This is a genomic window from Pseudonocardia sp. NPDC049154, assembly GCF_040648315.1.
GTDB lineage: Bacteria > Actinomycetota > Actinomycetes > Mycobacteriales > Pseudonocardiaceae > Pseudonocardia.
Genome location: NZ_JBEZDN010000032.1, coordinates 1 through 57,671 on the forward strand (window position 1 = coordinate 1; position 57,671 = coordinate 57,671).

Consider the following 57,671-nt stretch of genomic DNA (forward strand, 5'->3'; position numbering starts at 1 on the left):
GGGCCCCCCGCCCACCCCCCCGCCCCCCCCCACCCCCCACACCCCCGGCCCGGCGGGCCCCCCCCCCCCGCCCCCGCCCCCCGGCAGGTGCTCCGGCCGCACCGCCGCGACCACCCCGGCCGCCCACAGCGCGGCCCGCCGGTCGATCCCGAAGCAGCCGAACGCCCCCGCGGTGGCCAGCGCCTCCGCCTGCGGCCCGGTGAGCCGCACCCGGCGGGCCAGGTCGGCGAGGTCCCGGTACGGGCCCCCGCGCTCCCGTTCGGCCTCGATCTCCTCGGCGAGCTCCGTGCCGACCGTGCGGATCTCGCGCAACCCGGTGCGGATCGCCCGCCCTCCGGCGCTCTCCTCGTCCGGCTCGAGGATCGCCGCGGCCCCGCCGACGTTGACGTCCGGCCCGCGGACCCGCACCCCGTGCCGCCGGGCGTCGGCGACCAGGGACTGCGGGGAGTAGAAGCCCATCGGCTGGGAGTTCAGCAGCGCCGCGCAGAAGGCCGCCGGGTGGTACAGCTTGAACCAGGAGCTGTAGTAGACCAGCGACGCGAAGCTGATCGAGTGGCTCTCCGGGAAGCCGAAGTTGGAGAAGGCCAGCATCTTCCGGAAGATCGTCTCCGCGACGTCGTCCGGGATCCCCCGGGTCACCATCCCCGCGAAGAACCGCTCCCGCAGCCGCTCCATCTTCTCCGTGGAGCGCTTGGAACCCATGGCGCGGCGCAGCTCGTCCGCGTCGGCGGCGGAGAAACCCGCGACGTCGACCGCGATCTGCATGAGCTGCTCCTGGAACAGCGGCACGCCGAGGGTCTTCTCCAGCGCGCCCGCCAGCAGCGGGTGGTCGTACTCCCACTCCTCGAGCCCGTTGCGCCGCCGGATGTACGGGTGCACCGAGCCGCCCTGGATCGGTCCGGGCCGGATCAGCGCCACCTCGACGACCAGGTCGTAGAACTCGCGCGGTTTGAGCCGGGGCAGCGTGGCCATCTGCGCCCGGGACTCGACCTGGAACACGCCCACCGAGTCGGCCCGCTGCAGCATCTCGTACACCGCCGGGTCGCTCTCCCCGAGCTCGTGCAGCTCGACCTCGTACCCCTCGTGCTCCTCGACCAGGTCCATCATCAGGTGCAGCGCGGTGAGCATCCCCAACCCGAGCAGGTCGAACTTGACCAGCCCGGCGGCGGCGCAGTCGTCCTTGTCCCACTGGACGACCGTCCGGTCCTCCATCCGCGCCCATTCCACCGGCACGACCTCCGACACGGGCCGGTCGCAGATCACCATGCCGCCGGAGTGGATCCCGAGGTGCCGCGGGAAGCCGAGCAGCTGGTCGGCCAGCGCCAGCACCGGCACGGGCAGGTCCTCCGGGACGGTCTCGGTGTCGAGCCCCGTCCAGCGCTCGATCCGCTTGCTCCACGCGTCCTGCTGGCCGGGCGAGAAGCCCAGTGCCTTCGCCATGTCCCGCACCGCCGACCGCGGCCGGTAGGTGATCACGTTGGCCACCTGGGCCGCGTGCGTGCGCGCGTACCGCTGGTAGACGTACTGGATCACCTCCTCGCGCCGGCCCGACTCGATGTCGAGGTCGATGTCCGGGTAGCCGTCCCGGTCCGGGGAGAGGAACCGCTCGAAGAGCAGGCCGTGGCGCACCGCGTCGACGTTGGTGATGCCCAGCGCGTAGCAGACCGCGGAGTTGGCGGCCGAGCCGCGGCCCTGGCAGAGGATCCCGGCCCGCCGGCAGAAGGCCACGATGTCGGCCACGATCAGGAAGTAGCCCGGGAAGTTCTTGGCCTCGATGATCGCCAGCTCGTGCGCGACCATGTCCGCGGCGAACCGGTTCTCCGCGCGGCTGCCGTACCGCTTCGCGACGCCCTGCCAGGTCAGCGCGCGCAGCCAGGTCGCCTCCGTCTCCCCCGGCGGCACGTCGAAGGGCGGCAGGTCCGGCGCCACCAGTTGCAGCTCGAAGGCCAGCTCCCGGCCCAGCTCCGCCGCCCGGCCCACCGCGCCCGGGTACCGCCGCTCGAACCGGGCCGCCATGGCCGCGCCGCCGCGCAGGTGCGCCCCACCGGCCGCGGGCAACCAGGGGTCCGCCTCGTCGAGGCTGCGGCGGGCACGCACCGCCGCCAGCGCCGACGCCAGCGGGAACCGGTCGGCCGTGGCGTAGTGCGCCCCGGTGGTGGCCACGGTCGGGACGCCGGCCTCGGCCGCCAGCCCGGCCAACAGGTCGTTGCGCTCGGTGTCGGTGGGCAGGCCCTGGTGGGTGAGCTCGACGGCCACGTTCTCCCGGCCGAACCGCTCGACCAGCCCGCGCAGCGCCTCCGCGGCCGCCGCGGGCCCGCCTGCCCGCAACGCCTGCTGCACCGTGCCCTTGCGGCACCCGGTGAGCGCGACGACGCGGCCGCGCGTGTCCTCGACGACCTCCACCGGGTCGTACACCGGACGGCCCTTCTCCGCCCCGCGCAGCTGTGCGGCGCTGATCGTGCGGCACAGCGCGCCGTAGCCCTCCGGGCCGCGCGCGAGCAGCAGCAGGTGACTGCCCTCCGGGTCCGGCACACCGTTCTGCGGGGCGGGCAGCCCGAGGCTCAGCTCGGCGCCGAAGACCGTGCGCACGCCCAGCTCGCGCGCGGCCTCGGCGAAGCGGACCACGCCGTACATCCCGTCGTGGTCGGTGAGGGCGATCGCTTCGAGGCCGAGCTCGTGGGCCTGCTCGACCAGCTCCTCGGGATGGCTCGCCCCGTCGAGGAAGCTGAAGTTGGAGTGGCAGTGCAGCTCCGCGTACGGGACGGTCTCCCCCGCCGGACCGGTGTGCTCGGGCGGCGGTTCGTACGGCTCACGCTTGCGGGACCACGCCGGCGAGTCGCCGCCGTCGGCCTCCGGGCCGCCGCGCATGCTCGAGCCGACGCGGCCCGACAACGCGGCCTCCAGCTCCCGCCAGGTGACGTCCGGGTTGCTCCATCCCATGCCCCGGAGCGTACTCGAACATCTGTTCTAACGGGCCGCCGCGACGGAGTTGTCCACAGGCAGGAACTGCTCCACCGCGGCCCGCACCGCCGCCTTCGGCCGCGCCCCGACGACCTGGGTGACCACCTGCCCGTCGACGTACAGGCTCAGCGTCGGCATGCCCATCACCCCGGCCGCCGCGGCGGCCTTCGGGGAGTCGTCGACGTCGAGCGCGACGATCTCCAGCCGCCCCGCCAGCTCCACCGCGAGCTCGGCCAGCACCGGCTTGATCATCCGGCAGGGCGGGCACCACGTCGCGGTGAAGTCGACCAGCACCGGCCCGGGCGCGCGTAGCACCCGGGACTCGAAGGTCTCGTCGGTGACGGTCTCGATCACGGTTCCTCCACGGTCAGTTCGCACCGGGGTACCGGTGCCCGCTCGCGCAGTGCGGACTGCAGCTGCGCCTCGAGCTCGGCGCGCACGGCACCGAGCCGGGCGAGGGACGCGTCCACCTCGGCGAGCTTCTGCCGGTACATCGCGATCGAGTCGGCGCAGCTCGCGCCGCTCGGGTGGCCCGCGCGCAGGCACTCGACGAAGGGCCGCGTCTCCTCCAGGGACAGGCCCAGCCCGACCAGCGCACGGATCTCGGCGAGCGCCCGCAGGTCCTCCTCGCCGTAGGTGCGGTAGCCGTTCGCCCGCCGTCGCGCGGGCAGCAACCCGAGCTCCTCGTAGTGCCGCAACGCCCGGGGGCTCACCCCGGCCCGTTCCGCCAGCTCGCCGATCCGCATCGTCCGTCCCCTCCCGCCGGCGACGCTAGACCTTGCCGCCGACGTGAACGCCACTATTCGAGTGGCGGGATCACCGTTCGGTCCTCATGATCCGGGTGAGGACCGTCGATCGGAGGGTCATGGTCGACCACCGTCACCGGGCGCCACACGCTGGGATCATGCGCACCAGCCTCACCGCCCTGCTCGCGGGACTCGCGGTGGCCTGTTCCGCCGCCACGCCCACGTCGCCGTCGCCCGTGCCGTCCGCCTTCTCGGACGGACTCGTGGCCAAGGTCAGCGGCGACGGAGCGTATGCCCAGCTCGGCGAGCTGCAGCGGATCGCCGACGCCCACGGCGGCAACCGCGCCACCGGGCGGCCGGGGTACGACGCGAGCGTCGACCACGTCGCCGAGGTGCTGCGCGGGGCGGGCTTCGAGGTCACCACCCCGACGTTCACCTTCCGGGACGCGCAGTACCGCAACGTGATCGCGCAGACCCGCACCGGCGATCCCGGGCAGGTCGTCCTCGCGGGTGCCCACCTGGATTCGGTGCGCGACGGCCCCGGCATCAACGACAACGGCACCGGGGTGGCGAACCTGCTGGAGATCGCCACGAAGATGGGCGGCTCCCCGCCGGTGGGCCGCGCCGTCCGCTTCGCGTTCTGGGGCGCCGAGGAGCGCGACTTCGAGGGCTCGCAGGGCTACGTCGACTCGCTGTCCGCGGCCGACCGCCGCGCGATCAGGCTGTACCTCAACCTCGACATGACGGCCTCGCCGAACGGGGGCTACTTCGTGCAGGGCGACGAGCCCGCCAGCCATGACCTCACGGCCCGGCTGACGGCGCTGGGGGCCGCGCCGGACACCCTGGAGTTCGACGACGGGTCGGACTACGCGGCCTTCGTGAAGGCCGGCATTCCGAGCGCGGGGCTGCTGGCGGGGGACGAGCAGGTCAAGACCGCCGACCAGGCCGCGAGGTGGGGCGGCACGGCGGGCCAGGTGTTCGACGGCTGCTACCACACGGCCTGCGACACCCTCACCAACGTGGACCGGGTCGCCCTGGACCGCTTCGGCGACGCCGCCGCGGGCACGCTCGGGAGCCTCGCGACCTCCACCACCTGATCGACGTCCACCCGGTCGCCCACCGGATGACGCCGGCCGGGCCGCTCCCCAGCCCCCGACCGGCGTCATCCGGGCCTGCCGGCGGCGCGGTACCGGGGGCTCCCCAGCGTCCGGTCGCGCGCGTCCGGCGGTCGTCGGGGCTCCGTCACCAGCTCCGACGACGTCCGTGATGCTGTGATCAGTCCACTCCCACCACCTGAGAAACACCTGTGCTGCGCCCGTGCGACACCCGTGGACCCGGGCCGGTCCGGGCGACCCACCCGATCGGGGTGATCGGCGCGCACCCCACCCATGCCGGACACTGTGCGACGACACGGTGACGGAGGGGGAACCATGCGGGGACGACGACTGGCGGCGACGGCGGCCGGGCTCGCGGTGCTCGTGCTCGCGGGGTGTTCCACGGCGCCCACCGCGCCCGCACCACCGTCCGCGACGGCCGTGGCGCCCGATCCGGGTCTGCCCGCCCGGCTGATGTCCACCGTGAGCGGCGACGGCGCCTTCGCCCGCCTGGAACGGCTGCAGCAGATCGCCGACGCGAACGGCGGCAACCGCGCCCTCGGTACCCCCGGCTACGACGCCAGCGTGGACTACGTGGCCCAGACCCTGCGCGACGCGGGGTTCACCGTGGACACCCCGACCTTCGACGTCCGCGCCTTCGCCGTGCAGGACCAGCGGCTGACCGTCGAGGGCCGCACCGTCGAGTCCACCGTCATGAGCTTCTCCCCGTCCACTCCGGCGGGCGGGGTGACGGCGCCACTGCACGTCGTGGCCCAGGACGCCACCTCGGGCTGCGAGGCCGAGGACTTCGCAGGCATGCCCGCCGGGGCGATAGCGCTGGTCAAGCGCGGCACCTGCCCCTTCGGCGCCAAGTCCGAGAACGCGAAGAAGGCGGGCGCCGCGGGGCTGGTCGTGGTCAACACCGAGAACGAGCGGCTCGACGGCACGCTGGGCGAGTCCACCGAGACCGTGCCGACCACGGGCGTGACCGCCTCCGCAGGCGCCGACCTCGCGACGAAGGGCGGCACGCCGATCACCCTGCTGCTGGCCACCACGACCCGGGACACCGTGAGTCGCAACGTGATCGCGCAGACGACGACCGGCGACCCGAACCGGGTCGTGATGGCCGGGGCGCACCTCGACTCGGTGCCCGAGGGGCCGGGGATCAACGACAACGGCACCGGCACAGCCGCGCTGCTCGAGCTCGCGACCGCGCTCGGCCCGACGCCGCCGGTGGCCAACGCCGTCCGGTTCGCCTGGTGGGGCGCCGAGGAGCTCGGGCTGGTCGGTTCCACCCGGTACGTCGCGGGGCTCGCGCCCGCCGACGCGCAGAAGATCGCGCTGTACGTGAACCTGGACATGGTCGGCTCGCCGAACGCCGGCTACCTCGTCTACGACGGCGACGACTCGGACAAGCAGGGCGCCGGCCCGGGCCCCGAGGGCTCGGCGGCCGTGGAGCGGGTGCTGCTCGACCAGCTCTCGGCCCTGGGCGTGCAGGGGTCGGGCACCGACTTCGACGGCCGCTCCGACTACGGCCCGTTCATCGCCGCCGGCATCCCCTCGGGCGGCCTGTTCACCGGGGCCGAGGAGCGCAAGTCGGCGCAGCAGGCCCAGCAGTGGGGCGGCCAGGCGGACCGCCCGTACGACGCCTGCTACCACCAGGCCTGCGACACCACGGCCAACGTCGACCGCACGGCGCTGGACCGCAACGTCGACGCCCTCGCGGGCACGGTCGGCCGGTTCGCCCTCGACCTGACCGGGGTGCCCCAGCGGCAGTCGTAGCGGCGGTCGCAGGGCCGGTCGTGGGGCGGCCGGTCGTGGCGCGGCCGGTCGGGCCGTCGGTCGTGGGGCGGCCGATCGTGGCGCCGTCAGTCGTAGATGCCGGTGACCCACCACCGCTCCTCCCGGTACAGCAGGAGCAGGGCCACCCCGTCGGCCAGCTCGACCTGCAGCCGCGACCCGGTGAGGCCGTCGGCCGACCACCAGCGCCGGCGCACCGGCCAGGGCCCCGCCCAGTCCCGGACCTCCCGCGGGGGATGCCCGGTGAGCAGCAGCCGGTGCGGATCGGCCGCGAGCATGTCGGCCTCGTGCAGACCGACCGGCCTGCCCTCGGCGGTGTGCAGCTCGACCGGGATGGGCTCCTCCGGCATGGTCGCCGGCGACGGCGCCGGGAGACGGCCGGGCCAGGCGGGGACGGGGTCCCGCGCGGCCTTGCCGGTCCGGATCGGCCGCGACCGGCCGGGCTTGCGGGCGGCCGGACCCTGGGTCGCGGTCGGGGCGGTGCCCCGGAGCGCGGCCTCGGGGGCGTCGGGCGCGAACCCGCGCGGGGTCTCGCGCGGGAGCGGGGCCGGTTCGAGGACCGGGTCGAGCACGGGCACCGGTTCGCCGCCGACCACCCGCAGCCCGGCCGACGGGCCGTCCGGGTACGGGCCGAACCCCTCGACCGGCGGTTCGGCGGGCGGGCCCTCGAGGGGCCCGGCGGCACGGGAACCGGGCTCGCGGTCGTCGCCCCACGGGACGTACCGGACCCGCTCGTCCGGGTCGCGGCCGCCGGCGAGGACCGCGGTGACCACGGACTCCGGGCCGAGCAGCGCCTGGACCCGGACCAGCGCGCGCCCGGCCCGCTCGTCCGCCTCGCCGACGTCGCCCCACAGGCCGAGCTGCAGCGCCCCCGCGGTGACCGTCTCCTCCGGGGTGAGCCGCAGCTCGACGACGGCGCCGGAGCCGCCCCGGGTCAGCCACGAGTCGAGCTGCCAGCGCACCCGGTCGACCGTCCCGGACGGGGTGAGCGGCTCGGCGCAGCGCCAGACCCGCAGCAGCTCCTCCCCACCCTCGGTACGCGCCCACACCCCCAGCCGGGTGCAGGAGAGGCCGTGCCCGGCCAGGGTGCGGTGCAGCCGTTCGGCCAGCGTGCGGGCGGCGAACGCGGCGGCGTCGACCCGCGTGACGGGCGGGTCCAGCTCGATCGCGACGGCGAGCTCCTCGGGCGGGCACCGGCGCACGGGCGGGCGCGGGTCCAGGCCGCGGGCGAGCCGGTGGGCGAGGACGGCGTCGGCGCCGAACCGGGAGGCGACGTCCGCCTGGGCCAGCGCGCCGAACGCGCCGAGGCTGCGCAGGCCCAGGCGGCGCAGCAGGTCCACCAGCTCGGAGCGGTCCACGTCGGGCTCGCGGTCGAGCTCCTCCACCCCGAGCGGGGCGAGGAACTCCGCGCTGCGGCCGGGCTCGACCCCCACCCCGCGGCGGGCGGCGAGCACAGCGGCGAACAGCCCGTCGGCGAACCCGGTCTGGCACTCCACCCCGGTGCGCGCGGCGACCTGGTCGATCAGCCGCTCGGCCGCCTCGCGCTCGCCGCCGAAGAACCCGACCGGCCCCTTGGCCGGGAGCGCCAGCAGGCCGGGCCGGACCACCTCCACCCCCGGGGCCAGCTCCTCGACGGCGACGACCACCGGCTCGAACAGCCGCGCGTCCCGGTCCGGGGCCGGGGCCAGGACGGCGAGCTCGGGGCACCGCGCCTGGGCGTCCCGCCTGCGCAGCCCGCGCCGCACCCCCGCCGCCCGCGCCCCCGCCGAGCAGGCCACCACGCGGTTGGCCAGGAACACCGCAGCGGGGCGGTGGGCCGGGACGTGCGCGGCCTGCATCGCCGCGGTCACGGGCCAGTCCGGGGACCACAACGCCAGCACCCGCTCGCCGGGCTCAGCCATGAGAGCCCTCCCGGTGTGGGTGGCGGCCCGGAAGCTGGGGAGTCGGGACGGTCGCAGGCACCGGTCCGGAACGGCGATCTCCCGACACCTGCAGCATGATCACCGGGCGGGACCATTCGCGGCCGTCAATGGCGCGCGTCGGTCCGGATTGGTGATCTTGTGACACCCGCAGTGGCGTGATCGCCGGTTGGGACCGTTCACGGCCGTGAGCGGCGCACGTCGGTCCGGGGTGATGATCTCCGGGTCGGCCGGCCGCCGGTCGGGAGCTCCGTCGATCGTGGGAGTCGCTCACGAGACCGCCGCCCGGGCCACGGGGATGTCCGTCCACTCGTCGATCGGGGTGGCACGGCGGATCTCCTCGCGCTCCGCGACCGCACCGCCGGGCCCGGGGAGCAGCAGCTCCGCCTCGCGTCCGGAGGCCCCCGTGCCGCGGCCGGTCGACCGCACCACCGCACACCGCGAGCGCAACCGGCCCGCGCCGCGCGCGACGCCCCGCCACTCCGCCTGCGAGCACCCGAGAACCAGATCGGCACCCGGCCAGGCACCCAGGGCGAGCAGCACCGCACCGCGCTGCCGGGCCCGCGCCTCCAGCCGCTCCCGGTCGGCCGCGCGCACCCCCGCCCGCTCGGCGCCCGCGACCACGACGAGGTCCAGCCCGTCGAGCAACGCGGCGGTGACCGCGACGAGGTCCGCGCCGGGCCGGGGTACCAGCGCGAGCCGCTCCAGCCGGATCCCGGCCTCCGCGGCCGCGACCGCGCCGAGCCCGGGCGCCCCGACCACCCCCGCCCACGCGCCCTCGGCCGAGGCCTCGGCGAGCAGCCCGAACAGCAGGGACGTCGATCCCGGGCCGGTCGAGACCGACACGGTGGAGCCGCGCCGCAGCCCGCCCCCGGGCAGCAGCGGAGCCAGCGGGGCGACGACCGGGAGGACCCGCCCGTCGTCGCCCGGCGTCGGCGCGGGACGGGCCGCCACGGAGGACCGGTTCTCCATCCGCCGCAGCAGCCCGCGGGCCGTCGCGAGCCGCTCGGCGGCGCTCTCCCCGCCCGACCCTCCCGAACCCGCCGGACGGCCGGACCGGACCGGACGCCCCGCTCCGTGGACCCGCAGGTTCCGGGTGCGCGGGTCGGCGGGCGGGCGACCGCTCCCCACGATCACGCCGCCCTCCGGGTCCTCGCCCTCCCCGTGCCCCGGCCCGTCGACCGGCCAGGGATCCGTGTCGAACGCCGCCTCGAGCGCCCAGGCCTCACTCACGGCGCACCGCCGTCCGGAGCGGGGCGGGCCGACGTGGCGGGAGCAGAGACCCGGCACACCCTCTGCTGCAGTCGCACACCCTGTCGACGACCTGTACGGCGCCACTCCGGGTGTACGAGCAGGTCGGAGCGGGTGTGTGAGGGCGAAAGGGGTGTGCGGGCTGCCGACTGGACGCGGCAGGGAGAAACGGGTGTGCGGGTTGCTGCCCGAGCGCCGCCACGCGAAACGGGTGCTCGGGGTGCGGAGCGGGTGTGCCAGAGCGCGGAGCGGATGTACCAGGGTGCGGAGCGGATGTGCCGGGGTGCGGAGCGGATGTGCCGGGGTGCGGAGCGGATGTGCCGGGGTGCGGAGCGGATGTGCCGGGGTGCGGAGCGGATGTGCCGGGGTGGAACGGTCGCCGGCAGACACGCCGCGGCCAGCGCAGCTGCACCGGCACCGCCCGCGACACCGGAACGCGGCGCGCTGGGACGCGACTCGCTGAGACGCGGGCGACTGAGACACGGACGACTGAGACACGGACGACGCGGGCAGCCTGACGGCAGCTCACGACACACCTCCCCCGCACGACGGGCACACCGCGGGGAAGACGGCGTTCGAACTTTTGTTCGAACTCTAGCTCAGTCCACCGACGCCCTCAACCCGCGATCGGGTGGACCCGGAGGGGCCGCGCACGTGATCGTTTCGAGCGACACTTCACTGCGACACCGACAGCAACACGGTGCCACTCAGGCCGATCACAACCGCTTGATCGATCCGAGCGCTACCGCTCTGCTCACGCCACGACAGCACCGTCACACTCGGAACGATCACGACAGGCGCTCAGTTGAGCACCGGCCGCGCGATCAATCCGAGCGCTGGCGCACAGCTGCCGGCACAGCAGCCGCGTCACACTCGGAAGATCATGGTTCGGCTGATGCTCACACCGCTCACCAGCCCATGATCGCTCCGAGCGCTACCGGGCAACAGCCGCGATGACCGCACCGTCACGCTCGAAACGATCACGGCCCTCTGCGTCGCGCCCGACCCGATCACCAGCCAGGTGATCAACCCCAGCGCTCCCGCACTGCTGCTGGCGCAACAGCCGCGTCACACTCGGAATGATCACGGCCGGGTGCCCGCTCGGGCCGCATGATCGATCTGAACGCCGCAGCACCGCTGCCCGCCCGACAGCAGCGTCCCGCTTGAAACGATCACGGCCCGTGCGAAGGCCCATCATCACCCACATGATCATTCCGAGTGCTACGGGACAGCCGCAGCCGCGACATCGCCGTCACACTCGGAACGATCAGGGCGTGCGGGCGTGAGGGCGCCCGCCGGCGGGATCAGTGGGCGAAGTGCCGGGTGCCGGTGAGGTAGAGCGTCACGCCCGCCTCCGCGGCCGCGGCGGTGACCTGGTCGTCCCGGATCGAGCCGCCCGGGTGCACGACGGCCTTGACGCCGCCCTCGATCAGCACCTCGAGGCCGTCGGGGAAGGGGAAGAAGGCGTCGGAGGCCGCGACCGCGCCGCGCGCCCGCTCCCCGGCCCGGCTGACCGCGAGCCGGCAGGAGTCGACCCGGTTGACCTGCCCCATCCCGACACCGACCGCCGCCCCGTCCGACGCGAGCAGGATCGCGTTGGACTTCACCGCGCGGCAGGCGCGCCAGGCGAAGGCCAGGTCGGCGAGGGTCTGCTCGTCCGCGGCCTCGCCGGCGACCAGCTTCCAGGAGGAGGGGTCGTCGCCCGGGGCGTCGACCGCGTCGCGCTGCTGCATCAGCAGGCCGCCGCTGATCGGGCGGATCTCGGCGCCGTGCCGGGCGACCTCGCCGTCGATCCGCAGCAGCCGGATGTTCTTCTTCGACCGCAGGATCTCCAGCGCCTCCGGCGCGAACCCGGGGGCCACCACGACCTCGGTGAAGATGTCCTTGACCTGCTGCGCCATCTCGACCGACACCTCGCGGCTGGTCGCGATCACGCCGCCGTACGCGCTGACCGGGTCGGTGGCGTGGGCCTTGCGGTGGGCCTCGGCGACGTCGGCACCCACCGCGATCCCGCACGGGTTGGCGTGCTTGATCACCGCGACGGCCGGCCGGTCGCCGTGGTCGTGCGCGGCGCGCCAGGCGGCGTCGGCGTCGACGTAGTTGTTGTAGGACATCTCCTTGCCGTGCAGCTGCTCGGCGCGCGCCAGCCCGGACCCGCCGGCCTCGGAGGTGTAGATCGCGGCGGCCTGGTGCGGGTTCTCGCCGTAGCGCAGGGTGGCCTTGCGGGTCCACGTCGCGCCCGCCCACTCCGGGAAGGCCGACTCGCCGCCGACCAGCACCGATCCCATCCAGGAGGCGACGGCGACGTCGTAGGCCGCGGTGTGCCGGAACGCCTCGGCCGCGAGCCGGCGCCGGTCCTCCAGCACGAACCCGCCGGCGGCGATCTGCTCGAGCGCCCAGGCGTACTTCGCCGGGTCGGTGATCACGGCGAGGCTGTCGTGGTTCTTCGCCGACGCCCGGACCATCGCGGGCCCGCCGATGTCGATCTGCTCGACGCACTCCGCCGGCGTCGCGCCCGAGGCCACGGTCTCGGTGAACGGGTACAGGTTCGAGACGAGCAGGTCGAACGGCGCGATGCCCAGCTGCTCGAGCTGTTCGAGGTGCTCCGGCTTACGGGTGTCGGCGAGCAGGCCGGCGTGCACGCGCGGGTGCAGGGTCTTGACCCGGCCGTCGAGGCACTCGGGGAACCCGGTCAGCTCCTCGACGGGCGTGACGGGCACCCCGGCGTCGGCGATCCGCTGCGCGGTCGAGCCGGTCGAGACGATCTCCACGCCCGCCGCGTGCAGCCCGGTCGCCAGGTCGAGCAGCCCGGCCTTGTCGTAGACGCTGATCAGGGCCCGCTTGACCGGCCTGCGTTCGCTCACTGGACTCTCGCCTCTCGGTTGCACAGCGTCTTTCCGGTACCCAGCGTCGCGACGGTGGCCACGAGCAACCGCCGCTCCGCGATCTTGATGCGTTCGTGCAGCACGGCCTCGGTGTCGCCGGGCAGCACGGGGACGGCCTCCTGGGCCAGGATCGGCCCGGTGTCCACGCCGGCGTCGACCAGGTGGACGGTGGTCCCGGTGACCGTGACGCCGTGGGCGAGGGCGTCGCGGACGGCGTGCGCGCCGGGGAACGCGGGCAGCAGCGCCGGGTGGGTGTTGATGATGGGGCGGCCGATGCCGTCGAGGAACGGCGCCCCGAGGATCCGCATGAACCCCGCGCTGACGACGAGGTCCGGCCGGTGCTCCAGGACGGCGGCCAGCAGCGCGCGGTCCCACGCCGGGCGGTCCGGGTGCTCGGCGGGCCGCACGGTGAAGGTGGGGACGCCGGAGCGGGTGGCCCGGTTCAGCGCCTCGACGCCCGGCCGGTCGGTCCCGAGGGCGACGACCTCCGCCGGGTGGGCCGGATCGAGCGCGGCGTCGAGCAAGGCCTGCAGCAGGGTGCCGGAGCCCGAGGCGAGCACCACCAGGCGGGCGCGCCCGGGTGGGCCGTCCCGCGACGTGGGCTGTGCGCTCGTCGGGGCGGGCACGGATCTCCTCGGGCGGGCGGCTCTGACGGACCCCTCCAGCCTAGGCCGCGACGGCGGTCACAGCGCGAGGACCTGCCCCGATCCAGTCAGGAGGCCGTGATCCGCGTGCGGGCAGGGAGACGTTCGGGAAGCGAGCGTCCCGCTGCCCGGACGTGGATCAAGGGTTGTGACGTGGTGGGAGCACCGTCCGAACGAGGACGCCGGGCCGCAGTGCCGACTCCGGATGGGGATCATGGAGCGTCGCTGTCGCGTTCCTCGGCCTCGCGGGCCGCACGTTCTTCCGCCTGCCTCGCCCGCAGGGCGACGAGCTCACCCACCGTGCGCGGGCGTGGCTCGGGTTCGGTGGGCTGCGCGGGGGCGGCCCGGCCCGCGGAAGCCTCGGCGGGCTCGGTCGGCTCGGCGCGCTCGGGCCGGTCCGCGTGGTCCTCCCCGTTCCCGCGCTCGGATCGCTCGTCGGACTCGGTGCCCCCGGCTGGAGCGGACGATACGAGGCGCTCCTCGACGAGCTCGGCCTTGTTCTCGACGACCTTACGGTTCGCGTCAGGCGCAAGGTCCTCGACGGCGCGAAGCGCCGGGGGTTGCGCAGCACCCGGGCGGAAGCGGACCGGACGGCTGCGGGTGCCGTTGCTGCGCTCCTGCCGACGGGCGCGAGCGCGCTCCACCGCCCGCCCGCGGCCGGTGCGAGCGCGACCGTCCCGGCTGCGCGAGCTGCCGGATGCCCGGCTGCGTGGCACGTCCTCCCGGTCGGGCGCCGCATCCTCGGCTGGGTCGGCCTCAGACGACGAGTCCCTGCCCACCACATCGTCGACGCGCTGCTTCGCGCCTGCAGCGCCCTCAGCGCCGGCGGCGTCAGCGCCCTCAGCGCCCTCAGCGCCGGCGGCGTCAGCGCCCTCAGCGCCGGCGGCGCCGTTCGGATCGTGGGCGGCCGGACCGCTGGCAGCATCATTGCGACCGTGGCCAGCGCGATCGGCCGCCTCGCCCTCCGAAGCCTCGCCGCGCCCCGAGCCGTCGCGGCGGGCGGAGCCAGCAGAGCCACTGAACTCGTCGGGCTCACCGGAGTCGCCGAACCCGTCGGAGGCATCGGAGCCCTCGGTACGTTCAGGGCCGTCGGAGCCCTCGGCGCGCCCGGGCCCGTTCGCCCCGTCCTCCGAGTCGTCGGCATCGTCGGCGCGGTCCCAGTCGTCCCCGTCCTCGACCTGATCAGGCGCACCGTCCTCGCGAACCGCCTCGGCCGGGCCGCCCTCCCCGGCGGCGACCTCCTCCTCGGCCCCGTACCCGTCCCGGTACCAGCCGAGCTCCTCGTCGTCCCGGACCTCCTCCGGCCCGGGGCCACCCCGCTGCACCAGCGCGAGGACCGCCGCGGGCCCGCCGATCCACACCACGACCGCGAGCAGGACGAGCCAGGCGGGCATCGCGACCGGGTCGTACCGCCCCGCCGCCAACCGCCCGCCGGCCAGGCTGGCGATGAGCGCCGCGACCAGGGCGAGGGTGCCCGCCGCAACCGCGACCGCCCGCATCCGCTCCGGCAGCGTGGACTCCGGGCCCAGCACGGTCCGGCAGATCCCGCCGACGACCAGCCCGATCCCGACCGGCACGATCACCGCGACGACGGCCCAGGCCGGCGACGGCACCGTCGGCAGGGCCCCGAGCAGCGGGAACGGGGGCAGCGGGGCGGGTGCGCCGCCGAACGGCGTCCACGCCCCGAGCCCGACGTCGACGCCCGGGCCCAGCAACCAGGACGCGCCGGCGATCGCGGCGTTCGGCAGGTAGGCCAGGCCCAGCAGCGTCATCCCCAGAGCCGCACCGCCCGTCGGCGCCAACGCCTGGTAGAGGCCGTGCACCCGGCCGGCCCCGACGACGAGCCCCACCAGAACGGCGAGTGCACCGGCGAGCAGGAGCGCGGCGCCGCCGACCGCTGCGGCCGCGAGTCCGGCGGCCGGCCAGCCCTGCAGCCGCTCCCGCCAGTCCGCCGGCAGACCGCAGGCGCGCAGTACGCCGATCCCGGCACCGACCGCGGCGATCAGCCCCGCGCCGAGCATCGCCGCCCAGGGGGCGGCGCCGACCGCGGCCGAAGTCGGCAGCAGGGCGCTGCCGAGCACCGCGACGGCCGCGTGTGCACCGGCCGAGGCGGCGACGACCGCGCCGGCGTCCTGCCGGATCCGGCACCCCAGCCGTCGGGCCGCCCACCGCGCGCCCCACGCGACGACGACGATCACCGCCACCGTCGGGAGCAGCGGCAGCACGCTCAGCGGCTGCCCCTCCAGCGCCAGCGGGATGAGGTGGGCCGCCAGCCAGAGCGGGATGGCGGCGGCGAATGCCCCGTCGACGGAGCTGTCCGCGCCGCCGCCCGCGAGCACCACGAGCAGGGCCGCGGGCACGAGCATCGCGTAACTGACCAGCACGGTGCCCATCGCCGCGGCGAGGACGATGCGGAGCCGGTCGAGGCCCTCGGGGACCTCCGGCCCGGACGTCTCGGCCGCGTCGGTCGCGACGTCCGGCTCCTCCTCCGCACGGTCCGGGGCACGCAGCGAACGGGTCACCCCGCCAGCGTCGCAGCGCGGGCGCCGGGAGTCAGGCCGCCACGCCGGGGCCGCCGGGGTGCGGGCGGACGCCACCCCCCGGTGCGGGAGGTCCCGCCTCGCCGAAGCTCGGAGCACTCCTCGCCGACGCTCAGGGCACGCTTCGCCGACGCCCGGCCCGGACTCGCCGAAGCCCACAGCGCGACTCGCCGAAGCCACAGCCCGACTAGCGCTACCGGAACCCCCGACTCGCGGTGCCAGAACCCCCGACTCGCGCTACCGGAACCCCCGACTCGCGCTACCGGAACCCCCGACTCGCGCTACCGGAACCCCCGACTCGCGGTGCCAGAACCCCCGACTCGCGGTGCCAGAACTCCCGACTCGCGGGACAGCACCCCCTGCCGGGGAGTGCTCAGCTCTCGCTGCGGCGCTCGCCCTCGGTCGGGATCCGGGTGGTGCGGTCGGCCTCGGCCCGCCCGTGCCGGCCGCTGCCCTGCTCATCGCCCCCACGGGGCGACTCGATCCGCGTCTGCTCCAGCTCACTGGGCTGCCCGCCCGGCGGCGTCGGCGACGGCGCACCGGACTCGGTCGCGCCGGCCCACCCGGTCTGCGGCTGCCCCTGGCCCGCCTGCGGGCCGGGCTGGGGACCCTGCTGACCGGGGACCTGCGCCGGCCCCGGCTGGCCGGACGGCCCCTGCTGACCGGGCCCGGGCTGCGGCTGGCCCCACGGTCCGCCCTCGTAGCCCTGCGGCTGGCCGTACGGCGCCTGCTGCGGCGGCGGACCCTGCGGCGACCAGCCGTAGCCGTACTGGCCACCCGGTCCGGGCTGCTGGACGTAGCCCCCGCCCTGCCCGGGCGGCGGGTATCCGCCGTACTGCTGGCCGTAGGGACCGTACTGCTGGCCGTAGCCCTGCGGCGCCTGCTGCGGCTTGCGCGCGGGCATGCTCAGCAGCCCGGCCTCCATCAGCACCGCGCCGCCCAGCGCCGCGGCCGCGAGGAACGCGAGCACGAGCGCCACGATCTCGATGCCGCCGACGGCGAACTGCGCCGCCGCCACGGCGACCTGCACCAGCGACAGGAAACCGACGACGGCGATCACCGCCCCCGGCACGAGCACCTTCCCCGCCGCCCGCGGCAGCAGCGCCGCCGCGGCGAGCAGGCCGCCCGCCAGCACCAGCGACGGCCCGTACAGCAGGCTGCTCAGCGGGGAGAAGAAGCCGAGCAGGTAGACGACGAGTGCCAGCCCGGCCCCCGCCATGACGAGGGTGCGCGCGGGACCCTGCAGCGGCGCCGGTGCCTCCCCGGTCGCCGGCTCCGGACTCGCTCCGGTCTGGCTCATGACCACTCCCTTGCCCGTTCTCGTGGAACCGGGGCGACGCTAGCCGACGGCCGCGGACGGCTTCGGTCGGCCCGCGTCCCCCGACACGACAACGCGTGGGCCCCGGGAGGGTTCCCGGGGCCCGCGCGTCGGAAAGATCGAGGTCAGGGCGTCACAGGGACGCGATGATCTCCTTCATCAGGGCGGCGGTCTCGGACGGCGTCTTGCCGACCTTCACACCGGCGGCCTCGAGGGCCTCCTTCTTGGCGGCCGCGGTGCCGGCCGAGCCGGACACGATCGCGCCCGCGTGGCCCATCGTCTTGCCCTCGGGGGCGGTGAAGCCCGCGACGTAGCCGACGACCGGCTTCGTCACGTTCTCCTTGATGAACGCGGCGGCGCGCTCCTCGGCGTCGCCGCCGATCTCGCCGATCATCACGATCGCCTTGGTCTCGGGGTCCGCCTCGAACGCCTCGAGGGCGTCGATGTGCGTGGTGCCGATGACCGGGTCGCCGCCGATGCCGATCGCCGTGGAGAAGCCGAACTCCTTGAGCTCGTACATCATCTGGTAGGTCAGCGTGCCGGACTTGGACACCAGGCCGATCGGGCCGGGGCCCGCGATGTCGGCCGGGATGATGCCCGCGTTCGACTTGCCCGGCGAGATGATGCCGGGGCAGTTCGGGCCGATGATCCGCGTCTTGTTGCCCTTGGCCACGGCGTGCGCCCAGAAGTAGGCGGAGTCGTGGACCGGGATGCCCTCGGTGATGACGACGGCCAGCGGGATCGCGGCGTCGATGGCCTCGATCACGGCGTCCTTGGCGAACTTCGGCGGCACGAAGATGACCGAGACGTCCGCCCCGGTCTCCTTGATGGCCTCCTCGACGGTGCCGAACACCGTCAGCTCCTTGCCGCCGATGGAGACGGTGGTGCCGGCCTTGCGCGCGTTCACGCCGCCGACGATGTTCGTGCCCGCCGCCAGCATCTTGGTGGCGTGCTTGGTCCCCTCGGAGCCGGTGAGGCCCTGGACGATGACCTTGGAGTTCTCGTTCAGGAAGATCGACATTGTCTCAGGCTCCCGCAGCCAGCTCGGCGGCCTTGTCGGCCGCGTCGTCCATCGTGGCCACCTGCGTGACCAGGGGGTGGTTGGCGTCGTCGAGGATCTTGCGGCCCTCGACGACGTTGTTGCCGTCCAGCCGGACGACCAGCGGCTTGGTGGCGCCGTCGCCGAGGATCTTCAGCGCCTCGACGATGCCGTTGGCCACGGCGTCGCAGGCGGTGATGCCGCCGAAGACGTTGACGAAGACGCTCTTGACGTCCGGGTCGCCCAGGATGACGTCGAGACCGTTGGCCATGACCTGCGCCGACGCGCCGCCGCCGATGTCGAGGAAGTTGGCGGGCTTCTGGCCGCCGTGCTTCTCGCCGGCGTAGGCGACGACGTCGAGCGTGCTCATCACGAGGCCCGCGCCGTTGCCGATGATGCCGACCGAGCCCTCCTCGAGCTTGACGTAGTTCAGGCCCTTGGCCTTGGCCTTCGCCTCGAGCGCGTTCTCGGTGCGCTCGTCGACCAGCTCCGCGTGCTGCGGGTGCCGGAAGTCGGCGTTGCCGTCCAGGGTGACCTTGCCGTCGAGCGCGATGACCTTGTTCTCGGGGTCGCGCACCAGCGGGTTGACCTCGACCAGGGTCGCGTCCTCGGCGACGAAGGTCTCCCAGAGCTTCACGATCACGTCGGACGCCTGGTCGGCCACCTCGGCCGGGATCTTGCCGGCGGCCACGATCTCGTCCGCCTTGGCCTTGTCCACGCCCGCGATCGCGTCGATCGGGATGCGCGCCAGCGCCTCCGGGCGCTCGACGGCGAGCTGCTCGATCTCCATGCCGCCCTCGGCCGAGCACATGGCCAGGAAGGTGCGGTTCGACCGGTCGAGCAGGAAGGAGAAGTAGTACTCCTCGCTGATGTCCGACGCGGTGGTGACCAGCACCTGGTGGACCGTGTGGCCCTTGATGTCCAGACCGAGGATGGCGGTCGCCTTCTCCTTGGCCTCGGCGGGCGTCTCGGCCAGCTTCACACCGCCGGCCTTGCCGCGCCCACCCGTCTTGACCTGGGCCTTCACCACGACCGCGGTGCCCAGCTCGGCGGCCGCGGCCTCGGCGGCCTCGGCCGTGTCCACCGTCTTGCCCGGAAGCACCGGGACTCCGTGGGCGGCGAAGAGGTCCTTCGCCTGGTACTCGTACAGGTCCACTCGGCTCTCCCGATTCACGTCGCTGTGCCGGCAAGCGTCGCGAGGGACCAGGGACGCGGCGAAGCCGTGCCCGCCCTGCGAGGTGCCCGCACGTAGAGACCTACTCCGACGTTGGACCCTAGCGACGCCCCTGCACCTTCATGACATCCGCCCAGGTGAGCTGCCTCACCGGGCCCTCCGTCAATCTTCCGGACACCCGTCGTGCCTGGCGGATCGGGCCCGTGCTCGCGCCCGTGTGTGACCAACGCGTCGTCCGTGCGGGGCGGGCGCCTCACCCGGTCGGGCCGCGGCAGGCGGGTGGTTCCCCACCGGGCGCGGCGACGACGGTGCGTGACCACGGATGAGCGTTCGAGAAGCGCCTCACCCGGGGCGACGAGCACCGGCGTGCACCCCGCGACGCTCCGGCCCTGCTTCGCGCCCGAACTGCTCCGACTGCCGAGCCGGATTGCTCCGTTCGGCTGCCTCGTCGGTCGGGTAGGGCGTCACGCGGCCGTTCGGCATATTTCCGCCGCGTTACCCGGCAGATCCCTGAAGGTCCCCTTATCGTGGCCTCGTGGCGTCGGTCCGGCAGGGACTGCACCGCCTGGTCAGGACGGCCGACGGTGCACGCTCCGTCATGGGCCGGGCGCTGGCCGACGCCGGTGAGGCGGCCGGGTACGCCGCGCGGACCTTCACCTCGCCGGCCGGGCTGCGGGGCCTGGTGCTGGAGAGCGCCTGGCTCGCCGCGCACGTCGCGCTCTATCCCGTCGGGCTCGCCGGCGAGACGATCCGGCCGCGCTCCCACTACCGCACGGACGACCTCCACCCGGTCCAGCGCAGCTTCGTCTGCGCCGACGTGGAGGCGGCCGGCACCCCCGTCCTGCTGATCCACGGGATCATGGACAACCGCTCGGTGTTCACCGTGTTCCGGCGTGCCCTGCGCAAGCGCGGCTTCGGCGCCGTGCTCGCCATCAACTACAGCCTCCTCACCGACGACCTGCGCAGCGCCGCCCGCGCGGTCGGCGAGCACGTCGAACGGCTGCGCGAGGCCACGGGTGCCGACAAGGTGCACATCGTCGGGCACTCGCTCGGCGGCGTGATCGCGCGGTACTACGTGCAGCGCCTGGGCGGGTCCGCGTTCGTCGACTCGCTCGTCACGCTGGGCAGCCCGCACACCGGCACCAACACCGCGTACCTGCTGCCCACCCCGCTCGCCCGGCAGCTGCGCCCCGGGTCCGAGGTGATGGCGGAGCTGGCCGCGCCCGCCCCGGACTGCACGACCCGGTTCGTCGTGGTCTGGAGCCGGATGGACCAGATGGTCGTGCCGCAGCGCAACGCCCGGCTGCGCCACCCCGACCTCGACGTGACGGAGCTGGAGCTCGACGACGTCGGACACCTCGCCCTGCCCGTCGACCCGCGCACGGTGCACGCCGTGGTGAGCGGGCTGGCCAGTCGCGGAGAGCTACCGATCCACCCTTTTCGCCAGCGCCGGCGGCGTCGCGAACGGATTGCTGCGACGCAGGGTGAGCGTTCCTCGCCCGCGTCCTGACCAGTGGTCGTCCGATCGGCGGCACCCGGCGCACACCCGGGGGTCGGGTTGGACGCGGCGGGGACGGCCCGCTAGGTTCGAGCCGTCCGTGTCACGGAGCGATCACGACGGCGCGGCGCCGACCCCGAACGGTGCCGAAGGGTTTCCCCGAACCCACGCCGGCGCGCCCCGGAGGCCCGGCACGAAGAGAAGGGCAGGTCTTGCGCCACCGCTCCCCACGCGGCGCCCGACCGGTCCCCGAGCACGTCGCGACCCCCCGCGCGACGGTGCGCGCGGGACACCGGCTTCCGGCGCCGCCCGCCGTGTCGCTGCGCGTGCGCGCGACCGTCGCCGCCTGTGCGGGCGGCGCGCTGGTCGCCGCCGGGCAGACGATGCTCACGGCGCTCGCCGGCCCCGCCGTGGCCGCGGACCCCTACGAGAAGCTCGCCGCCAACGCGATGCTGCCGGTCGCGGACGAGATCGCCGGGCCCACCGCGGACTCGATCGACCCGGCCACGCCGGCCGCGCAGGCCATCGGCGCCGACCAGCTGACCGGCTCCTCGCCGCAGGCGCTGCCGGTGCTCGACGAGAAGTCCGAGCTCGACGTCGCGAGCCTCACCAAGGCCGTCGACATCGGCACCCGGATCGCCGCGACCGCCCGGCAGATCAACGCCGCCCTCTCGAGCGGCGCCCCGCAGGCGGTGCTGGAGCACGGCGAGGCCTACGTCCTGCCGACCACCGGCCGGTTCACCTCCGGCTTCGGCGCCCGCTGGGGCGTCACGCACTACGGCATCGACCTCGCGGCCCCGATCGGCACCCCGATCTTCGCCTTCACCGACGGCGTCGTGGAGGAGTCCGGGCCGGCCAGCGGCTTCGGGATGTGGGTCGTGCTGCGGCACGCCGACGGCACCCGCAGCGTCTACGGGCACATCAACCGCTCGCTCGTCAGCGTCGGGCAGACGGTGTCGGCCGGCGAGGAGATCGCCGAGGTCGGCAACCGCGGCCAGTCCACCGGCCCGCACCTGCACTTCGAGATCTGGGACGCGGCCAAGAACAAGATGAACCCGCTGCCGATCCTGCAGGCCATGGGCCTGCGCGTCGTCGGCGACGGGGCGAACTCCCCCGACTAGCCGCGCAACATGGTTCCATGACGCGATCCGAGAGCGACTTCGAACGCGTCATGATTCCCTGACGCGATCCGAAGGCCGTTCTGGGCGACGCGGTCGTGCGCCGAACCCGCGAGGTCGCGCTCTCGGAGGCGGCCGGTGAGCACCCCCCAGACTGCTCCCGCGCCTCCGGTGTGGTGAGGCCCGAGTCGGTGTCGGCGGTGATCGCCGGCTCGGACAGTTCCGCGCCATCCGCGCCATCCGCGCCATCCGCGCCATCCGCGCCATCCGCGCCATCCGCGCCATCCGCGCCATCCGCGCCATCCGCGCCATCCGCGCCGGTAGCGGGCCCGGGCGGTGATCGTGGCCGGGGGCTGTGGCGGGGCTGGGGGCGGCGTCGGGGGCGATCGCCGGTTCGGACGCTTCGGCACCACCCGCGGCCGAAAGCGGTCCCGGGCAGTAATCGTGGGCCGGGGGGTGTGGCGGACTGGGGGCGGCGTCGGGGGTGATCGCCGCTTCGGACCGATCTGCGCCGTCCGCGGCCGGAAGCAGTCCCGACCGGTGAGCCAGACCAGCGCGACGCCGATCGTGGCGTGCCCGACCCCGACCCCGACCCCGACCCCGACCCCGACCCACGATCACCAGCCCGGACCGCTTCCGGCCAGCGCGGCGCCCGCGGTGCCGGCGAACGCGGTCGTCAGAGCTTCTGCATCGGGACGCCGCCGATCAGCATCAGCCGCACCGTGCCGGCGCTGCCGAAGTCGATCGTCACGGTGGCCCGCGGGCCCACGCCGTCGGACGCGACGACCGTGCCGAGCCCGTACTTGTCGTGGTTGACCCGGTCCCCCACCTCGAGGTGCAGCTCGGCGTTCAGCGCGCGCTGCGGGACCTTCCAGTCCCCGCGGTCGGTGGCCGTGGACCGCCGGCCGAACCCGAACCGGCCCACCGGCGCCGACGGCCGCTCCGGCTCGGATCGTGCCCAGTCGACGAGATCGGCCGGGACCTCGTCGAGGAACCGCGAGGCCGGGTTGGTGCTCGGCTGGCCGAAGGCGGACCGCACGATCGCCCGGGACAGGAACAGCCGCTGCTGGGCGCGGGTGATACCGACGTAGGCCAGCCGGCGCTCCTCGGCCATCTCGTCCGGGTCCCCGAGCGTGCGCATGTGCGGGAAGATCCCGTCCTCCCAGCCGGTGAGGAACACGACCGGGAACTCCAGGCCCTTCGCCGTGTGCAGCGTCATCAGGGTGACCATGCCCTGGTCGTCGTCCGGGATGGAGTCGGCGTCCGCCACCAGCGCGACCCGCTCCAGGAACGCCGCGAGCGAGCCGGGCTCGGGGGCGCCCACCTCGACGTCGCTGTCGTCCAGGTCCGCGACGGCCGCGTCCCCGGCGAACTCCCGGGCGACCGTGACGAGCTCGGCGAGGTTCTCCAGCCGGGTGCCGTCCTGCGGGTCCTCGCTGGCTTCGAGGGCCTCGGTGTAGCCGGTGCGGCCGTAGACGTTCTCGAGGATCTCGGCGGTCTCGTCGCCGCGGTCGACGCCCTCGCGCAGCTCGTCGAGCATCCGCTGGAACCCGGCGATGTTGCGCTGGCTCCGGGTGGCGAGCTCGGGCAGCTTCTCGGGCTCCTCCGCCGCGACCCGCAGCGCCTGGCTGAACGAGATCCGCTGCCGCTCGGCGTAGTCCGCGACCAGTCCCTCGGCCCGGTCCCCGATGCCGCGCTTGGGCACGTTGAGGATCCGCCGCAGGCTGACCGTGTCCTCCGGGTTGGACAGCACGCGCAGGTAGGCCAGCGCGTCCCGGATCTCCTTGCGCTCGTAGAACCGCACGCCGCCGACGACCTTGTACGGCAGCCCGATCCGCAGGAACACGTCCTCGAAGACACGGGACTGGGCGTTGGTCCGGTAGAAGACGGCGATGTCGGAGTTGCGGAACTCCCCGGAGTCGACGAGCCGGTCGATCTCCTGCCCGACGAAGCTCGCCTCGTCGTGCTCGTTGTCGGCGACGTAGCCGACGATCTTCTCCCCGTCGCCCTGCTCCGACCACAGCCGCTTGTCGCGGCGGTTCGGGTTGCGGGCGATGACCGAGTTGGCCGCGGACAGGATGGTCTGCGTGGAGCGGTAGTTCTGTTCGAGCAGGACCGTGGTCGCGCTCGGGAAGTCCTGCTCGAACTCGACGATGTTGCGGATGTTCGCGCCGCGGAAGGCGTAGATCGACTGGTCCGAGTCGCCGACCACGCACAGCTCGGCCGGCACCGCGCCCGCGGTCGCCGGCGCGACCAGCTCGCGGACCAGCGCGTACTGCGCGTGGTTGGTGTCCTGGTACTCGTCGACCAGCACGTGCCGGAAGCGGCGCCGGTAGTACTCGGCCACGGCGGGCATCCGCTGCAGCAGCGCGACCGTCTCCATGATCAGGTCGTCGAAGTCGAAGGCGTTGGCCTGGCGGAGCCGCTCCTGGTAGGTCGCGTAGACCTGCGCGACCCGGCGTTCGTGCTCGTTGCCCGCGCGCTGGGCGAAGTCCTCCGCCGTGATCAGCTCGTTCTTCAGGTTCGAGATCTGCGCGGCCAGCGACCGGGCGGCGAACTTCTTCGGGTCCAGCTCCTGGTCCCGCGCAACGATCCCGATCAGCCGGCGGGTGTCGTCCGCGTCGTACACCGAGAAGGCGCTGCGCACGCCCAGGTGCTTGGCCTCGCGGCGCAGGATCCGCACGCACATGGAGTGGAAGGTCGACACCCACATGGCCTGCGACCGGCGGCCGACCAGCCCGTCGACCCGCTCCTTCATCTCGGCCGCGGCCTTGTTGGTGAAGGTGATCGCCATGATCTCGCCCGGGTGGACGCTCCGCTCGGCGAGCAGCCAGCCGATCCGGTGGGTGAGCACCCGGGTCTTCCCCGACCCCGCCCCCGCGACGATCAGCAGCGGGCTCCCCGCGTGCGTGACGGCCTCGCGCTGCTTGGGGTTCAGCCCCTCCAGCAGTGCCGCGCCGCGCTTCGTCTTCGGCTCGACAGGAGCCTGGGCGGGAAGTTCGAACAGAGCGCTCATCGTGTCGAACACGGTACCGCCGTCCCCCGACGGAACCGGAATCGGCGCACGGCCGCGCGCCGTGTGGCAGACTGTCCGCGTGCACCGCACCTCGTCGACGGGACGATTTTTCTACGGGTACCGGATTCCGGCACCCGTCGCCCGCTGACGCAGCAGACCCGACGCCCCGGAGTCCACGGACCCGGGGCTTCTTACTGTCCGGGGTCGGTGGACGCCCCTCGTGAGGAGTAGACCGATGTCCGTGACCGACGACCACACCGCCGCCGAGGTCCCCGCCCCGGCCCCGACCGACGCCGAGATCGCCGAGCTCCGCAAGGAGATCGATCACCTCGACGCCGAGATCCTGCGCCTGGTCAAGCGGCGCACCGAGGTCTCGCAGCGGATCGGCTCGGCGCGGATGGCGGCCGGTGGGCCGCGGATCGTCTACAGCCGGGAGATCACGGTCCTCTCCCGCTTCCGCGAGCTCGGTGCCGAGGGCCGCGAGCTCGCCATGCTCCTGCTGCGCCTCGGGCGCGGGCGGCTCGGCGCGCGCTGAGGCGGGCCGCCGGTCGCGGCGGCTGAGGCCACGCTGAGGAGCGCGTCGCCGCCCGGCGAATCGCCCGCACGGAGGGGCCCGGCCGTGGCACTGTGGTGTCCATGGGGATCGTCTTCTCGCTGATCGCTCTGATCGGGCTGTTGGCCGCCCTCGGCCACGTCGGCTACGTGGCGATGCTGAACAACGCCGCCAAGAAGAAGGGCGCGGCCGGCGCCGAGATCGCCGCCTACACCCGCACCCGCCTCCCGGTCGCGGCCGGTGCCACCGGCGTCGCGCTGCTCGGCCTGCTCATCACGAGCGGCCCGAGCCTCACGGCCGACGTCATCGGCATGCTGCTCGCGGCCGGCGGCGGCGTCGTGGGCTACCGCGGCCTGCAGCAGGAGCGCGCGAAGTACCCGACCTCCCGCTGAGCGGGGGCCGGGCACGGAATGTGTCCGAGTCGTGACGTGACGCTACGTCATGACCCGCGGCCCTCTCGTCACGCCCCGTGAAGGCCTGCCGACGGGCCGGCAGACCCTTCCGACCTGCGCGAACAGGTCGAGTAGACGATCTCGTACCGGTCGCCGCACGGTCAGCGGTCGACCTCCTTCGATGAGCGGGGTTCACCCGAACGACCTACCCGCGATGAGCGGGCGAATGACACTTGGTGAACAGCGCGTGACTCCGGTAGACCTGTCCGGGTCGCTCCCCGCGCTCCCTGAGGAGGTCGGCCGGTCGTGGCCACGTTCGAGCACCGCGTCGGCAACCCGCTGCCGCCGGAGAACCCCGTCACGGTGGCGGAGCTGCTGCGTCGCGGTGTCCCCGCGCAGCGCGCGGCCGCCGATGCACCGGTCGCGCCCGCCGCGGAGGGCCCCTCCGAGCCCGACGGCGACCGCCGCCGGCTGCCGCGGATCCCCGCCCCGCGGCCCGCGCCCGAGGACCTGGTCGACGCGGCGGACGACCCGTTCGTGCTCCCGGTCGCCGAACCCGACGAGCTCGAGGACCTCGCAGACCTCGCAGACCTCGCAGACCTCGCGGACCTCGACGACCTCGACCGCCTCGACGACGACCTCGAGGACGCCCCGGTGACGGGCAGCCACGCGCTGCCGGACCCCGAGGACCCGCGACCCAGCCAGATCATCTCCGTCGGCGCGCTCCTGCGGCGCGAGGGCCGTGCCCCGCACGCCCTCGACCGGCCCATCCAGCCGCGGCCCGCGCAGCTCGGCCGGCGCAGTTACCCCGGTGCCCGGCGCGCCGCCGTCGCCGCAGGCGCGCTCGTGGCCACCGGTTCGGTGCTCGCCGCGGCGATCCTCACCGAGACCTCGAACCGCGGCTCCGAGGCCCAGGCCGCCGCGGACGGCAGCTTCCCCGGCATGTCCCTGCGGGACGGGATCCAGGGCGCCCTGGTCGGGAGCGGCGGCGGTCTCGAGGCGGGCCAGGCCGCGCCGACCTCCTGGATGACGGTCGCGTTCCCGTCGGCGCTGGTCGACCCGGCCACCGCGTCGGCGCTGGGCGGTGCCCCCGCCGGAACGGCGGTCGGCGGCACGGGCGCGGCGACGTTCGTCGGCCCGGTCGCCGCGGCCCCTGTCGTCGGCGGCCCCGTCGCGGGCGGCACCGGCGCGGGTGTCGCGCCGGCCACGGGCGGCACCGCGACGGCCCCGAACATCCTGTCCCCGATCTTCGGCGCCGGCGGCTCCACCGGCGGCTCCCCCGGGGGCGGCGCCTCAGGCGGCGGGTCCACCGGCGGTGGCACCGGCTCCGGCGGTCCCGGCGGGTCGGGCGACGGCAGCATCGTCGGTGGCGTGGTCGGTGGGGTCGGTGGCGTGGTCGGTGGGGTCGGCGGCAGCGTCGCGGAGCCCGTCGGCGAGGTGCTGACCCCGGTGACCGACTCGGTCGGCCGCGGCGTCGTCAAGCCCGTGACCTCGGCCGTCGGCGGCGGTGTCGTCAGGCCGGTGACCGAGGCGGTCGGCGGTGTCGTGGGCGGTGCGGACACCGCCGCCGCCCCGCTGGCGCCCGTGACCCGCGGCGTCACCGGTGTCGTCGAGAACGTCGGCCGGAGCGCGGCGCCCGTGCTCGAGCCGGTCAATCGGACCGCGCAGCAGGTCGTCGGCGCCGCGAAGCCCGTGGTGCAGCCGGTCGCGCAGGTCGCGACCGGGACCGTCGGTGCCGTCGGCGGGGCGGTCTCGTCGGCCGCGGCGCCGGTCGTCGCGCCGCTCGCCGGGGCGGTCGGCCCGCTCACCACACCGGTCGTCGACGACGTCGTGGCCCCGGTGACCGGGAACGTCGTCGCCCCCGTGGCGAACGCCCTCAAGCCCGCCGTGACGCCGCTCGTCGACGTCCTCGAGCCGGTCACCACCCCGGTGCTGTCCGCCGCGGCCCCGCTCACCGGGCCGCTGCTGAAGGCGACCGGCCCGGTCACCGACCCGCTGCTGAAGGCGGCCGCGCCGGTCACCGGCCTGCTCGACACCTCGGCGGCCACCCAGGGCACGCCCGCCTCGCCCGCGCCCGCCGCCCGGGCGGCGCAGGGCGCGGCCGGCCGGGCCGGCTCGGCGGTCGAGCAGACCGCGCCGCTCGCGCCCGTCACGCGCGCGGTCGAGACCGTGACCAGCGCGGCGCCCGCGCCGGTGAAGGACGTGGTCGACACGGTCGCGGCTCCGGTGCAGGGGGCGGTCGGCGGCCTGCTCGGCGGAGGGTCGCAGGGCGGCTCCTCGGGTTCCGGCTCGAACGGTTCCGGCTCGAGCGCCACCGAGGCCCAGTCCGGTGGTTCGCAGTCCGGTGCCTCGCAGTCCGGCAGCCCGCAGTCGGAGGGTTCGCGGTCGGGCTCGCAGTCCGCGTCGGACTCCGGCTCGGACGACTCCGACACCGGCTCGCGTTCCTCCGGGTCGCGCGACTCGGGTTCGGGCTCGGACAGCTCCTCCGACTCGCGGAGCTCGGACTCCGGCAGCTCGGGCTCCGGCAGCTCGGACTCCGGCAGCTCGGGCTCCGGCAGCTCCGGCAGCTCGGGCGGCTCCGGCTCGCTGCTGCGCGAGACCTCCGAGGGTGCCGGCAGCGCGGCGAAGACGGTCACGGGCGGCCTCGAGGGCACGACCAAGGCCGTCGGCGGTCTCCTCGGCGGCAAGTGATCTCTCACTGACCGAAGGCCCGCTCCACGACACGGAGCGGGCCTTCCCCGTTCTGCGGCGATCCGCCTTGCCGGTGCAGTCCGCCGAGGTGAACCTCAGGGCTGATCCGGGCCGCCGGAACAGCCCTGAGGTTCATCTCGGCGCGGCTCGACCCCGGGCGCCCTCACACCAACCGGCGGTCCGAGGCCCAGCGGGACAGCTCGTAGCGGTTCGACAGCTGCGTCTTGCGCAGCACGCTCGACACGTGCGTCTCGACCGTCTTCACCGAGATGAAGAGCTCGCCCGCGATCTCCTTGTAGGCGTAGCCGCGGGCGAGGAGCCGCAGCACGTCGCGCTCCCGCCGGGTGAGCAGGTCGAGCTCGGGGTCGACGGCGGGCGCGGCGCCGGGCCGGTCGGAGAAGGCGTCGAGCACGAAGCCGGCGAGGCGCGGCGAGAACACGGCGTCGCCCGCCCGCACGCGCCGCACCGCGTCGCCCAGCTCCCGTGCGGAGATCGTCTTGGTGACGTACCCGCGCGCGCCGGCCCGGATCACGGCGATGACGTCCTCGGCGGCGTCGGAGACGCTCAGCGCGAGGAACACCACCTCGGGCTGCACCGGACGGACCCGGGCGAGCACGGCCGCGCCGCCGCCGTCGGGCATGTGGACGTCGAGGAGCACGACGTCGGGCTTGAGGTGCCCGATGCCGGCGACGGCCTCGTCGACCGACCCGGCCTCGCCCGCCACCTCGATCGGCGGGTCCCCCGCGGCCCCGCGCTCCAGCTCGGCGCGGACGCCGGCGCGGAAGAGGCCGTGGTCGTCGACCAGGAAGACCTTGATCGCCCCGGTCACCGCTGGCTCGCTCATGCGTCCTCCCGCTCGGCCTCGATCGTCATCTCCAGGTGCACCTCGGTGCCCTCCCCCGGCGCGCTCCTCAGCCGGACCCGGCCGCCGTGGCGGCCCATCCTGCCGTGCACGGAGTCGGCGAGGCCGTGCCGGTCCTCGGACACGGCGTCGGGGGCGAAGCCCTTGCCGCGGTCGCGGACGAACACGTGGACCTCGGTCCCCTCCGAGCCGTCCGAGTCCTCCGACCCGCTCTCCACCTCGGCGTACACGCTCACCTCGTCCACCCCGGCATGCTTGGCCGCGTTGACCATCGCCTCGCGCGCGGCCAGGACCAGGGCGCGCAGGTCGCCGTCCGTCTCGTCGAGCGGGTGGTCGCCGACGATCACGGGGTTGACGGTGATCGCGTAGGTGTCCTCCACCTCGGCGGCCGCGGCCTGCAGCGCCGAGGCGAGGGTCTCCCCGGGCGGCACGGGCCGGTCGCCCCCACGACCGTAGCCCGACGGCCCGTACAGCCAGTTCCGCAGCTCGCGCTCCTGCCCGCGGGCCAGGCGTTGCACCTCGCGCGGGTCCTGGGACTGCTTCTGGATCAGGGCGAGGGTCTGCAGCACCGAGTCATGCAGGTGCGCGGCGATCTCCGCCCGCTCGGCCGTGACGATCCGCTGCCGCCGCTCCTCGCCGAAGTCGCGGGCGAGCCGCACCCACCACGGGACGGTGAGCACGGCGACGCCGACCAGCGTGGCCAGCACGGCGAGCACGCCGAACTGCAGCTGCCCCAGGTCGAGGTTGCCGAGCAGGAACACGGTGATGCCGGCGGCCACGAAGATCCCGCCCGCCACGACCCGCAGCAGCGCGGTGCGACCGCCGCCCAGGAAGCCGCTGCGGGCCCCGCTGGTCCAGCGCCGCCGTTGGGCCTCGTCCGCCTCGCGCCAGACGACGGCCGCGCCGAGCGCCGCCACCCCGAGCGGCCCGACGATCCACCCGACCACCTGGTTCTGCAGCGCCGCCCCGGCCAGGCCGATGCCGAGCCCGAGCGCCGCGAGCCCCATCGCCTGCTGGCGCTCCTTGACGGTGACCTGCCGGGTGACGTCCGCGGCCTCCTGCCGCACGAAGACCCACAGCAGGCCGTAGGCGATCACGCCGGCGCCGTTGGCCGCGGCGAGCACGACGAAGGCGACCCGCACCCACAGCACGTTCACGCCGAGGTGGTCGGCGACCCCGCCGGCGACGCCCGCGAGGAGCCGGCCGGAGCGGCGGCGCGCGAGCGGGGCGGCGCGGGTGGCGGGGCTGGTCACCGCTCCATCGTCACACGCGGGGGAACCCCGGACACCGGGGTCGGTCCCCGGGGCTTCTCGGGGTCCTCCCCGATACCGTGGGTGCGCGCGGGCGGGGAGGGTCGGCGGTATGAACAGCACCGACGTCGGGACGACGTTGCGGGACATGTGGGAGACCCGTCCGTCGCGGCCGCGACGGGACCGCAAGGTCGCCGGCGTGGCCGCCGCACTCGCCCGCCGCTACGACATCGACCCGGTCCTCGTGCGCGTCGGCTTCGCCGTCTCCGCCTTCTACGGGATCGGGATCGCGCTCTACCTCGTCGGGTGGGTCCTGTTGCCCGCCGCGGACAAGGACGACCCGCTCGACGGGGCCGCCACGGACACCGCGGCGCGCAGCTCCGGCCACACCCCGCCGCCGCTCGTGCTCGCCGGGCTGATCCTGGCCCTGCTCCTGACCAGCGGCCTGTTCTGGGGCAACGACGGCAGCGTCGTCCTCCCCGTGCTGGCCGTCCTGGTCCTGCTCTTCCTGCTGCACCGCAGCCGGGGCCGGCGCGGGCTCGAGGCGGCGCAGGAGGCGCCGACGGTCCGTACGCCCGCCGAGGACGGCGTGGTCGACGGGCCGGACGCGCCGGTGAAGGACCCGCTCGGCCCGGACCCGCTCGACCGCGGCACCCCGCCCGCGTGGGACCCGCTGGGCGCGGCGCCGTTCGCGTGGGACCTGCCGGAGCCGTCGGCGCCCGAGCCCGAGCCGGTTCCGGTGCGCAGGCGCAGCCGGGTCACCCCGGTCACGCTGGCCCTGGCGCTGGTCGGCGGCGGGATCGCGGGCGCCGTCGTGCTGCTGACGTCCGGCCTGGCCGGACTGCCGGTCGTGTTCGCGACCGCGCTGGCCATCCTCGGTGTTGGCCTGGTGTTCGGTGCGTTCACCCGCGGCGGCCGCGGCCTGATCCCGTTCGCGCTGCTGCTGGCCGTGCTGACCTGGGCGTCGCTCGCGGTCAAGGTGCCGCTGGCGAACTTCGGCTCGGGCGTGGGAGACCTGCGGGCCGCTCCGACCACGCCGGCCGCGCTGGCGCCCACCTACGAGCGCGGCGCGGGGACCGTCGACCTGGACCTCAGCCGGCTCGACCTGAGCGTGCCGCCGGGCGAGCCCGCCACCCCGGTCCGGACCGCGGTGAGCGTGGGCGCCGGGGACATCCGGGTGAGCGTGCCGCGCAACGCCGACGTGACGGTCACCGGCCACGTCGACTTCGGCGAGATCAGCTTCGACGGCACCAGCCACAGCAGCCCGGACGCCTCGCTCACGGTGACCGACGACCTCGGCGCCGACGGGGTCCGCTCCGGCCGGCCGCTCGTGCTCGACCTGACCGGGGGCGCCGCCTCCGTGGAGGTGCACCGTGTCTGAGCAGCAGGAGATCCAGCAGCAGGACGAGCAGCGAGCCGTACGCCGGATGCCGGACCCGCTGGCCCTGATCGTCGGGCTGGTCAGCCTCGGGATCGCGGGGTCGGGGTTCCTGGGCCGCGCACCGGACCTGTCGGCCTTCGACGCGCGCTGGCTGCTTGCCGGCGGGGCCGTGGTGCTCGGCCTGGTCCTGCTGGTCGCGAGCGTCCGGAAGCGCTGACGCGCCCGTGCGCGGTAAGTGGTGCTGGAGCACTACTTACCGCGCACGGGCGGCGGAGCCGCTCACCCCAGCACGGGCGGCGGAGCCGCTCACTCCCACTCGATGGTGCCCGGCGGCTTGCTCGTGACGTCCAGGACGACCCGGTTGACCTCGGCGACCTCGTTGGTGATCCGCGTGGAGATCCGCTCGAGGACCTCGTAGGGCAGCCGGGTCCAGTCCGCGGTCATGGCGTCCTCGGAGCTGACCGGCCGCAGGACGATCGGGTGGCCGTAGGTGCGGCCGTCGCCCTGCACCCCGACCGACCGGACGTCGGCCAGCAGGACGACCGGGCACTGCCAGATCGACCGGTCCAGGCCGGCGACGGTGAGCTCCTCGCGGGCGATCGCGTCCGCCTGGCGCAGCGTCTCGAGCCGCTCGGCGTCGACCGCGCCGATGATCCGGATGCCCAGCCCGGGGCCGGGGAACGGCTGGCGCTGCACGATCACCTCGGGCAGCCCCAGCTGGGCGCCGACCGCGCGGACCTCGTCCTTGAACAGCGCCCGCAGCGGCTCGACCAGCGCGAACTCGATGTCGTCCGGCAGGCCGCCCACGTTGTGGTGGCTCTTGATGGTGGCCGTGCCGGAGCCGCCGCCGGACTCCACGACGTCCGGGTAGAGCGTGCCCTGCACCAGGAAGCCCACGGACGGAGCGCCGGCGGAGTCCGCATCGGCACCGCGCGACTCGGCGGCTACCACGTCGGCGGTCGCGGCCTCGAAGACCCGGATGAACTCCCGGCCGATGATCTTGCGCTTCTCCTCGGGGTCGGTGACCCCGGCGAGGGCGTCGAGGAACCGCTCCCGCGCGTCGACGGTGTGCAGGTTCGCGCCGGTCGCGGCGACGAAGTCCTTCTCCACCTGCTCGCGCTCGCCGGCCCGCAGCAGCCCGTGGTCGACGAACACGCAGGTCAGGCGGTCGCCGATCGCGCGCTGCACCAGCGCGGCGGCCACGGCGGAGTCGACGCCGCCGGAGAGCCCGCAGATCGCCCGGTCGTCGCCGATCTGGGCGCGGATCGCCTCGACGGTCTCGTCGATGATCGACGCGGTGTTCCAGGTCGGGGTGATGCCGGCGATCTCGTGGAGGAAGCGGCGCAGCACCTCCTGGCCGTGCGGGGAGTGCCCGACCTCGGGGTGGTACTGCACGCCCGCCAGCCGCCGGTCCCGGTTCTCGAAGCCCGCGACCGCGACCCGGTCGGTCGACGCGGTGACCGTGAAGCCCTCCGGCGCGCGGGTGACCGAGTCGCCGTGGCTCATCCAGACGGGGTGGCTGCTCGGCAGCCCGTCGTGCAGCACCCCGGGCTCGGGCGCGACGTGCACCTCGGTGCGGCCGTACTCGCGGGTCCCGTCGGGCGCGACGTCGCCGCCGAGCGCCTGCGCCATGGCCTGGAAGCCGTAGCACATGCCGAAGACCGGGATGCCGGCCTCGAACAGCCGCCCGTCGACCCTCGGTGCGCCCTCCGCGTAGACGCTGGACGGGCCGCCGGACAGCACGACGGCGGCGGGGCGGCGCGCGACGATCTCCTCGACCGTCGTCTCCGCCGGGACGATCTCGGAGTACACCTGCGCCTCGCGCACGCGGCGGGCGATCAGCTGGGCGTACTGGGCGCCGTAGTCGACGACGAGGACGGTGGGGTTCTCCACGGCGTCCAGGGTAATCGGCGACGTGCGTCACCCGGTCCGGCGCCCGCGACCGCCCCGGGGTGCCCGGACACTGTGGAAGGCTGGGCGCGTGAACGGCGAACCGGGCGGCCGGCCCGCGCCCGCCCGGCGCCGGTGACCCCGCCCATGATCCCCGCCCCGTACGACGAGATGCGCGACGCCGGCGGGGCCGTGCGGGCGCCGTGGACCGGGCTCGCCGGGGTCCTCGACGGCGCCGGGCCCGCCGGGCTGCGGGCGCGCCGCGCCGACACCCTGCGCCTGCTCGCCGACGACGGCGTGGCCTACCACCCGCCCGGCGCCGAGTCCGAGCAGCTCTGGGAGCTCGACCCGCTCCCGCTGGTGCTCGACGGCGCGGAGTGGGCGGGCCTCGAACGCGGCGTCGCGCAGCGGGCCGAGCTGCTCGACCGGCTCCTGGCCGACCTCTATGGTCCCCGCGCCACGATCACCCGCGGGCTCCTGCCGGTCGAGGTCGTCGACGGCCACCCCGGCTACCTGCACGGCTGGCGACGCCCGGCCGGGGCGCCGCCGCGCCGCGAGCTGTTCCTGTCCGGCGTGGACCTCGGCCGGACGCTCGACGGGTGGACGGTGCTCGGCGACCGGGTGCAGGCGCCGTCGGGCGCGGGGTACGCCATGGCGAACCGCCGGGTGGTCGCGCGGGTGCTCTCGGCCCTGCACCGGCGGTCGCGGATCCGCAGGCTGGGCCCCTTCTTCGAGGCCGTCCGGGCGGGCCTGCAGGCCGGCCGGGACGATCGGCGGATCGTGCTGCTGCACCCCGGTCCCGACTCCGAGACGGCCTACGAGCAGGCGCTGCTGTCGTCGTTGCTCGGGCTGCCGCTCGTGCTCGGCTCCGAGCTGACGGTGCGCGACGGCCGGCTCTGGCAGCACTCCCTGGGCCGGCTCGACCCGGTCGACGTCGTGCTCCGCCGGCTCGACGCGGACTGGTGCGATCCCCTCGACCTGCGCCCGGACTCCCGGCTCGGCGTCCCCGGCCTGCTCGAGGCCGCGCGGCTCGGCGCCGTCACCGTGCTCAACGGGCTGGGCGCGGGTGTGGCGGAGAACCCCGGGCTGCTGCCCTTCCTGCCCGCGCTGAGCCGGGCGCTGCTGGGCGAGGACCTCCTGCTGCCCAGCGTGCCGACGTGGTGGTGCGGCGACCCGGCCTCGCTCACGCACGTCCGGGCGCACCTCGCCGAGCTGGTCCTCACGCCCGTCGCGCGGGGCCGGGCGCCGGTCCGCGGCGCCGACCTCGACCCCGCCGCGCGGGCCGCGCTGCTGGTCCGGGTCGAGGCCGAGCCGCACGCCTGGGCCGCCCAGCGGGAGGTGGTGCTGTCCACCGCACCCGTCGTGACGGACGCCGGGGCCGAACCGCGGGCCGTCACGCTGCGGACCTTCGCCGTCGCCTCCGGGGAGGGCTGGGAGGTGCTCGACGGCGGGCTGGGCGCGGTCCCGGCCGGCGCCGAGCCCCCGCTCGAGGGCGTGGCCACCCTGGCCAAGGACGTATGGGTGGTCGGCGAGCGCCCCGAGCGAGCCGCTCCGGGTGCCCTCGACGAGGCCGTCGCGGCCACGGCACCCGCCGGCGTCTCGCCGCGGGTGGCGGAGGACCTGTTCTGGCTCGGGCGGTACGCGGAGCGGGCCGAGGACACCGCACGGCTGCTGCGCGCGGTCACGGACCGGTGGGCGGACTTCCGGACCTCGCCCGAGCCCGCGGGCGCCGGTGCGCTGCGGGCCCTGCTCGTCGCGACCTCCGAGATCACCCGCACCACGCCGGGCTTCGCCGCGCTGCCGGCCGACGAGGACCCGGGCGCGGAGCTCCACTCCCTGCTCCACGACCGGACCCGCCCCGGCACCCTCGGCTCCGCCGTGCACCGGCTCACCCGGGCCGCCCAGGCGGTGCGCGAGCAGCTGTCCACCGACACCTGGCTCGTCCTCGGCCGGCTCGACACCGTGCTGCAGCGCCTCGCCGCCGCTCCCGAGCCGGACACCGGGGACGTGTCCGAGGTGCTCAACCGGGTGCTCGAGGGCCTGCTCGCGCTGGCCGGCATCACCGCGGAGAGCCTGGTCCGCGACGACGGCTGGCGGCTGCTCGACGCGGGCCGGCGGGTGGAGCGGGCCCAGCACGTCGTCGCACTGCTGGCCGCGACGCTGTGCGACGCCCCGCGCGGCCCGGCCGACCGGCTGGTGGTCGAGTCCGTGACGATCGTGGCGGAGAGCGTGATCACGCACCGCCGGCGCAACGCGGGCCGCCCCGGCATCGCCCCGCTGCTCGACCTGCTGCTCGCCGACCGGGACAACCCGCGCGCCGTCGCCCACCAGCTCGACCGGCTCGCCGACGACCTCGCGCACCTGCCCGGCGCCGTCCCGGCCTCGTTCGACGCCGCCGTCGCCCGCCTCGCCGCCGCCGACCCGGCCGCGCTCGCCGTCCGGGACACCGCCGACGGCACCCGCCCGGCCCTGCGCGCCCTGCTGGCGGGGCTCGGCGCGGACCTCGACCGGCTCGCCGAGGACGTCGCCGCCGCGCACTTCGCGCCGCAGCGCCGCCCGCACCCCTACGACCCGCTGCTGGCGACCCCGTGACCACCTACCGCGTCACGCACCGCACGGCCTACGAGTACTCCGGCGAGGTCACCACCAGCTTCGGCCGGGCGCACCTGCTCCCGCGCACCCAGCCCGACCAGCGGTGCAGCGAGGCCCGGGTGGTCGTCGACCCGGCGCCGGACGAGTTGCGCGAGCACGTCGACGCCTTCGGCAACCGCTCCACCTACTTCTGCGTCCGCACCCCGCACCGGGCGCTCGCCGTGCTGGCGGAGAGCACGGTGACGGTCGACCGCACCGTCGTGCCGCCTGCCCTGCGCGCCTGGGAGGAGGTCCGGGACCGGAAGGATCTCGACGCCCGGCCCTTCGCCCTGCCGTCGCCGCGGCTCCCGGCGCAGCCCGAGGTCGCCGACTACGCCGCGCCCTCCTTCCCGCCCGGGCGCCCGCTCGGCGAGGCCGCCGCCGACCTGTGCCGCCGCATCCACGACGACTTCGCGTACGTCACCGGCTCGACGACGGTGCGGTCCACCGTGACCGACCTGCTCACCGGCGGCGAGGGGGTCTGCCAGGACTTCGCGCACCTCGCGGTGGCCGCGCTGCGCACCCGCCGCCTGCCCGCCCGCTACGTCAGCGGCTACCTGGAGACCCGGCCGCCGCCCGGGAAGCCGAAGCTGCGCGGCGTCGACGCCTCGCACGCCTGGTTCTCGGTGTGGACCGGCGACGGCTGGCTCGACCTCGACCCCACCAACGACCGGGTCGTCGACGACTCGTACGTCGTGCTCGCGCACGGCCGCGACTACGGCGACGTGCCCCCGCTGAAGGGCGTGATCTTCGCGGACTCGGCGCGCAGCGCGATGGCCGTGGCGGTCGATCTCGAGCGTGTGACGCCGGAGGGGACCGGGTAACGAGCCCCGTGCGCGCCTTCGCCTGCCCCCACTGCTCCGCCCTGGTGTTCTTCGAGAACTCCGTGTGCCTCACCTGCGGCACGGAGATCGGGTTCTCCCGCGCGGAGCGAACCATCGTCCGCGCCGACGGCCGGCACCGGTGCGCGAACCGGCGCACCGCCACGTGCAACTGGTTCGCCGACGGACCCGGCGCGCTGTGCGACTGCTGCGTGCTCACCCGCACCCGCCCCGCCGACGGCGACACCGACGCCCTGGCCGCCTTCGCCCTCACCGAGCAGGCCAAGCGACGGCTGCTCTACCAGCTCGACGACCTCGCGCTGCCCGTCGTCGGCCGGAACGAGGACCCACGCGGCGGGCTGGCCTTCGACCTGCTCTCCAGCGCGCACGAGCCGGTGACGACCGGGCACGCGAGCGGCGTCGTCACCCTCGACCTGGCCGAGGGCGACGCCGGGTACCGCGAGCGGATGCGCGTGCAGCTCGCCGAGCCCTACCGCACCCTGCTCGGGCACCTGCGGCACGAGACCGGGCACTGGTACTGGGAGGTGCTGGTCGACCGGCCCGGGCGGAACGACGACTTCCGCGCGCTGTTCGGCGACGAGCGCGAGTCCTACGCCGACGCCCTGGAGCGGCACTACTCCTCCGCCCCGCCCGAGGGCTGGGAGGACCGGTACGTCAGCTCCTACGCCACGGCGCACCCCTGGGAGGACTGGGCGGAGACCTTCGCCCACTACCTGCACATCCGCGACACCTCGCAGACCGCGGCGGCCTTCGGGATCAGCGTGCGGGGCCCCCTCGACGCCCGCGAGGACCTCACCTCCGAGCCGCACGAGTCCGAGAAGGACTTCGACGCGATCGTCGCCGCCTGGCTCCCGCTGACCTACGCGCTCAACGCCGTGAACCGCTCGATGGGCCACACCGACCTCTACCCCTTCGTGCTCGCCCCGACCGTGCTGGACAAGCTGCGGTTCGTGCACGACCTCGTGATCGCGCGCCCCTCCTACGTGCCCGCCTGACCCGCCAGTCGCTCCACGCCGTCGAGCAGCAGGCCCAGGCCGAACTCCCAGGTGTCGTCCGAGTACTCCTCGTCGAACCCGCCCTTCTCCCAGATCCGGGTCATGGTCGGGAAACGCTCGGACGAGAAGTAGGTGCCCCAGAAGCTCGACCGGGACTCGTAGTAGTCGTCCTGGGTGACGCCGGTGCGGGCGGAGACGCTGGTGTCCGTGACGGCGGCGCGGGCCGCGCCGAAGACGTGGGACTCCACGAGGTTCGCGACCCGGCTGACCGTGGCCTCCGGCAGCCCCGTGAGCGCGACGGCCCGGTACAGGTCCTCCTGCGCGTCGAGCACGTGTGGGCCCAGCGGCATGCGCCAGAGGTTGGAGCGAATCAGCCACGGGTGCTCCTGGTACATCCGCCAGGCCTCGTGCGCGTGGAACTCCACCTGCGCCCGCCAGGGCAGCGCGCGGTCGGGGAGCCTGCGGTCCGCCCAGGCGCGGTCGATCATCAGCTCGAACAGCTCGTCCTTGCCCGGGACGTAGGTGTAGAGGCTCATCGCGCCGACGCCGAGGTGCTGGGCGACCTTGCGCATGGACAGCTCGTCGACGCCGTGGGCCCCCGCGACCTCCATCGCCCCGGCCACGACCTGCTCGAGCGTGAGCCGCTGCTTGGGCCCGCGGGTCGGCGGCGGAGGCGGGTCCCAGAGCAACCGGACCATGGCGCGCCCCTCCGGCGTGCCGTACTCGCCGTCCGGTTCGTCCACGTCGCGAAATTCCCTCCCGGCCATCACTCCGTACGGTGTATGGTATCCGATCGGCACGCAGTACGCCGTACGGAGATTGGTGGACGAGGGGACCTGATGATCCACACCGAGTCGCTCACCCGCACCTTCCGGGTGGGCAAGGAGACGGTCGAGGCGGTGCGCGGGATCGACCTGGACGTGGCCGAGGGCGAGCTCGTCGCGTTCCTCGGCCCCAACGGCGCCGGCAAGTCGACCACCCTGCGGATGCTCACCAGCCTGCTCCCGCCCACCTCCGGCACCGCCCGGGTCGCGGGGGTCGAGGTCACCGAGCACCCCGCCGAGGTCCGCCGCCGGATCGGCTACATCGGCCAGAAGGACGGCGCCGGGCACAACTACCGGGTCTGGGACGAGCTCCTCATGCAGGGCCGGTTCTACGGGATGGGCAAGGCCGAGGCGAAGGCCGCCGCGGAGTCCCTGCTCGGGACGCTCGACCTCACGGCCCTGCGGATGCGCAAGGTCAGCTCGCTCTCGGGCGGGCAGAAGCGGCGGCTCGACATCGCGCTCGGGCTGATCCACGCCCCGCGGCTGCTGTTCCTCGACGAGCCGTCCACCGGCATGGACCCGCAGAACCGGGCCAACCTGTGGGAGCACATCCTGCGGATCCGCGAGGAGCGCGGATCCACGATCGTGCTCACCACCCACTACCTCGACGAGGCCGACGCGATGGCCGAGCGGGTCGTGATCATCGACCACGGGCGGGTCATCGCCGACGACACCGCCGACGCGCTCAAGCGCAAGCAGGCGGGCGACCGGCTGACCGTCGTGGTCCGGCCCGCCGACGCGGACCGGACCCGGGGCCTCCTGGCGACCGAGGGCAGCGAGCCCGCCGAGAGGCCGGACCCGGACGGCACCGCGCTCTCGGTGCGGGTCGAGGCCGCCTCGCACGCCATGCCCGGGGTGCTCGAACGGCTGCGGGCCGCCGGGGTGGACGTGATCGCCGCGTCCGCCCGCCAGCCCACCCTCGACGACGTCTTCCTCAACCTCACCGGCCGCAGCCTGCGCGAAGGAGAGTCCTGATGGCCGTGCTCACCCTGACCGCTCCCCCGCGCACGAGCGTGCTGACCGACGTCGGGCACGTGTGGTGGCGGGAGACCCTCACCATCGTCCGCGACCCCTTCTCGCTGATCTTCTCCCTGCTCCAGCCGCTGGTGTTCCTCGGCCTGTTCGGCCCGCTGCTCGCCGGGGTGGCCGGCGGGGCCGCGGCGTTCGGCGGCTCGTCGCTGCAGTGGTTCCTGCCCGGCGTCGTCGTGATGATCACGATGTTCGGCACGTCGATGACCGGCGCGAACCTGCAGTTCGAGATCATGACCGGGGCGTTCGAGCGGATCCTCGCCACGCCGCTGTCCCGCTCGTCGCTGATGATCGGGCGCGCGCTCAAGGAACTCACCCCGCTGGTCGTGCAGGCCGCGGTGATCACGCTCGTCGCGATCCCGTTCGGCTTCGTGCTGTACCCGCTGCACGTGGTGGTCGGCCTGGTGCTGCTCGGCGTCTTCGGCGTGGGGATCGGCGCGCTGTCCTACGCGCTGGCGATCGCCGCCCGCAAGACGGAGTGGATCTTCTGGGCGGTGCAGCAGTCGTTGCTGTTCCCGCTGCTCATCCTGTCCGGGATGATGCTCCCGCTGGAGACCGGGCCGGGCTGGATGCAGGTGGTGTCGAAGTTCAACCCGCTCACCTACGTCGTCGACGCCGAGCGGGTGCTCTTCGCGGGCGGCATCGCCGACGCGACGGTGCTCTGGGGCTTCGTCGCCGCGATCCTCACCGCGCTCGTGGGGCTGGCCGTCGGGATCCGGTCCATCCGCAAGGCCACCATCTGACCGCTGCGGCCCCGCCGGGAGGGGACCGCACCCGTCCCGGCGCGGCCGTCCGGCCGGCACGGTCCGACGCGGTCCGATGCGGTCCGACGAGAGCGACGCCCTCGCACCCCGGCAGCCGTCGTGCGCGGTCAGTGGTGCGCGAGCACCACTGACCGCGCACGGGCACGTCAGTGCTGGTCAGTGCTTCCGGACCACCGTCTCGACGCCGCCCTCCCGCCACATCGTGATGTCGAGGTGCCCGCCGCCCACCTCGACCGCCGACGCCCCGACGAGGACGGCGCCGAGGAAGCGGTCGAAGGTCCGGCCGCGCAGGTCGAAGCCGGTCCGTGCGAACAGGTCGTCGGCGAAGCGGGCGTGCAGGTCCGGGTCCTGCACGTTCTCCACCGTGCCCCAGACCTTCGCGTCGCCGTCGGACACGTGGGTGTCGACGGTCGCGGTGTGCAGCGTGAAGCGCGGGTCCCGGTCGAGGTCGCGGAACTTCGCGGTGTCCGGCATCCCGCTGATCCAGAGCCGGTCCTCGAAGAACCGCGGCTCCATCGGGCAGATGCGCGGGTAGCCGTCCGGCCGCAGCGTCCCCAGGAAGCACAGGTTGCCGGTCGCGGCGTGCCGCCGGCGGAAGATCGCGGCGATCCGCGGCGCGACCTTCTCGAACTCCTGCCAGGAGGTGGTCATGCCGGGACCGTACGACCGAACCCTGACAGCACCTGTCCGGTTCACCACCGCGGGCCGGCGGGATCCACCCCGAGCAGGGCCTTGCCGACCATCTCGTGCGTGAACGCGTCCGTGCCGGGGTGGAAGCGGGCGGCCCGGACGTCGCGGGAGAGCCGCTCCAGCTCGCTGCCCACGCGGTAGGACGCCCCGCCGACGACCTCGCACGCGGTGTCGACCACGCGCATCGCCGCGTGCGCCGCCCGCCACTTCGCGCTCAGCACGTGCACACCCCACAGCGGCCCGTGGTCCACCCCGGTGACCCGGTCCCGGGCCAGGGTGTCGAGCTGGGCGCGCGCCGCCGACAGCTCCAGGTGCATCCCCGCGACCTGGTGCTGGACCAGCGGATGGTGGGCGAACGTGCCGCGGGGGAGCGCGATCGAGGTGCGGCTCCGGGCGTGGGTGACGGCCAGCTCGAGGGCGCGCTCGGCGATGCCGACGGACACGTTCGCGATCAGGGTCAGCGCCCACACCTGCATCGCGCCGACGACCGGGTCGTCGGACGGGCCCGCCGGCGCGACGCGCAGGACCTCGGCGTCGGCGAGGAACACGCCGTCGAGCACGGTGTCGTGGCTCTCCGTGGCCCGCATGCCCTGGGCGTCCCAGTTGCGCACGGTCCGCAGGCCGGCGGCGTGGCGGCGCACGAACCCGTGCACGACGACCGGTGCGGCCGGGTCGGAGGCGTCCATCGCGTGCAGGCCGAGCCGGTCCCAGTGCTCGCCGAGCGAACCGAACATCTTGCGGCCGTCGATCCGCCAACCGCCCGCGACCCGCGTGGCCCTGGTGGTGGAGAGGGCGACCGGCACGTCGTTGCCCGCCTCCGCGTGCCCGGACGCCAGCACCTCGCCGGCGGCGGCCCAGGTCAGGACGGGATCGGCGACGTCGACCCCGCGGGCCGCGAGGTCGGCCGCGGTGCCGACCCAGTAGTGGTGCATGCACGTGGAGAGCGCCGTCGCCGGGGAGAAGCGCGCCAAGCGGCGCTGCTCCGCGGCGAGCGCGGCCAGGTCGAGGCCGAGGCCGCCGCGGTCGGCGGGAAGGGCGGCGCGGAGCCAGCCGGCGGCGCGCAGCGCGGCGAGGTCGTCCGTCGCGTAGGTGCCGGTGGCGTCGTGCCGTGCGGCGCGGTCGCGGAAGTCGGCGAGCAGGTCGTCGGTGAGAGCCGTGCGCTCGAGCGTCGTGGTCATGGCCCGGAACGCTAGGAGCGCGGCACGGGTGCCCACCTCGGGCGAACGCTCCATGCGCCGCTCCATCCCGGATGGAGCGTTCCGCCGATGTGGACGCGGCCGGCGCGCTCCTAGCGTCGGCCCGGTCAGCACGACCACGACCGAGGAGGTTCCCGTGTACGTCCGGATCGTCACCTTCGGCATCACCGTCCCCGAGGAGGCCTACGCCGCGCACGCGGAGGCCGTCGCACCCGCCTTCGCCGACTGGCCCGGCCTGCTCGGGAAGTGGTGGCTGGCCGACGCCGACAGCGGCACCCACGGCGGCGTCTACCTCTTCGCCGATCGCGCGGCCGCCGACCGCTCCCGGGACACCGACACCTTCCGGGCGATGACGGACAGCCCGGCCCTGACCGGGATCACCGTCCGGGAGTTCGACGTCCTGGCCGCGCCGACCGCCGTCACCGCGCCCGACCTGGCCGTGGTCGTCCGCTGAACCCGGTCCGTTCGGCCCGTTCGCTCCGACGCGCCCCGGTCCTACCCTTCCGGGTGTGCCGGGTGACGAGGCTCCTCCGCTGGTCGCGGACCGAGTCGCGGCGTCCCGCGCCGCCGAGCTCGTCGGCCGGGCGGAGGAGCAGCGGGTCCTGGCGTCCTGGCTGGACCCGGCGGGTCCGGCGGTCGGGTTCGTGCACGGCCCCGGCGGGATCGGGAAGACGGCGCTGGTCCGGGGCACGCTGACCCGGCTCGGCCGGCCCTGGGTGGAGCTGCAGGGGCGGGCCGTGGAACCGACCCCGCGCGGGGCCCTGACGGAGCTGGGCCGCGCGCTCGGGCAGCCGGTCCGCGACCCGGCGGAGGTGTCCCGCGCGATGGTCGCCGCCGGCACCGAGGTGCTGGTGGTCGACTCGTACGAGCGCTGGAACCTGCTCGACGGCTGGCTGCGCACGGAGCTGGTCGCGGCCTTCCCGGCGCACGTGACCACACTGCTCGTGGGTCGCCGCGCCCCGAACCTCGCTTGGCGGACCTCGCCGGGCTGGCGCCCGCTCGTCGCCGAGCTGGCTGTGGGCCCGTTGCGGCCCGAGGACCTCGACGCGCTCCTCTGCCGGCGCGGGCTCGCGGACGGGCAGCGTGCCTGGGTCGGTGCGCTGGCCCACGGGCACCCGCTGGCCGCCTCCATCGCGGCCGAGGCGGTGCAACGGTCGGGCGGCGTGCCGCCCGCGGCCGGCACTCCCGGCGAGGTGGCCGAGGAGCTCGTCGAGGTCCTGCTCGACGACCTCGACCCGGCCGAGCTGGAGGTGGTCGAGGCGGCGACCGTCCTGCGCCGCGTGACCCTGCCGCTGCTGCGGTCGGTGCTCCCCGAGCACGACGCCGACCGGGCCTGGTCGGTGCTGCGGAGGCTCCCGCTGACGCGGCTCTCCGGCTCCGGCCTCGAGCTCTCCGGCGTCGCCCGGGCCGTGGCGCTCGACGCGCTGGAACGCCGGGACCCCGACCGCGTCCGCGTCCTGCGGACCCGCGCGGCCCACGCGATCCTCGACGGTCTGGGCACCGAGCCGCGCGGCGCCGACTGGGACACCACCGCGGACCTGATGCACCTGGTCCGGAACCCGGTGATCCGCAACGCCTACGCGCCGCCCGGCGGCCTGCAGCACCCGGCGGAGAGGGCATGGCCCGAGGACCGGGCGGCGGTCCTGGACATCGCGGGCCGGTTCACCGGCCCCGAGGGCTCGGCGCTGACCGAGGTCTGGTGGCGGGAGCGGCCCCAGGACTTCCACGTCGCCCGCGGGACTGCGGGCGTCGCCGCGTTCAGCACCGTCGCACTGCACGACGAGATCGTGGAGCCGTCGCTGCGGGCCGACCCGGTCCTCGCCGCGGCGAGCGACCACCTCCGCACGCAGCCCCCGCCGACGGGCAGCCGATCGCTGCTGGTCCGGTCGATGCTGGGGCACCGCCGCGGCGAGCTCTCCTCCCCGGAGGTGGCCACCCTCGTCGTCGACCTCAAGCGCACGTACCTCGAGCACCGCGCCACCCTGCGGCGCGTCTACACCGCCGTCCACGAGTGGGAGGCGGCCGCACCGCTGCTGCGCATCATGGGCTTCGTCCCCGCCGGCACGATCGCGGTGGGCGGACTCCCGCACCGCCTGGCGGTGCTGGACTTCGGGGCCGCCGGCCTCGACGGCTGGATCGCCCGGCACGTCCTCGACGAGCAGCGCCTCCGCCCGCAGGACGACCCGCCCCGCCCCGCCGTCCTCGAGCTCACCCCGCGCGAGCAGGAGGTCCTCTCCCTCCTCGCCGAGGGGATGACCAACATGGAGCTCGCCCGCGCGCTGTTCATCAGCGAGCGCACGGCCAACCGGCACGTCAGCAACATCTACACGAAGCTGGGCGTGCGGAACCGGGCCGAGGCGACCCGGGTGGCCGTCGAGGCGGGCATCGCCTCGTGACTGGGAGCAGGATCCGCCTCTCCCGGGTGTACGACCACGAGCCGGATCCGGGCAGCCGGTCCTACCTGGTCGACCGGGTGTGGCCGCGCGGGGTCCGCCGCGACGACCTCGAGCCGGCCGACTGGGCGAAGGACGTCGCCCCCAGCCCGGAGCTCAGGAAGTGGTTCGGTCACGACCCGGAGCGCTGGGAGGAGTTCCGCCGCCGCTACTTCGCCGAGCTCGACGCCCGGCCACAGGCCTGGCGGCCGCTGCTCGACGCCGCGCGGTCCGGCACCCTGACCCTGCTCTACGGCGCCCGGGACCGCGACCACAACAACGCCGTGGCGCTGCGCGACTACCTCGCCGCGCGGCTCGCCGAGGACTGAGCCGCAGGCTCAGGCCCGGACGGTCAGCCCGACCCGCTGGAACTCCTTGAGGTCCGAGTAGCCCGTCTTCGCCATCGCCCGGCGCAGCGCGCCGAAGATGTCCACGGTGCCGTACGGCGTGGACGACGGGCCGAAGAGGACCTGCTCCAGCGTGCGGTCCGACGGGGCGAACCCCGTGACGTCCGAGCGCGGCAGCGACGGGTGCGCGGCGGCGGAGGTCCAGTAGAGACCGTCGGCGGGCGCGTCGGCCGAGTCGGCGAGCTGCTCGCCGAGCATCACCGCGTCCGCCCCGCAGGCGATGGCCTTGGCGACGTCGCCGGAGCCGTTGATGCCGCCGTCGGCGATCACGTGGACGTACCGGCCGCCGGTCTCGTCGAGGTAGTCGCGGCGGGCCGCGGCCGCGTCGACCAGCGCCGTCGCCATCGGGACGCCGATGCCCAGCACCTCGTCCGTGGTGGTGGCCGAGGACTCGCCGTACCCGACGATCACGCCGGCCGCGCCGGTGCGCATCAGGTGCATCGCGGTGCGGTAGTCACCCACGCCGCCGGCGACCACCGGCACGTCGAGCGAGTTGATGAAGTCCTTGAGGTTGAGCGGCTCGCCCTTGCTCACGTGCTCGGCGGAGATGATCGTGCCCTGCACGACCAGGATCTCGACGCCGCCGGCGAGCAGGGCCGGGGTGAGCTCGCGGGCCCGCTGCGGGCTGACCCGCGCCGCGACCGTGACCCCCGCGTCCCGGACGGTCCGCAGCGCCTCGGCGAGCAGGTCCTCCTGGATCGGGGCCGCGTGCAGCTCCTGCAGCGCGCGGACCGCGGCGCTCGGGTCGTCCGAGTCGGCCGCCTCGACCACGCGGGCGATGGCGCCCTGCGCGTCGGCGTGCCGAGACCAGAGGCCCTCGGCGTTGAGCACCGACAGGCCGCCGAGCTTGCCGATCGCGACCGCGGTGGCCGGCGAGACCACCGCGTCCGTCGGGTGCGTGACGAGCGGGATCTCGAACCGGTAGGCGTCGAGCTGCCAGGCGGTCGAGACCTCCTGCGAGCTCCGCGTCCGCCGCGACGGAACGATCTCGACCTGGTTCAGGTCGTAGGCACGACGGGCCTCCCGGCCCATCCCGATCTCCACGAGGTCACGCACGGGTGACCAGCGTAGACGGTAGGGCCGCCGACTCAGCGGGCGGCGTAGTTCGGGGCCTCCACCGTCATGGTGACGTCGTGCGGGTGGCTCTCCTTGAGCCCGGCCGCCGTAATCCGGACGAGCTGGGCCTGCTGGAGCTCGGGGATCGTCTGCGCGCCCGCGTAGCCCATCCCGGACCGCAGGCCGCCGACGAGCTGGTGCACCACGGACTGCAGCGGGCCGCGGAACGGGATCCGCCCCTCGATGCCCTCGGGCACCAGCTTGTCCTCGCTGAGCACGTCGTCCTGCGCGTAGCGGTCCTTGGAGTAGGACTTGGCGGTGCCGCGCGACTGCATGGCGCCGAGCGAGCCCATGCCGCGGTAGGTCTTGAACTGCTTGCCGCCGACGAAGATCAGCTCGCCCGGGGACTCCCCGGTGCCGGCCAGCAGGCTGCCCAGCATCACCGTCGACGCGCCGGCCGCGATGGCCTTGGAGATGTCGCCGGAGTACTGGATGCCGCCGTCGGCGATCACCGGGACGCCGGCGGGCGCGCAGGCGCGCGAGGCCTCGTACACGGCGGTGATCTGCGGGGCGCCGACACCGGCGACCACGCGGGTGGTGCAGATGGAGCCCGGCCCCACGCCGACCTTCACCGCGTCCGCCCCGGCCTCGACCAGCGCCTGGGCGCCGGCGTAGGTGGCCACGTTGCCGCCGACGACGTCGACCGACTCGCCGACCTCGGCCCGCAGCTTCGCGACGGTCTCCAGCACGCGCCGGGAGTGCCCGTGCGCGGTGTCGACCATCAGCACGTCCACCCCGGCGTCGACCAGGCCCATGGCGCGGGCGTACGCGTCCTCGCCGACGCCCACCGCGGCGCCGACGACGAGCCGCCCGTCCGGGTCCTTGGTCGCGAGGGGGTACTTCTCGGTCTTGTTGAAGTCCTTGATCGTGATCAGGCCGCGGAGCACGCCGTCGCCGTCGATGATCGGGAGCTTCTCGAGCTTGTGCCGGCGCAGCAGGCCCAGCGCGGCCTCCGCGGTGACGCCGACCCGCGCGGTGATCAGCGGGGCCCTCGTCATCACCTCGTGCACCGGGCGCTGGAAGTCGACCTCGAACCGCATGTCCCGGTTCGTGATGATCCCGACGAGCTTGCCCTCGGAGTCGGTGACCGGCAGGCCCGAGATGCGGTACTTGCCGCACAGCGCGTCGACCTCGGCGAGGGTCGCGTCGGGCGAGCAGGTCACCGGGTCGGTCACCATGCCGGCCTCGGACCGCTTGACCACTTCGACCTGGGTGGCCTGCTCCTCGGCGGAGAGGTTGCGGTGCAGCACCCCGAGGCCGCCGGCGCGGGCCATGGCGATCGCCATCCGCGCCTCGGTCACGGTGTCCATCGGGGACGACACCAGGGGAACCCGGATCCGCACGCGGCGCGAGAGCTGCGTGCTCGTGTCGACCGCACTCGGCACGACGTCGGACTCCGCGGGGAGGAGCAGCACGTCGTCGAAGGTGAGGCCGAGCATCGCGAACTTCGGCGGCAGTCCGTTGATCTCGCTCGTCATGGCTGGTCGTGCACCCTTCACCGGACGTCCAGGCGGCCCGCTCGCGGCTCGGGTGGACCACCGTCGCAGGACACCATCGTATCCGGGCCGCCGAGCGCCCCCGGCCCGCCGTGGGGAGTCGCCCGACACACCCGGACCGACGGGCCCGTCGGACGTCCGTCCCCAGGCCGGGCAAGTTGTCCACAGGCCTGTGAATGGACCGGTGGACAGCTTCCCGCCCGCCCGGCGGGACGCGGTACCGTGTGGACGTGGCGTTCGACGGCCTGCCCCCCGACCCCTTCGCGGGCGATCCCTACGACCCTGCCCTCTCGCTCGACGAGGGCGGTGCCGAGGAGCACGAGGAGCTGACCGAGGAGGAGCGCGAGGAGGTCGTGGCCGACCTCGCGGACCTCGCCGTCTACCAGGCGCTGCTCGAGCACCGCGGCATCCGCGGGATCCTCGTCGACTGCGCGGACTGCGGCGAGCAGCACTTCCACGAGTGGAACCTGCTCCGGTCCAGCCTGCAGCAGCTGCTCGACGAGGGGCAGATGCGCCCGCACGAGCCGGCGTTCGACCCGGACCCGTCGCACTACGTCACGTGGGAGTACTGCCGCGGCTACGCCGACGCCGCGCTCAACGAGGACTGACCCCCCGACACGCGCGAGGCCCCCGACCGGATCGGTCGGGGGCCTTCGTGCGTACGGCCTCAGCTGGTGGTGGTCGTCGGCTCCGTGGTGGGCTCGGCCGTGGTGGTCGAGCCCATCGACGTGGTCGTCGTCCCCGCCGGCGGCGTGGTCGACGACGTCGGGGTCGTCGGGTCCTGCCCGCCCTCGGTCTTCGGGGGCGGAGGCGTGGTCGACGAGCTCGGCGCCGTCGAGTTGCTCGGCGACTCCGGGACACCGGCGATCCGCGGGTCCACGGTCCGCGGATCGCGCGGGTCCGTGGTGCCGTCGGGGGACGTCGGCGCAGTCGTGCTCGACGACGGCGTGGTGCTCGTCGAGTCCGAGGGCGGCACGCCCGGCTGCTGCTGGTCCTTGTCGCCCTCGGTCGCCGGGGCCTGCGGCCGCGGCGTGCCGTTGCGCAGCGGGGCGCGCGGGTCGGTCGGCTGACCGGACGGCGTCTCCTGCACCTTCTGCGCCAGGAAGGTCTGCTCGGCGGCGAGGTAGGTCTTCCCCTCCTCCGGGCGGACCTGCTCCAGCAGCGGCGCGAGCGCCTGGAGGTCCTGCTGCGCACCCGCGGTGTCGCCGCGCTCGAGCTTGGCGTTGACCTGATCGATGCGCTGCTTCACCTCGACGGCCGCGAGCTTGGAGTTCGCCGCGTCCTTGTAGAGGACCTGCGTGACCCCGAACAGCGGGCTGCCCGGGTCCGCGTCCTGCGCGCCGATCGAGACGCCCGCGATGCTGAAGACCAGCAGCGCGGCCGCGCCGGCGAGCGGGATCAGGTGCCGGCGCCGCGACGAGGGCCGCTTCACCGACCCGGACTCGACGGCCGCCACCGCGGTGTCGAGGTCCACCAGCTCCGGGATCGGATCGGCGTCGACCTCGGCCTTCCAGGCGGCGAGCATCGCGACGACCTTGTCGTCCGCGTCGTACCCGCCGTACCCGGGTGCCGAGACGGTCATCCCGGCGGCGAGGGCGTTGATCAGCTCGTCGTCCGCCTGGACGGCGACCAGGTCCAACGGCTCGTCGGCGAACTCGGCCTCCTCTGCGTGGGAGCCGCCGCGGCCGGCCGGGAACGGGATGGGCCGGTTCGGCACGCCGTGCGGGTCACCGGTGCGGTGGCCGTTGGTGCCGCCGGTGCCGTTCGCCCCGTTGCGGGGGCGGCCGAAGGGGTGGCCGCCCTGGTTGTCACGGTCGGACATTCAGACCACCTCCTCCTCGGGCATGTTCTTGCGCAACCGGGCGAGCGCCCGGTGCTGGGCCACGCGGACGGCCCCGGGTGTGGAACCGACGGCGTCCGCCGTCTCCTCCGCGCTGAGTCCCACGACCACTCGCAGGACGATGATCTCGCGTTGCTTCTCGGGGAGCTGGTCGAGCAGGCGCGACATCTGTTCGGACAGCTCGACGCGCAGCGCACGCTGCTCGGGGCCGTCCTCGGACTCGACGGAGTCCGGCACGTCCGCCACCGGTTCCGACCGGTTGCGGCCCGCTGCACGGTGCGCGTCGATCACCTTGTGCGACGCGATCCCGTAGACGAAGGCCAGGAACGGGCGTCCCTGGACGCGATAGCCGGGCAAGGCCGTCAGCACGGCCAGACACACCTCCTGCGCGACGTCGTCCGCCGAGACGGACGACCGGTCCGATCCACCGAGGCGCGCGCGGCAGTACCGCACGACCAACGGCCGGATGGTGGCCAGTACACGTTCGACCGCTCCGCGGTCACCTGCCATAGCAGATGCCACCAGCTCGTCGAGAACGTCTGTCGGTTCACTCATCGCGCAGAGTCGTCCAGGCGTTACGCAGCATGTTCGTCATCATCCGTTCGGTGAGGCCGACTACGGAGAGTGCCGAATCGGGATCTCAGTGCCGACCACCGTAGCGAAGCCCCCGGAGCGGCCGGGAACCGCTCTCACGAGTGAGGACGGATGAGAGGTCCGCTGGTTGCGGTCCGTACCGGCGCCGCCGCCGACGTGTCGGACGCCGTCGGCGAGCGGTCGCCCGAGGGCGTGACGTGGACGCGGGGCGTCACCGAGGGGAACCCGGTCGAGTCGGTCACGCGCGGCGACCGGTCGCCCGGGCCGGGTGGTGGGAGCGGCTCCGGAGGGCGACGGACGGGCAACGGGGAGACGGGGCGCCCGAGGGCGCCGGCCCCTGACGGCGCGCGCGACGGCGGCGCCGGGAATCGGTCGGCCGCGCGGCGGGGGCGGGCCGCGCGGCGGGCACACGACGGCCGACGGCGCCACCGACGGGCGCGGCACGGCGGTCGTGCGGTGCGGAGCGCGTGGCGGGACGGACCCGGCCGGTGCGTGGCTGCGCTGCGACAGCCACGGCCCTCGGCCGCGTCGTCCGCCCGGTCACTCCCACCCGGACCCCGGTCCGGGTGCTGGTGCGGTACTGCTGTGGTGCTCCGGACCCGAGCGGGTCCGCCGGTGCGGCGTCCGCGTCAGGACACGAGGCCGCGGCGGAAGCCGTGCGCGACGGCCTGGGCGCGGTCCCGGACGCCGAGCTTGCGGAACAGCCGGCGGGCGTGGGTCTTCACGGTGTCCTCGGACAGGTAGAGCTCGCGGCCGATCTGCCCGTTGCTCTTGCCCTGGCTCATCCCACGCAGCACCTGCAGCTCGCGCTCGGTGAGCTGCACGCCCGGGTCGGCGGGCGCCCGCGGCGTGGGGACCGCGGTGGAGGCGAGGGTGTGGGCGAGGGCGGCCACCAGCTCGGGCCGGGAGGCGTCCCAGCGGAGGTAGCCCCGCGCACCGCCGGCGATGGCGGCGGCGATGCTGCCCGCGTCGTCGGGGGCTCCGAAGACGATGACGTTCGCCTGCGGGTGGGCCGCCACCAGACGCCTGGTGGCCTCCACCCCGGTGGGCACCGCGCGCTGGGTGCCGACCAGGACGACGTCGACCGGCTGCCGGGAGAACCGGGCCAGCAACTCGTCCCCATGGGCGACGCAATCGATCCGGTGCACCCCCGGCACCGCGGACATCACGCGGGTGAGACCTTCGCGGACGCTGCGACGATCGTCGCAGATGAGTACCGTCGTCACGACGATTCCTTCCTGCAGCTTCCTGCAGCCGGGTGATGTGTCACCCTCCGCATCGGCGAGTGACCGGATCACCTTGACACGATCAGGGCGACTTTGTGCCCTCCATTCGGGACCTCTGCGCCGAACGGCACTCGTCATGTGGGTGACTGAGGTCCGAATGGAGTAATTACATTACCGCGAGCCTCAGCTCACCCGGAGGCGCCTCCCCCCATCAGGCGCCGCCCCGCCCCCTCGGACCGGGCACGGATGACGCTCAGCGTGGCCGCCGCGGCGTGTCGTCGGCGAGCCGCACCGTTCGGCGCACCGATCGTCGATCGGAGCAACCGATCGGGCCGCCGATCGTGTCGTTCCGGACCCTCGATGGACGGGTCCGGCGGTCGCACCGCGGCGCCGGGCGGATCGCCCGTCCGGGACGGCACCGGGAGGCCCTCCACGGACCCGTCCGGGGGCTTCCGGGAACCCGTCGGAGTTCCGCCTCCGCGGCCCTCCCCGGAGGCCTGCGGGCGAGCGTCCGGAGAGGACGGCACCCCCGGCGCGGCGGTCCGCCGGGCCACCGTCGCGGCGGCGTCCGCGGCGGCCAGGAGGGCGGCCCACGCGAGCGGGAGCAGCCCTGCCGCCGCCGCGTCCTCCGCGACCGCGTCCAGGGCCGCGAGGGCCGCCTCCGGCGTGGGCGCGACGACGCCCTCCCCCGAATCCGCGAGACCGTCCTCGTATCCCGTGCCGGCGCGCACCGCGGCGACCACGGCCGCCAGGAGCCGGGACTTCATCAGGTGCCGCGGCGAGCCGGCAGCGGCGGCCCCGCACACGGCCCGGGCGGCCGCGGTCGCAGCGCTGTCGAGGTCCCCGCGGGCGAGGGCGAGCTCCGCACGCACCCAGTCCGCCCGGACGGCCGGGCGCCACGGCTCCGAGCTGCCCGACACCTGCGCCACGCCCGCGGCCAGCACCGCATCCGACCTGCTCAGCAGGCATACGGAGCGGTCGAGGTGGCCTTGCCCGAGCGCGTCGGCCGCGAGTCCGGTGAGGGCGTCCACCCGGGCCGAGAGCAGGTCCGCGCAGGGGCTCGCGGGACCCGTGGCCGCCGCGACCGGATCACTGCCGGGGTCGGCTCGGCGACCCGTGTCGACGCCGCCGGAGGGACTCGGCCCACCCGTCACCGGGGCTCCGACGGACGCGGTCGCGCAGACGTCGGGCCTCGGTCCGCGGGCCTCGGACGGGCCCTCGCCGGCCGGTCCCGGAGCGGGCGCGGCGGCGACCTCGAGCGACCCGTCGGGGACGGCCGCGACGAGGGCCAGCGCCTGCCCGTCGAGCCGCTCGGCGAGGGCGTGGCCGCCCCGTTGCCGGAGGTGCGAGGCGCGGGTGACGAGGGCGTGCGCGCGGACCTCCACGGGCACCCGGGGATCGCGGACGAGGCCCTCCAGGAGGGCGGCCGCGGCGGCGTACCGACCCTGCCCGCCGAGGGCCACGGCGGCCGCCCAGCGCACGACGGGCCCCGCTCGTCCGGCCCGACCGACCGACACGCCGCGGGGGCCGACGCAGGCCACCTCACTCACGCGGCTGTCGTCCAAGTGGGCGGATCCGTTCAGGGGGAAGTCAGCTCTGATACACCCACATGTACTAGTTCTTGTGGGTGAGCGACGCCAGGTCCGTCAGCGCGTCGGCCGCCGAGGTCAACGACCCGAGCCGGCCGATCCGGGCCGGGAGGGCGGCGTCCGTCCAGCCCGGCCCTGCGGCAAACGAGCGGAACCGGGGCCGGGTACGGGGCAGCGCGGCGAAGACACCGGGCTCGGCGGTCCCCGGGTCCTGGGCCCAGAGCACCACCGCGGCCGGCGCGGTCCGCCGCACCGCGGCCACCAGGGCGTCGAGCGGCAGGTTGGGCCCCAGCGGCCGGTACGCCACGCGCCGCTCGGCCAGGACCGCCCCGAGCACGGCGAGCGGCAGGTGATGCCACTCCCCGGGCGCGCCGGCCAGCAGTACCGGGCGCGCGTCCGCCGCGGGCCGGGCCGCGGCCAGCGCCCGGGCCCCGTACACCGCGGTCACGGCCTCGCTGACCAGGTGCTCGATCTCGACCCCGGCGCCGGTCGACTCCCACCGCTCGGCGACCGCGCACAGCACGGGGCGGACGACGTCGTCCCAGGTCCGGGCGAGCCCGTCGGCCTCGATGCCCTCGTCGACCAGCCGGCGCACCGCGGGCGCGTCCATCGACAGCGCCGCCCGCCCGACGCCGCGGGCCCGCCGGCTCGCTCCGGGCAGCCGCAGCACCCGCCCGCCGACGCGCACGCGCGCGTCGAGGTCGAGCTCGTCGTCGGTGGGGTGACCGGCGAGGAGCAGCGGCCCGCCCTCCCCCGCCCCGGGCTCCGCGGTCCCCGTACCGGGCACGCCGACGGGCTGCCCGGTCCCCGTCTCCGGCAGCGTCGCGGCGAGGGCGTGCCGGGCGGCCTCGGCGGGCGTCGCCCCCTGGAGCAACGCCTGCTGCATCAGCTCGAGCCGGGCGATGTCGGCGGCGCCGTAGCGCCGGTGCGCCCCCGGGGTGTGCGCCGACGGGCCGAGGCCGTAGCGCCGGTCCCAGGTCCGCAGGGTCGCCGGTGCGACGCCGAGCCGCCGGGCGACGGCCGCCACCGTGAGCCGGGGGGTGTCGACGGCCCCGGACGGGGTATCCCGCATTCGGCCCTCCAGTGTGCCGTGCTCGTCCGCGTCGCCCCCCGCGCCCACGGCCCGCTCACCGCGCCCGGGCACGACGCGATCGGGTGCGTGCTCCGGCACCGGCTGCGTGGTCATCCGCTCATGGTCGGGGCTCTCCCCCGGCGGGGCAACCGCGACACGATTCCCCGAACTGGTCTCTTGAACAAGGTTTGGCGCGTTTCTATGCTGGGCACCTCGTTGCCGAGCAACGACTCTTCGCTTCGAACGGGTGGGTGATGACAATGGCGGACATCAGGCGGCTCCCGGGGCCGGTCTCCGACATCTGGGACTGGCAGATGCAGGGCTCCTGCCGCGGGATGGACAGCTCGTTCTTCTTCCATCCCGAGGGCGAGCGCGGCCCGGCGCGGACGAACCGCGAGCGGCGGGCCAAGGAGATCTGCGCGGCGTGCCCGGTGCTGGAGATGTGCCGGCGGCACGCGCTGGAGGTCCAGGAGCCGTACGGCGTGTGGGGCGGCCTCTCCGAGCACGAGCGGGAGGCGATCATCCGCGGCCGTGACCGCAGGCTCCGGATCGACGGCCCGAAGGGCGTGCAGCCGGCCTGAGGCCGACGGCCCGTCGAAGCGCCGGAGAACGCCGAAGGGCGGGTGGCCATCGCGGCCACCCGCCCCTCGTGTGCGGTACTACCGGGTCGGCACCCGGTCAGTGCCCGTGCCCGTGCCCGGCGGCGGCCGGGGCCGGCGGGGCCTCCTCGGGCTTGTCGACCACGGCGCTCTCGGTGGTGAGCACCATGCGCGCGATCGACGCGGCGTTGACCACGGCGTTGCGCGTGACCTTGACCGGGTCGACGACGCCGTCGGCCAGCAGGTCCGAGTAGGACAGCGTGGCGGCGTTGAAGCCCTGGCCCCACTCCTGCTCGGCGACCTTGGCGGTGACGACCGCGCCCTCGACGCCGCCGTTGGCGGCGATCCAGTACAGCGGGGCGGTCAGCGCGCGCCGGACGATGGCGACACCGGTGGCCTCGTCGCCCGTGAGCGTGAGCTCCTCGAGCGCGGCGGCGGCCTGGACCAGCGCCGAGCCACCACCGGGGACGATGCCCTCCTCGACCGCGGCGCGGGTCGCGGAGACGGCGTCCTCGATGCGGTGCTTGCGCTCCTTGAGGGCGGTCTCGGTGGCCGCACCGGCCTTGATGACCGCGACGCCGCCGGACAGCTTGGCCAGCCGCTCCTGCAGCTTCTCGCGGTCCCAGTCGGAGTCGGTGGTCTCGATCTCGCCCTTGATCTGGGCGATCCGGCCCTGGATGTCGTCCGCCTTGCCGGCGCCCTCGACGATCGTGGTGTTGTCCTTGCTCACCACGATCCGGCGGGCCCGGCCCAGCAGGTCCAGCCCGGCCTCGGACAGCTTGAGCCCGACCTCCGGGTTGATGACCGTGCCGCCGGTGGCGACGGCGAGGTCGTCCATGAAGGCCTTGCGGCGGTCGCCGAAGAACGGCGACTTGACCGCGGCGACCTTGACGGTCTTGCGGATCGAGTTGACGACCAGGGTCGACAGGGCCTCGCCCTCGACGTCCTCGGCGATGATCAGCAGGGGCTTGCCCTCGCCCAGCACCTTCTCCAGCAGCGGGAGCAGGTCCTGGATGGAGCTGATCTTGTCCCGGTGCAGGAGGATGTAGGTGTCCTCGAGGACGGCCTCCATGCTCTCCGCGTCGGTGACGAAGTACGGCGACAGGTAGCCCTTGTCGAACTGCAGGCCCTCGGTGATCTCCAGCTCGGTGGCGAGCGTGGAGCCCTCCTCGACCGTGATCACGCCGTCGTTGCCGACGGAGCCGATCGCGTCGGCGATCAGCCGGCCGATCTCCTCCTCGCGGGAGGCGATGGTGCCGACCTGCGCGATGTGCTCGGCGCCGTTGACCGGGATGGCCTTCTGCAGCAGCCACTCGGAGACCCGGTCCGCGGCGGCGGCGATGCCCTTGCCGAGGGCGGTCGGGTTGGCGCCGGCCGCCACGTTGCGCAGGCCCTCGCGCACCAGCGCCTGGGCGAGCACGGTGGCGGTGGTGGTGCCGTCGCCCGCGACGTCGTTCGTCTTGGTGGCGACGGTCTTGGCGAGCTGCGCCCCGAGGTTCTCGTACGGGTCCTCGAGGTCGATCTCGCGGGCGATGGTCACGCCGTCGTTGGTGACGGTCGGACCACCGAACTTCTTGTCGATGACGACGTGCCGGCCGCGCGGGCCGAGCGTCACCTTCACGGCGTCGGCGAGCTGGTTCACACCACGCTCGAGCGCACGCCGGGTGTCCTCGTCGAAGCTGATCTGCTTCGCCATCAATGCCTCTCTCGAAGGTCAGACGGAACCGCCCCGGGGCCCAGGCCTTGATCGGCGCTGCGCCGCCGGGGCGGGTTCACTTCACGCGGGAGTCGTCAGTTGACGACGGCGAGCACGTCGCGCGCGGAGAGGATCAGGTACTCCTCGCCGTTGTACTTGACCTCGGTGCCGCCGTACTTCGAGTAGATGACGACGTCGCCCACGGCCACGTCGAGCGGCACGCGGTTGCCGTTGTCGTCGATCCGACCCGGGCCGACCGCGAGGACCTTGCCCTCCTGCGGCTTCTCCTTGGCGGTGTCCGGGATGACGATGCCGGAGGCCGTGGTGGTCTCGGCCTCACTGGCCTGGACGACGATCTTGTCCTCGAGCGGCTTGATGTTCGCCACGATGACCTCCCCTTTCCTGGGGTGACTCACGAACTGTCCGTAGTACTGTCCACCGACAGCCGACCAGGGGCCCCGCCGTCGCGGGTGCCGGGGCGACCCGACCTGAACTGTGCGGTTGGCACTCTACCCACGAGAGTGCCAGCCGTTCAACGGGCCCGCCACCCGATCGCGGTCGTAGGCTCCGGATCCATGCCGACTGTGGGAGAACTCGAGGTCTCGCCCCTC

Annotated in this window: 47 protein-coding genes (1 of these 47 running past the window's edge); 20 read left to right on the top strand and 27 right to left on the bottom strand. The window is 74.7% G+C overall.

Translation table 11 applies throughout. The annotated features are described in order from the left end of the window. The 3 genes from AB0B41_RS17635 to AB0B41_RS17645 form a co-directional block, all read right to left on the bottom strand. A partial coding sequence (locus AB0B41_RS17635) for an error-prone DNA polymerase (RefSeq protein ID WP_358204250.1) occupies positions 1-2,940 on the bottom strand: 2,940 nt, incomplete at its 3' end. Positions 2,941-2,967: 27 nt separating this feature from the next. Further along, positions 2,968-3,315, bottom strand: a complete 348-nt coding sequence (trxA, locus tag AB0B41_RS17640) for a thioredoxin (RefSeq protein ID WP_358204252.1) — start codon at positions 3,313-3,315, stop codon at positions 2,968-2,970. Then, the gene (locus AB0B41_RS17645; RefSeq protein ID WP_358204255.1) at positions 3,312-3,707 is read right to left on the bottom strand and encodes a MerR family transcriptional regulator; all 396 of its coding nucleotides are present in this window, start codon (positions 3,705-3,707) and stop codon (positions 3,312-3,314) included. Before AB0B41_RS17645 ends, trxA begins: the two co-directional genes overlap by 4 nt. A 158-nt stretch (positions 3,708-3,865) precedes the next feature. On the opposite strand from AB0B41_RS17645, the gene AB0B41_RS17650 reads away from it, so the two are divergent. Together AB0B41_RS17650 and AB0B41_RS17655 are read left to right on the top strand one after the other, a co-directional pair. Further along, a complete protein-coding gene (locus AB0B41_RS17650) occupies positions 3,866-4,804 on the top strand; it encodes a M28 family peptidase (RefSeq protein WP_358204257.1) in 939 nt (312 codons plus the stop codon). A gap of 333 nt (positions 4,805-5,137) precedes the next feature. Then, on the top strand, positions 5,138-6,583 hold the full coding sequence (locus tag AB0B41_RS17655) for a M28 family peptidase (RefSeq protein WP_358204259.1): 1,446 nt from the start codon (positions 5,138-5,140) through the stop codon (positions 6,581-6,583). Positions 6,584-6,669: 86 nt separating this feature from the next. On the opposite strand, the gene AB0B41_RS17660 is transcribed toward AB0B41_RS17655, so the two are convergent. The 8 genes from AB0B41_RS17660 to sucC all read right to left on the bottom strand — a co-directional run bounded on the left by AB0B41_RS17660 (position 6,670) and on the right by sucC (position 19,371). Then, complete coding sequence (locus tag AB0B41_RS17660) at positions 6,670-8,502, bottom strand: DNA polymerase Y family protein (RefSeq protein ID WP_358204261.1); 1,833 nt, start codon at positions 8,500-8,502, stop codon at positions 6,670-6,672. Positions 8,503-8,790: 288 nt separating this feature from the next. Next, positions 8,791-9,753, bottom strand: coding sequence for a hypothetical protein (locus AB0B41_RS17665; RefSeq protein WP_358204264.1), 963 nt, complete (start codon positions 9,751-9,753; stop codon positions 8,791-8,793). A gap of 1,322 nt (positions 9,754-11,075) precedes the next feature. After that, entirely contained in the window at positions 11,076-12,635 is a 1,560-nt protein-coding gene (purH, locus tag AB0B41_RS17670) for a bifunctional phosphoribosylaminoimidazolecarboxamide formyltransferase/IMP cyclohydrolase (RefSeq protein ID WP_358204266.1), read from the bottom strand. Then, complete coding sequence (purN, locus tag AB0B41_RS17675) at positions 12,632-13,282, bottom strand: phosphoribosylglycinamide formyltransferase (RefSeq protein ID WP_358204268.1); 651 nt, start codon at positions 13,280-13,282, stop codon at positions 12,632-12,634. Before purN ends, purH begins: the two co-directional genes overlap by 4 nt. Before the next feature lie 230 nt (positions 13,283-13,512). Further along, positions 13,513-15,822, bottom strand: coding sequence for a DUF6350 family protein (locus AB0B41_RS17680; RefSeq protein ID WP_358204270.1), 2,310 nt, complete (start codon positions 15,820-15,822; stop codon positions 13,513-13,515). A gap of 391 nt (positions 15,823-16,213) precedes the next feature. Continuing rightward, positions 16,214-17,140: a DUF5336 domain-containing protein gene (locus AB0B41_RS17685; protein WP_358204272.1), complete on the bottom strand. Its 927-nt coding sequence runs from the start codon at positions 17,138-17,140 to the stop codon at positions 16,214-16,216. 151 nt (positions 17,141-17,291) lie between these two features. Beyond that, on the bottom strand, positions 17,292-18,179 hold the full coding sequence (gene sucD / locus AB0B41_RS17690) for a succinate--CoA ligase subunit alpha (RefSeq protein WP_358204275.1): 888 nt from the start codon (positions 18,177-18,179) through the stop codon (positions 17,292-17,294). A 4-nt stretch (positions 18,180-18,183) separates the two neighbouring features. Then, positions 18,184-19,371, bottom strand: a complete 1,188-nt coding sequence (sucC, locus tag AB0B41_RS17695; protein WP_358204277.1) for an ADP-forming succinate--CoA ligase subunit beta — start codon at positions 19,369-19,371, stop codon at positions 18,184-18,186. Positions 19,372-19,906: 535 nt separating this feature from the next. On the opposite strand from sucC, the gene AB0B41_RS17700 reads away from it, so the two are divergent. Both AB0B41_RS17700 and AB0B41_RS17705 read left to right on the top strand, forming a co-directional pair. Continuing rightward, the gene (locus AB0B41_RS17700) at positions 19,907-20,881 is read left to right on the top strand and encodes an alpha/beta fold hydrolase (RefSeq protein ID WP_358204279.1); all 975 of its coding nucleotides are present in this window, start codon (positions 19,907-19,909) and stop codon (positions 20,879-20,881) included. 314 nt (positions 20,882-21,195) lie between these two features. After that, a complete protein-coding gene (locus tag AB0B41_RS17705; protein WP_358204282.1) occupies positions 21,196-21,990 on the top strand; it encodes a M23 family metallopeptidase in 795 nt (264 codons plus the stop codon). A 673-nt stretch (positions 21,991-22,663) separates the two neighbouring features. On the opposite strand, the gene pcrA is transcribed toward AB0B41_RS17705, so the two are convergent. Continuing rightward, entirely contained in the window at positions 22,664-25,003 is a 2,340-nt protein-coding gene (gene pcrA / locus AB0B41_RS17710; RefSeq protein ID WP_358204284.1) for a DNA helicase PcrA, read from the bottom strand. 235 nt (positions 25,004-25,238) lie between these two features. Here pcrA and AB0B41_RS17715 point away from each other — a divergent pair, with 235 nt between their 5' ends. The 3 genes from AB0B41_RS17715 (at position 25,239) to AB0B41_RS17725 (ending at position 28,639) form a co-directional block, all read left to right on the top strand. Continuing rightward, positions 25,239-25,538 (top strand): chorismate mutase, encoded by a 300-nt coding sequence (locus AB0B41_RS17715; protein WP_037046297.1) that lies wholly within the window; start codon positions 25,239-25,241, stop codon positions 25,536-25,538. A 101-nt stretch (positions 25,539-25,639) separates the two neighbouring features. After that, the gene (locus tag AB0B41_RS17720; protein ID WP_232873704.1) at positions 25,640-25,948 is read left to right on the top strand and encodes a hypothetical protein; all 309 of its coding nucleotides are present in this window, start codon (positions 25,640-25,642) and stop codon (positions 25,946-25,948) included. A gap of 306 nt (positions 25,949-26,254) precedes the next feature. After that, positions 26,255-28,639 (top strand): hypothetical protein, encoded by a 2,385-nt coding sequence (locus AB0B41_RS17725; protein ID WP_358204286.1) that lies wholly within the window; start codon positions 26,255-26,257, stop codon positions 28,637-28,639. A gap of 163 nt (positions 28,640-28,802) precedes the next feature. Here the strand turns inward: AB0B41_RS17725 and AB0B41_RS17730 are convergent, their stop codons facing one another. Both AB0B41_RS17730 and AB0B41_RS17735 read right to left on the bottom strand, forming a co-directional pair. Beyond that, a complete protein-coding gene (locus tag AB0B41_RS17730; protein WP_037046288.1) occupies positions 28,803-29,483 on the bottom strand; it encodes a response regulator transcription factor in 681 nt (226 codons plus the stop codon). Beyond that, positions 29,480-30,754 carry a PspC domain-containing protein gene (locus AB0B41_RS17735; RefSeq protein ID WP_358204288.1) on the bottom strand — a complete coding sequence of 425 codons (1,275 nt, stop codon included), beginning with the start codon at positions 30,752-30,754 and terminating at the stop codon, positions 29,480-29,482. The genes AB0B41_RS17730 and AB0B41_RS17735 overlap by 4 nt, the downstream gene beginning before the upstream one ends. A gap of 109 nt (positions 30,755-30,863) precedes the next feature. Here AB0B41_RS17735 and AB0B41_RS17740 point away from each other — a divergent pair, with 109 nt between their 5' ends. Together AB0B41_RS17740 and AB0B41_RS17745 are read left to right on the top strand one after the other, a co-directional pair. Further along, positions 30,864-32,132, top strand: coding sequence for a PspC domain-containing protein (locus AB0B41_RS17740; protein ID WP_358204290.1), 1,269 nt, complete (start codon positions 30,864-30,866; stop codon positions 32,130-32,132). After that, positions 32,125-32,349 carry a hypothetical protein gene (locus AB0B41_RS17745; RefSeq protein ID WP_358204293.1) on the top strand — a complete coding sequence of 75 codons (225 nt, stop codon included), beginning with the start codon at positions 32,125-32,127 and terminating at the stop codon, positions 32,347-32,349. Before AB0B41_RS17740 ends, AB0B41_RS17745 begins: the two co-directional genes overlap by 8 nt. An 89-nt stretch (positions 32,350-32,438) precedes the next feature. Here AB0B41_RS17745 and guaA read toward each other — a convergent pair whose 3' ends face one another. Then, positions 32,439-34,025 carry a glutamine-hydrolyzing GMP synthase gene (gene guaA / locus AB0B41_RS17750; protein ID WP_358204295.1) on the bottom strand — a complete coding sequence of 529 codons (1,587 nt, stop codon included), beginning with the start codon at positions 34,023-34,025 and terminating at the stop codon, positions 32,439-32,441. 144 nt (positions 34,026-34,169) lie between these two features. Between guaA and AB0B41_RS17755 the strand changes: the two genes are divergently transcribed. From AB0B41_RS17755 to AB0B41_RS17765, 3 genes are read left to right on the top strand one after another with little or no spacing between them, the layout of a single operon-like run. After that, positions 34,170-36,614 (top strand): circularly permuted type 2 ATP-grasp protein, encoded by a 2,445-nt coding sequence (locus AB0B41_RS17755; RefSeq protein WP_358204297.1) that lies wholly within the window; start codon positions 34,170-34,172, stop codon positions 36,612-36,614. Continuing rightward, entirely contained in the window at positions 36,611-37,477 is an 867-nt protein-coding gene (locus tag AB0B41_RS17760; protein WP_358204299.1) for a transglutaminase family protein, read from the top strand. The genes AB0B41_RS17755 and AB0B41_RS17760 overlap by 4 nt, the downstream gene beginning before the upstream one ends. An 8-nt stretch (positions 37,478-37,485) precedes the next feature. Further along, positions 37,486-38,490, top strand: a complete 1,005-nt coding sequence (locus tag AB0B41_RS17765; protein ID WP_358204301.1) for a putative zinc-binding metallopeptidase — start codon at positions 37,486-37,488, stop codon at positions 38,488-38,490. Here the strand turns inward: AB0B41_RS17765 and AB0B41_RS17770 are convergent. Then, positions 38,475-39,233 (bottom strand): TetR/AcrR family transcriptional regulator, encoded by a 759-nt coding sequence (locus AB0B41_RS17770; RefSeq protein ID WP_358204303.1) that lies wholly within the window; start codon positions 39,231-39,233, stop codon positions 38,475-38,477. The two genes, AB0B41_RS17765 and AB0B41_RS17770, sit on opposite strands and share 16 nt — an antisense overlap. Positions 39,234-39,329: 96 nt before the next feature. On the opposite strand from AB0B41_RS17770, the gene AB0B41_RS17775 reads away from it, so the two are divergent. Together AB0B41_RS17775 and AB0B41_RS17780 are read left to right on the top strand one after the other, a co-directional pair. After that, on the top strand, positions 39,330-40,289 hold the full coding sequence (locus AB0B41_RS17775) for an ATP-binding cassette domain-containing protein (RefSeq protein ID WP_358204306.1): 960 nt from the start codon (positions 39,330-39,332) through the stop codon (positions 40,287-40,289). Continuing rightward, a complete protein-coding gene (locus AB0B41_RS17780) occupies positions 40,289-41,086 on the top strand; it encodes an ABC transporter permease (RefSeq protein WP_358204308.1) in 798 nt (265 codons plus the stop codon). The genes AB0B41_RS17775 and AB0B41_RS17780 overlap by 1 nt, the downstream gene beginning before the upstream one ends. A gap of 177 nt (positions 41,087-41,263) precedes the next feature. On the opposite strand, the gene AB0B41_RS17785 is transcribed toward AB0B41_RS17780, so the two are convergent. Both AB0B41_RS17785 and AB0B41_RS17790 read right to left on the bottom strand, forming a co-directional pair. Continuing rightward, positions 41,264-41,758: a pyridoxamine 5'-phosphate oxidase family protein gene (locus AB0B41_RS17785; protein WP_358204310.1), complete on the bottom strand. Its 495-nt coding sequence runs from the start codon at positions 41,756-41,758 to the stop codon at positions 41,264-41,266. 41 nt (positions 41,759-41,799) lie between these two features. Further along, on the bottom strand, positions 41,800-42,975 hold the full coding sequence (locus tag AB0B41_RS17790) for an acyl-CoA dehydrogenase family protein (protein WP_358204312.1): 1,176 nt from the start codon (positions 42,973-42,975) through the stop codon (positions 41,800-41,802). A gap of 154 nt (positions 42,976-43,129) precedes the next feature. Here AB0B41_RS17790 and AB0B41_RS17795 point away from each other — a divergent pair, with 154 nt between their 5' ends. From AB0B41_RS17795 to AB0B41_RS17805, 3 genes are read left to right on the top strand one after another with little or no spacing between them, the layout of a single operon-like run. Next, positions 43,130-43,447 carry a YdhR family protein gene (locus tag AB0B41_RS17795; protein WP_358204314.1) on the top strand — a complete coding sequence of 106 codons (318 nt, stop codon included), beginning with the start codon at positions 43,130-43,132 and terminating at the stop codon, positions 43,445-43,447. 55 nt (positions 43,448-43,502) lie between these two features. Next, positions 43,503-45,389, top strand: a complete 1,887-nt coding sequence (locus tag AB0B41_RS17800) for a LuxR C-terminal-related transcriptional regulator (protein WP_358204316.1) — start codon at positions 43,503-43,505, stop codon at positions 45,387-45,389. Beyond that, the gene (locus AB0B41_RS17805) at positions 45,386-45,754 is read left to right on the top strand and encodes a DUF488 family protein (protein WP_358204318.1); all 369 of its coding nucleotides are present in this window, start codon (positions 45,386-45,388) and stop codon (positions 45,752-45,754) included. The genes AB0B41_RS17800 and AB0B41_RS17805 overlap by 4 nt, the downstream gene beginning before the upstream one ends. A 9-nt stretch (positions 45,755-45,763) precedes the next feature. On the opposite strand, the gene AB0B41_RS17810 is transcribed toward AB0B41_RS17805, so the two are convergent. Together AB0B41_RS17810 and guaB are read right to left on the bottom strand one after the other, a co-directional pair. Continuing rightward, entirely contained in the window at positions 45,764-46,888 is a 1,125-nt protein-coding gene (locus AB0B41_RS17810; RefSeq protein WP_037046242.1) for a GuaB3 family IMP dehydrogenase-related protein, read from the bottom strand. Positions 46,889-46,920: 32 nt separating this feature from the next. After that, positions 46,921-48,426, bottom strand: a complete 1,506-nt coding sequence (guaB, locus tag AB0B41_RS17815) for an IMP dehydrogenase (protein WP_358204320.1) — start codon at positions 48,424-48,426, stop codon at positions 46,921-46,923. A 242-nt stretch (positions 48,427-48,668) separates the two neighbouring features. Between guaB and AB0B41_RS17820 the strand changes: the two genes are divergently transcribed. Further along, positions 48,669-49,052: a DUF5319 family protein gene (locus tag AB0B41_RS17820; RefSeq protein WP_358204323.1), complete on the top strand. Its 384-nt coding sequence runs from the start codon at positions 48,669-48,671 to the stop codon at positions 49,050-49,052. Positions 49,053-49,111: 59 nt separating this feature from the next. On the opposite strand, the gene AB0B41_RS17825 is transcribed toward AB0B41_RS17820, so the two are convergent. The 5 genes from AB0B41_RS17825 to AB0B41_RS17845 all read right to left on the bottom strand — a co-directional run bounded on the left by AB0B41_RS17825 (position 49,112) and on the right by AB0B41_RS17845 (position 54,879). Beyond that, a complete protein-coding gene (locus AB0B41_RS17825; RefSeq protein WP_358204325.1) occupies positions 49,112-50,266 on the bottom strand; it encodes an anti-sigma-D factor RsdA in 1,155 nt (384 codons plus the stop codon). Next, complete coding sequence (locus tag AB0B41_RS17830) at positions 50,267-50,839, bottom strand: sigma-70 family RNA polymerase sigma factor (RefSeq protein ID WP_358204327.1); 573 nt, start codon at positions 50,837-50,839, stop codon at positions 50,267-50,269. A gap of 668 nt (positions 50,840-51,507) precedes the next feature. Beyond that, on the bottom strand, positions 51,508-52,104 hold the full coding sequence (locus AB0B41_RS17835) for a response regulator transcription factor (protein ID WP_037046231.1): 597 nt from the start codon (positions 52,102-52,104) through the stop codon (positions 51,508-51,510). A gap of 188 nt (positions 52,105-52,292) precedes the next feature. Further along, positions 52,293-53,654 (bottom strand): hypothetical protein, encoded by a 1,362-nt coding sequence (locus AB0B41_RS17840; protein WP_358204330.1) that lies wholly within the window; start codon positions 53,652-53,654, stop codon positions 52,293-52,295. A gap of 64 nt (positions 53,655-53,718) precedes the next feature. Then, positions 53,719-54,879, bottom strand: coding sequence for a MerR family transcriptional regulator (locus AB0B41_RS17845; RefSeq protein ID WP_358204332.1), 1,161 nt, complete (start codon positions 54,877-54,879; stop codon positions 53,719-53,721). A 146-nt stretch (positions 54,880-55,025) separates the two neighbouring features. Here AB0B41_RS17845 and AB0B41_RS17850 point away from each other — a divergent pair, with 146 nt between their 5' ends. Continuing rightward, positions 55,026-55,346, top strand: a complete 321-nt coding sequence (locus AB0B41_RS17850; protein ID WP_358204335.1) for a WhiB family transcriptional regulator — start codon at positions 55,026-55,028, stop codon at positions 55,344-55,346. Between the two features lie 97 nt (positions 55,347-55,443). Here the strand turns inward: AB0B41_RS17850 and groL are convergent, their stop codons facing one another. Both groL and groES read right to left on the bottom strand, forming a co-directional pair. Next, positions 55,444-57,060 carry a chaperonin GroEL gene (gene groL / locus AB0B41_RS17855; protein WP_358204337.1) on the bottom strand — a complete coding sequence of 539 codons (1,617 nt, stop codon included), beginning with the start codon at positions 57,058-57,060 and terminating at the stop codon, positions 55,444-55,446. 95 nt (positions 57,061-57,155) lie between these two features. Next, on the bottom strand, positions 57,156-57,449 hold the full coding sequence (gene groES, locus AB0B41_RS17860; protein ID WP_093077482.1) for a co-chaperone GroES: 294 nt from the start codon (positions 57,447-57,449) through the stop codon (positions 57,156-57,158). 186 nt (positions 57,450-57,635) lie between these two features. On the opposite strand from groES, the gene AB0B41_RS17865 reads away from it, so the two are divergent. Next, positions 57,636-57,671, top strand: partial view of an aldo/keto reductase gene (locus AB0B41_RS17865; protein WP_358204339.1) — the start only. 891 nt of this gene lie beyond the right edge of the window; the window shows 36 of its 927 coding nt (coding positions 1-36); the start codon lies at positions 57,636-57,638; its stop codon lies off the right edge, out of view.

Excerpts from the sequence above, each read along its gene's own strand:
- AB0B41_RS17645 (WP_358204255.1), bottom strand. The coding sequence starts at position 3,707 with ATGCGGATCGGCGAGCTGGCGGAACGGGCCGGGGTGAGCCCCCGGGCG.
- AB0B41_RS17650 (WP_358204257.1), top strand. The coding sequence starts at position 3,866 with ATGCGCACCAGCCTCACCGCCCTGCTCGCGGGACTCGCGGTGGCCTGT.
- AB0B41_RS17655 (WP_358204259.1), top strand. The coding sequence starts at position 5,138 with ATGCGGGGACGACGACTGGCGGCGACGGCGGCCGGGCTCGCGGTGCTC.
- AB0B41_RS17660 (WP_358204261.1), bottom strand. The coding sequence starts at position 8,502 with ATGGCTGAGCCCGGCGAGCGGGTGCTGGCGTTGTGGTCCCCGGACTGG.
- AB0B41_RS17685 (WP_358204272.1), bottom strand. The coding sequence starts at position 17,140 with ATGAGCCAGACCGGAGCGAGTCCGGAGCCGGCGACCGGGGAGGCACCG.
- sucD (WP_358204275.1), bottom strand. The coding sequence starts at position 18,179 with ATGTCGATCTTCCTGAACGAGAACTCCAAGGTCATCGTCCAGGGCCTC.
- pcrA (WP_358204284.1), bottom strand. The coding sequence starts at position 25,003 with ATGAGCGCTCTGTTCGAACTTCCCGCCCAGGCTCCTGTCGAGCCGAAG.
- AB0B41_RS17715 (WP_037046297.1), top strand. The coding sequence starts at position 25,239 with ATGTCCGTGACCGACGACCACACCGCCGCCGAGGTCCCCGCCCCGGCC.
- AB0B41_RS17720 (WP_232873704.1), top strand. The coding sequence starts at position 25,640 with ATGGGGATCGTCTTCTCGCTGATCGCTCTGATCGGGCTGTTGGCCGCC.
- AB0B41_RS17730 (WP_037046288.1), bottom strand. The coding sequence starts at position 29,483 with ATGAGCGAGCCAGCGGTGACCGGGGCGATCAAGGTCTTCCTGGTCGAC.
- AB0B41_RS17740 (WP_358204290.1), top strand. The coding sequence starts at position 30,864 with ATGAACAGCACCGACGTCGGGACGACGTTGCGGGACATGTGGGAGACC.
- AB0B41_RS17755 (WP_358204297.1), top strand. The coding sequence starts at position 34,170 with ATGATCCCCGCCCCGTACGACGAGATGCGCGACGCCGGCGGGGCCGTG.
- AB0B41_RS17775 (WP_358204306.1), top strand. The coding sequence starts at position 39,330 with ATGATCCACACCGAGTCGCTCACCCGCACCTTCCGGGTGGGCAAGGAG.
- AB0B41_RS17780 (WP_358204308.1), top strand. The coding sequence starts at position 40,289 with ATGGCCGTGCTCACCCTGACCGCTCCCCCGCGCACGAGCGTGCTGACC.
- AB0B41_RS17785 (WP_358204310.1), bottom strand. The coding sequence starts at position 41,758 with ATGACCACCTCCTGGCAGGAGTTCGAGAAGGTCGCGCCGCGGATCGCC.
- AB0B41_RS17790 (WP_358204312.1), bottom strand. The coding sequence starts at position 42,975 with ATGACCACGACGCTCGAGCGCACGGCTCTCACCGACGACCTGCTCGCC.
- guaB (WP_358204320.1), bottom strand. The coding sequence starts at position 48,426 with ATGACGAGCGAGATCAACGGACTGCCGCCGAAGTTCGCGATGCTCGGC.
- AB0B41_RS17825 (WP_358204325.1), bottom strand. The coding sequence starts at position 50,266 with ATGTCCGACCGTGACAACCAGGGCGGCCACCCCTTCGGCCGCCCCCGC.
- AB0B41_RS17830 (WP_358204327.1), bottom strand. The coding sequence starts at position 50,839 with ATGAGTGAACCGACAGACGTTCTCGACGAGCTGGTGGCATCTGCTATG.
- AB0B41_RS17845 (WP_358204332.1), bottom strand. The coding sequence starts at position 54,879 with ATGACCACGCAGCCGGTGCCGGAGCACGCACCCGATCGCGTCGTGCCC.
- AB0B41_RS17850 (WP_358204335.1), top strand. The coding sequence starts at position 55,026 with ATGGCGGACATCAGGCGGCTCCCGGGGCCGGTCTCCGACATCTGGGAC.
- groL (WP_358204337.1), bottom strand. The coding sequence starts at position 57,060 with ATGGCGAAGCAGATCAGCTTCGACGAGGACACCCGGCGTGCGCTCGAG.